Origin of the sequence: Luteolibacter arcticus, from assembly GCF_025950235.1 — a bacterium.
Taxonomy (GTDB): Bacteria; Verrucomicrobiota; Verrucomicrobiia; order Verrucomicrobiales; family Akkermansiaceae; genus Haloferula; species Haloferula arctica.
On the sequence record NZ_JAPDDT010000002.1, the window covers coordinates 516,111 to 573,781 of the forward strand.

General features: G+C 64.2%; 47 protein-coding genes (2 of these 47 cut by a window edge). 19 read left to right on the top strand and 28 right to left on the bottom strand.

Translation table 11 applies throughout. From position 1 onward, the window contains the following. The 3 genes from OKA05_RS06860 to OKA05_RS06870 all read left to right on the top strand — a co-directional run. Positions 1-773, top strand: partial view of a beta strand repeat-containing protein gene (locus tag OKA05_RS06860; RefSeq protein ID WP_264486376.1) — the 3' portion only. Its footprint begins 3,412 nt before the window's first position; only the last 773 of its 4,185 coding nucleotides appear in the window; its start codon lies off the left edge, out of view; its stop codon occupies positions 771-773. 91 nt (positions 774-864) lie between these two features. Then, positions 865-5,109 carry an alpha-N-acetylglucosaminidase TIM-barrel domain-containing protein gene (locus OKA05_RS06865; RefSeq protein WP_264486377.1) on the top strand — a complete coding sequence of 1,415 codons (4,245 nt, stop codon included), beginning with the start codon at positions 865-867 and terminating at the stop codon, positions 5,107-5,109. Then, positions 5,106-6,449, top strand: coding sequence for a DUF455 family protein (locus OKA05_RS06870; protein ID WP_264486378.1), 1,344 nt, complete (start codon positions 5,106-5,108; stop codon positions 6,447-6,449). Before OKA05_RS06865 ends, OKA05_RS06870 begins: the two co-directional genes overlap by 4 nt. A gap of 93 nt (positions 6,450-6,542) precedes the next feature. Here the strand turns inward: OKA05_RS06870 and OKA05_RS06875 are convergent, their stop codons facing one another. Further along, complete coding sequence (locus OKA05_RS06875) at positions 6,543-12,896, bottom strand: nSTAND1 domain-containing NTPase (RefSeq protein WP_264486379.1); 6,354 nt, start codon at positions 12,894-12,896, stop codon at positions 6,543-6,545. A gap of 263 nt (positions 12,897-13,159) precedes the next feature. On the opposite strand from OKA05_RS06875, the gene OKA05_RS06880 reads away from it, so the two are divergent. Together OKA05_RS06880 and OKA05_RS06885 are read left to right on the top strand one after the other, a co-directional pair. Further along, a complete protein-coding gene (locus OKA05_RS06880) occupies positions 13,160-13,600 on the top strand; it encodes a hypothetical protein (RefSeq protein WP_264486380.1) in 441 nt (146 codons plus the stop codon). Between the two features lie 153 nt (positions 13,601-13,753). Beyond that, positions 13,754-14,443 (top strand): hypothetical protein, encoded by a 690-nt coding sequence (locus tag OKA05_RS06885; RefSeq protein ID WP_264486381.1) that lies wholly within the window; start codon positions 13,754-13,756, stop codon positions 14,441-14,443. 238 nt (positions 14,444-14,681) lie between these two features. On the opposite strand, the gene tnpA is transcribed toward OKA05_RS06885, so the two are convergent. The 16 genes from tnpA to OKA05_RS06965 all read right to left on the bottom strand — a co-directional run bounded on the left by tnpA (position 14,682) and on the right by OKA05_RS06965 (position 32,016). Further along, positions 14,682-15,014: an IS200/IS605 family transposase gene (gene tnpA / locus OKA05_RS06890; protein ID WP_264486382.1), complete on the bottom strand. Its 333-nt coding sequence runs from the start codon at positions 15,012-15,014 to the stop codon at positions 14,682-14,684. Between the two features lie 175 nt (positions 15,015-15,189). Then, complete coding sequence (locus OKA05_RS06895) at positions 15,190-15,642, bottom strand: hypothetical protein (RefSeq protein WP_264486383.1); 453 nt, start codon at positions 15,640-15,642, stop codon at positions 15,190-15,192. Between the two features lie 54 nt (positions 15,643-15,696). Further along, positions 15,697-20,280: a LamG-like jellyroll fold domain-containing protein gene (locus OKA05_RS06900; protein WP_264486384.1), complete on the bottom strand. Its 4,584-nt coding sequence runs from the start codon at positions 20,278-20,280 to the stop codon at positions 15,697-15,699. 131 nt (positions 20,281-20,411) lie between these two features. Beyond that, the gene (gene xdhB / locus OKA05_RS06905) at positions 20,412-24,089 is read right to left on the bottom strand and encodes a xanthine dehydrogenase molybdopterin binding subunit (RefSeq protein ID WP_264486385.1); all 3,678 of its coding nucleotides are present in this window, start codon (positions 24,087-24,089) and stop codon (positions 20,412-20,414) included. A gap of 30 nt (positions 24,090-24,119) precedes the next feature. Continuing rightward, positions 24,120-24,551 (bottom strand): hypothetical protein, encoded by a 432-nt coding sequence (locus tag OKA05_RS06910; protein ID WP_264486386.1) that lies wholly within the window; start codon positions 24,549-24,551, stop codon positions 24,120-24,122. After that, positions 24,548-25,780, bottom strand: a complete 1,233-nt coding sequence (locus tag OKA05_RS06915) for a M20 family metallo-hydrolase (RefSeq protein WP_264486387.1) — start codon at positions 25,778-25,780, stop codon at positions 24,548-24,550. Before OKA05_RS06915 ends, OKA05_RS06910 begins: the two co-directional genes overlap by 4 nt. Positions 25,781-25,826: 46 nt before the next feature. Then, a complete protein-coding gene (locus OKA05_RS06920) occupies positions 25,827-26,315 on the bottom strand; it encodes a PIN domain-containing protein (protein WP_264486388.1) in 489 nt (162 codons plus the stop codon). Beyond that, a complete protein-coding gene (locus OKA05_RS06925; RefSeq protein WP_264486389.1) occupies positions 26,315-26,620 on the bottom strand; it encodes a UPF0175 family protein in 306 nt (101 codons plus the stop codon). The genes OKA05_RS06920 and OKA05_RS06925 overlap by 1 nt, the downstream gene beginning before the upstream one ends. A gap of 56 nt (positions 26,621-26,676) precedes the next feature. Further along, positions 26,677-27,417, bottom strand: coding sequence for a (S)-ureidoglycine aminohydrolase (gene allE, locus OKA05_RS06930; RefSeq protein WP_264486390.1), 741 nt, complete (start codon positions 27,415-27,417; stop codon positions 26,677-26,679). Positions 27,418-27,590: 173 nt separating this feature from the next. After that, positions 27,591-28,922 carry an allantoinase AllB gene (gene allB, locus OKA05_RS06935; RefSeq protein WP_264486391.1) on the bottom strand — a complete coding sequence of 444 codons (1,332 nt, stop codon included), beginning with the start codon at positions 28,920-28,922 and terminating at the stop codon, positions 27,591-27,593. Beyond that, positions 28,919-30,130, bottom strand: coding sequence for a M20 family metallo-hydrolase (locus OKA05_RS06940; protein WP_264486392.1), 1,212 nt, complete (start codon positions 30,128-30,130; stop codon positions 28,919-28,921). The genes allB and OKA05_RS06940 overlap by 4 nt, the downstream gene beginning before the upstream one ends. A gap of 6 nt (positions 30,131-30,136) precedes the next feature. After that, a complete protein-coding gene (gene uraH, locus OKA05_RS06945) occupies positions 30,137-30,466 on the bottom strand; it encodes a hydroxyisourate hydrolase (protein ID WP_264486393.1) in 330 nt (109 codons plus the stop codon). 77 nt (positions 30,467-30,543) lie between these two features. Further along, complete coding sequence (locus tag OKA05_RS06950; RefSeq protein WP_264486394.1) at positions 30,544-30,699, bottom strand: hypothetical protein; 156 nt, start codon at positions 30,697-30,699, stop codon at positions 30,544-30,546. Positions 30,700-30,814: 115 nt separating this feature from the next. Further along, positions 30,815-31,324: a hypothetical protein gene (locus tag OKA05_RS06955; protein ID WP_264486395.1), complete on the bottom strand. Its 510-nt coding sequence runs from the start codon at positions 31,322-31,324 to the stop codon at positions 30,815-30,817. Next, complete coding sequence (locus OKA05_RS06960) at positions 31,297-31,512, bottom strand: hypothetical protein (protein WP_264486396.1); 216 nt, start codon at positions 31,510-31,512, stop codon at positions 31,297-31,299. The genes OKA05_RS06955 and OKA05_RS06960 overlap by 28 nt, the downstream gene beginning before the upstream one ends. 51 nt (positions 31,513-31,563) lie before the next feature. Continuing rightward, positions 31,564-32,016 (bottom strand): universal stress protein, encoded by a 453-nt coding sequence (locus OKA05_RS06965; RefSeq protein WP_264486397.1) that lies wholly within the window; start codon positions 32,014-32,016, stop codon positions 31,564-31,566. Between the two features lie 129 nt (positions 32,017-32,145). Between OKA05_RS06965 and OKA05_RS06970 the strand changes: the two genes are divergently transcribed. The 6 genes from OKA05_RS06970 to OKA05_RS06995 all read left to right on the top strand — a co-directional run bounded on the left by OKA05_RS06970 (position 32,146) and on the right by OKA05_RS06995 (position 36,171). After that, the gene (locus OKA05_RS06970; RefSeq protein WP_264486398.1) at positions 32,146-32,520 is read left to right on the top strand and encodes a VOC family protein; all 375 of its coding nucleotides are present in this window, start codon (positions 32,146-32,148) and stop codon (positions 32,518-32,520) included. Between the two features lie 71 nt (positions 32,521-32,591). Next, a complete protein-coding gene (locus tag OKA05_RS06975) occupies positions 32,592-33,062 on the top strand; it encodes a hypothetical protein (protein ID WP_264486399.1) in 471 nt (156 codons plus the stop codon). A 188-nt stretch (positions 33,063-33,250) separates the two neighbouring features. After that, positions 33,251-34,672, top strand: a complete 1,422-nt coding sequence (locus OKA05_RS06980; protein ID WP_264486400.1) for a glycoside hydrolase family 10-like protein — start codon at positions 33,251-33,253, stop codon at positions 34,670-34,672. A gap of 213 nt (positions 34,673-34,885) precedes the next feature. Then, entirely contained in the window at positions 34,886-35,092 is a 207-nt protein-coding gene (locus OKA05_RS06985) for a hypothetical protein (RefSeq protein WP_264486401.1), read from the top strand. Positions 35,093-35,131: 39 nt separating this feature from the next. Continuing rightward, positions 35,132-35,377, top strand: a complete 246-nt coding sequence (locus OKA05_RS06990; protein ID WP_264486402.1) for a CDGSH iron-sulfur domain-containing protein — start codon at positions 35,132-35,134, stop codon at positions 35,375-35,377. Next, complete coding sequence (locus tag OKA05_RS06995; protein ID WP_264486403.1) at positions 35,374-36,171, top strand: hypothetical protein; 798 nt, start codon at positions 35,374-35,376, stop codon at positions 36,169-36,171. Before OKA05_RS06990 ends, OKA05_RS06995 begins: the two co-directional genes overlap by 4 nt. Positions 36,172-36,197: 26 nt before the next feature. On the opposite strand, the gene OKA05_RS07000 is transcribed toward OKA05_RS06995, so the two are convergent. Next, positions 36,198-39,218, bottom strand: coding sequence for a PVC-type heme-binding CxxCH protein (locus OKA05_RS07000; RefSeq protein WP_264486404.1), 3,021 nt, complete (start codon positions 39,216-39,218; stop codon positions 36,198-36,200). 83 nt (positions 39,219-39,301) lie between these two features. Between OKA05_RS07000 and OKA05_RS07005 the strand changes: the two genes are divergently transcribed. Then, positions 39,302-42,040, top strand: a complete 2,739-nt coding sequence (locus OKA05_RS07005; protein WP_264486405.1) for an FG-GAP-like repeat-containing protein — start codon at positions 39,302-39,304, stop codon at positions 42,038-42,040. On the opposite strand, the gene OKA05_RS07010 is transcribed toward OKA05_RS07005, so the two are convergent. The 5 genes from OKA05_RS07010 to OKA05_RS07030 are packed head-to-tail and all read right to left on the bottom strand — an operon-like array spanning position 42,000 to position 45,839. Beyond that, positions 42,000-42,554 (bottom strand): YybH family protein, encoded by a 555-nt coding sequence (locus OKA05_RS07010; protein ID WP_264486406.1) that lies wholly within the window; start codon positions 42,552-42,554, stop codon positions 42,000-42,002. The two genes, OKA05_RS07005 and OKA05_RS07010, sit on opposite strands and share 41 nt — an antisense overlap. Beyond that, entirely contained in the window at positions 42,551-43,210 is a 660-nt protein-coding gene (locus tag OKA05_RS07015; RefSeq protein WP_264486407.1) for a hypothetical protein, read from the bottom strand. The genes OKA05_RS07010 and OKA05_RS07015 overlap by 4 nt, the downstream gene beginning before the upstream one ends. Further along, positions 43,188-44,108: a fatty acid desaturase family protein gene (locus tag OKA05_RS07020; protein ID WP_264486408.1), complete on the bottom strand. Its 921-nt coding sequence runs from the start codon at positions 44,106-44,108 to the stop codon at positions 43,188-43,190. Before OKA05_RS07020 ends, OKA05_RS07015 begins: the two co-directional genes overlap by 23 nt. Beyond that, positions 44,105-44,998 carry a diiron oxygenase gene (locus tag OKA05_RS07025; RefSeq protein ID WP_264486409.1) on the bottom strand — a complete coding sequence of 298 codons (894 nt, stop codon included), beginning with the start codon at positions 44,996-44,998 and terminating at the stop codon, positions 44,105-44,107. The genes OKA05_RS07020 and OKA05_RS07025 overlap by 4 nt, the downstream gene beginning before the upstream one ends. Next, positions 44,988-45,839, bottom strand: a complete 852-nt coding sequence (locus OKA05_RS07030; protein WP_264486410.1) for a fatty acid desaturase family protein — start codon at positions 45,837-45,839, stop codon at positions 44,988-44,990. The genes OKA05_RS07025 and OKA05_RS07030 overlap by 11 nt, the downstream gene beginning before the upstream one ends. A gap of 133 nt (positions 45,840-45,972) precedes the next feature. Here OKA05_RS07030 and OKA05_RS07035 point away from each other — a divergent pair, with 133 nt between their 5' ends. Genes OKA05_RS07035 through OKA05_RS07055 form a run of 5 tightly spaced genes read left to right on the top strand, consistent with a single transcriptional unit; the run spans position 45,973 to position 50,726 of the window. Then, positions 45,973-46,974 (top strand): aromatic ring-hydroxylating dioxygenase subunit alpha, encoded by a 1,002-nt coding sequence (locus OKA05_RS07035; protein ID WP_264486411.1) that lies wholly within the window; start codon positions 45,973-45,975, stop codon positions 46,972-46,974. Beyond that, on the top strand, positions 46,971-47,555 hold the full coding sequence (locus OKA05_RS07040; protein ID WP_264486412.1) for a hypothetical protein: 585 nt from the start codon (positions 46,971-46,973) through the stop codon (positions 47,553-47,555). Before OKA05_RS07035 ends, OKA05_RS07040 begins: the two co-directional genes overlap by 4 nt. A gap of 8 nt (positions 47,556-47,563) precedes the next feature. Then, positions 47,564-48,271, top strand: a complete 708-nt coding sequence (locus OKA05_RS07045; RefSeq protein ID WP_264486413.1) for a hypothetical protein — start codon at positions 47,564-47,566, stop codon at positions 48,269-48,271. Beyond that, positions 48,268-49,671, top strand: a complete 1,404-nt coding sequence (locus OKA05_RS07050) for a GH3 family acyl-acid amido synthetase (RefSeq protein ID WP_264486414.1) — start codon at positions 48,268-48,270, stop codon at positions 49,669-49,671. Before OKA05_RS07045 ends, OKA05_RS07050 begins: the two co-directional genes overlap by 4 nt. Continuing rightward, positions 49,659-50,726 (top strand): GNAT family N-acetyltransferase, encoded by a 1,068-nt coding sequence (locus OKA05_RS07055; protein ID WP_264486415.1) that lies wholly within the window; start codon positions 49,659-49,661, stop codon positions 50,724-50,726. Before OKA05_RS07050 ends, OKA05_RS07055 begins: the two co-directional genes overlap by 13 nt. Before the next feature lie 22 nt (positions 50,727-50,748). Here OKA05_RS07055 and OKA05_RS07060 read toward each other — a convergent pair whose 3' ends face one another. The 3 genes from OKA05_RS07060 to OKA05_RS07070 all read right to left on the bottom strand — a co-directional run bounded on the left by OKA05_RS07060 (position 50,749) and on the right by OKA05_RS07070 (position 53,573). Then, positions 50,749-51,120 carry a type II toxin-antitoxin system VapC family toxin gene (locus tag OKA05_RS07060; protein WP_264486416.1) on the bottom strand — a complete coding sequence of 124 codons (372 nt, stop codon included), beginning with the start codon at positions 51,118-51,120 and terminating at the stop codon, positions 50,749-50,751. A 4-nt stretch (positions 51,121-51,124) separates the two neighbouring features. Next, the gene (locus OKA05_RS07065) at positions 51,125-51,418 is read right to left on the bottom strand and encodes a hypothetical protein (protein WP_264486417.1); all 294 of its coding nucleotides are present in this window, start codon (positions 51,416-51,418) and stop codon (positions 51,125-51,127) included. Positions 51,419-51,506: 88 nt separating this feature from the next. Further along, positions 51,507-53,573 (bottom strand): S9 family peptidase, encoded by a 2,067-nt coding sequence (locus OKA05_RS07070; protein ID WP_264486418.1) that lies wholly within the window; start codon positions 53,571-53,573, stop codon positions 51,507-51,509. 669 nt (positions 53,574-54,242) lie between these two features. Here OKA05_RS07070 and OKA05_RS07075 point away from each other — a divergent pair. Further along, positions 54,243-55,805, top strand: a complete 1,563-nt coding sequence (locus tag OKA05_RS07075) for a hypothetical protein (RefSeq protein ID WP_264486419.1) — start codon at positions 54,243-54,245, stop codon at positions 55,803-55,805. Between the two features lie 71 nt (positions 55,806-55,876). After that, the gene (locus OKA05_RS07080) at positions 55,877-56,473 is read left to right on the top strand and encodes a hypothetical protein (RefSeq protein ID WP_264486420.1); all 597 of its coding nucleotides are present in this window, start codon (positions 55,877-55,879) and stop codon (positions 56,471-56,473) included. On the opposite strand, the gene OKA05_RS07085 is transcribed toward OKA05_RS07080, so the two are convergent. Both OKA05_RS07085 and OKA05_RS07090 read right to left on the bottom strand, forming a co-directional pair. Beyond that, positions 56,467-56,646, bottom strand: a complete 180-nt coding sequence (locus tag OKA05_RS07085; protein ID WP_264486421.1) for a hypothetical protein — start codon at positions 56,644-56,646, stop codon at positions 56,467-56,469. The genes OKA05_RS07080 and OKA05_RS07085 overlap by 7 nt on opposite strands. A 40-nt stretch (positions 56,647-56,686) precedes the next feature. Continuing rightward, positions 56,687-57,671: the 3' portion of a hypothetical protein gene (locus OKA05_RS07090; RefSeq protein ID WP_264486422.1), read on the bottom strand. Its footprint extends 146 nt past the window's final position; the window shows 985 of its 1,131 coding nt (coding positions 147-1,131); its start codon lies beyond the right edge, outside the window; its stop codon occupies positions 56,687-56,689.

The following is a 57,671-nucleotide window of genomic DNA, read 5'->3' on the forward strand; positions in this document are numbered from 1 at the left end:
ATACCTACACCGGGGCAACCACCGTCGAAGGTGGCAGGCTTGCCGGCACAGGAGCCATCGGCTCGGATGTGACCGTGAAGTCGGGCGCGACGCTGGCACCTGGCGCGGGCGTGGGCACGATGGATGCGAAGGCGCTGACCTTTGAAACGGGATCGACGCTGCAGGTGGAGGTCAATAGCACCAGCGGCACCGCCGACAAGGTGGTGGCCCACGGTGCGGTCTCGCTCACCGGAGTCACTGCCGACTTCACCGAGGTCGGATCCGGCACTGTGGCCGCGGGCACCAAGCTGGTGATCCTCGACTACACCGGCCAGAGCCTCACCGGCATCTTCACGGGTCTTGCCGAAGGAGCTTCCGTAGTGATCGGCGCGAATTCCTTCACGCTTTCCTATGCGGACAGCTCGCGGGTCACGCTGACCATCCCGGGCGGTGGTTTCAGCTCGTGGGCGGCGGCGAATGCGCCGGGCCAGACGATGGCGATGGATCACGACCATGATGGCGTGGCCAATGGCATCGAATACTTCATGGGCGTGAATGGTTCCGCCTTCACCGCGAATCCCGCGATGAATGCCGCTCGTCTCATTTCCTGGCCGAAGGGTGCGGGCTACACCGGCGTGTATGGCACCGACTACGTGGTTCAAACCTCTATCAACCTCACCACCTGGGACGATGTGCTGGTTGGCGACGTGGTGATCGAGTCCGACAGCGTCGATTACACGCTGCCTACCGGTGGGTCGCCGAAGTTCATGCGCTTGAAGGTGACCGGTCCGTGATGCCTTGATGTCCATTTGCGAGTGGACCGGTCAGGCCCGACGCTGGGACTGGCCGGTCCGATCTCCCCCTTCTTTTTCTTTTCTCTGATCCATGATCCGTCTGCTCCATCCGCTGATTCCGCTCCTGATGCTGCCCGCCCTCGTGCAAGCCGTGCCGATCGCGTCCGATGACTTCGACTATCCGGCCGGAGGTGCGGCGCCAATGGATGGAGGCAGTGGCTGGGGCGAGCCGTGGAAGGCCTCGAATGGCACCACGGAAGCCGCGCTCAACCTCGCTGCCGGGAGCCTGGATCCGCTCGGCCAAGGGGGCTCCGGCAACAGCGTAGCGACCAATGGTAACGCCTACTTCCGCGCGCTCTCGGCCAGTGCCGCCACGGCGATCGCTGCGGAAAGCGCCGGCAATGGCGAGGTGTGGATTTCCTTCACCGCGCAGCAAGGAACTGCGGCCAGCGGCTTCGGCAGCATCAACCTGTGGAATGCGGGCTCGACCAACTTCACCGACGCGAATGCAAATTACTCGTTGATGCTCGGCCGAAACCAGTATGACCAGAATGACTGGAGCTGGACTGATGTGACCACCGTCGGCGCGGGCAGCCTCGGCAACGTGCCGGTGACTACCGCCGTGCGCTACGTGATGCGCCTTGATTACCAGGCGACGCAGACGGCGGCGACGATGTATGTATTCACGAATTCCTCGCAGGTCGGCGCGGACATCGCGTCGTCGACGCCGGCGACGAGTGTGCCGGGGAACATCGCGAATGGCTCGGGGAATCGCCCGGTCTTCGATCGCATCCGGCTGTCCGGGAACAATGGGATGATCTACGACTCGCTGCGCATTGGCACGACCTTCGGCGATGTGATGCCGGTCGCGGTGCCGGTCGCGCCGACGATCGCGAGCCACCCGGCTGCGGCCACGGCGTCCGAGTTTGGTAGCCACACCTTTTCCGTGCAGGCGAGCGGATCGCCGACCTTGACGTACCAATGGAAGAAGGGGACGCAGGTGTTGGAAGGTCAAACCAGCGCCACGCTCACGCTTTCGAATCTCTCCAGCACGGATGCCGGATCGTACTCGGTGACCGTGAGCAATGGCCAAGGCAGCGTGCCGAGCAATGGCGCGGCCTTGACGGTGGACGCCTATCCGCGCGATCTAACCGCGGCGTCGGGCTTGCTCTCGCGTTTGCTGCCAGGGCAGGCGGGCCGCTTCATCATCGAGTTCGTCGCTCCGGCGAATGGGATGGATGTGTTCGAGATCGAAGGCCGCGGCGAAAAGATCGTCCTGCGCGGCAATACCTCCGTCAGCGTGGCGTCCGCGCTGAACCGCTACCTGATGGATTTCTGCCATTGCCACGTCTCGCGCAATGGCGACCAGCTCGCCTTGCCCGCGCCGCTGCCGCTGGTGCCGGAAAAGCTGCGCGTGATCAGCCCGCACCGCGTGCGCTTCTTCTACAATCCGTGCACCTTCGGCTATACCAGCGCATGGTGGAACTGGAGCAAGTGGGAGCGGGAGATCGACATGCTGGCGCTGCAAGGCGTGAACGTCGCGCAGGTGACGCCGGGGATCGAGGAGGTCTTCCGCCGGACGTTGTGCGATCACTTCGGCTACACGGATGCCGAGGTGCGCGGCTGGCTGTGCCATCCCTCGCACTTGCCGTGGATGCTGCTTTCCAACATGCACAGCTTCGCCGGGCCGGTGTCTGACGGGCTGATCACGGGGCGTGTCACGCTGGGTCGCCAGATTTGCGACCGCATGCGCGCGCTGGGCATGGCACCGATGGTGCAGGGCTTCTACGGCATGGTGCCGCAGGATTTCAAAACCCGCTTCCCCGCCGCCGACGTGCGTGGGCAGGGAGGGTGGGCAGGCGGCTTCCAGCGGCCGAACATGCTCAATCCGACCGATCCGATTTTCGACACCTTCACGACGCACTACGCGCAGGCGCTGACCGAGGTCTATGGGCCGGTGAAGTTCGTGGCCGCGGATCCATTCCACGAGGGGGGTGATACTTCCGGCATCGACCTCGCCGCCGCGTCGCAGGCCGTGCTCGCCGGCATCAGCAAGGTGAACCCGCAGGCGACCTGGGTGCTCGAAGCATGGGGCGGGAATCCGATCCAGGCGATGCTGGATGCCGTGGACAAGCAGCGGCTGCTGGTACTCGATCTCAACTGCACGACCTCCGAGGGCTGGCGCAGTCGCAATGCCTTCAACCAAACACCGTGGGTGTGGTGCGCGATCATGAACTTCGGCGGCAACACCGGGATGGACGCCGCCTTGTCGAAGCTGGCCAGCATGCCCGCCGCCGCGCTGGCCGATCCCGCGCGCGGGCCGATGGCCGGCATAGGCATGGTGCCGGAAGGAAGCCACACCATTCCCGCGGCGTATGATCTCTTGTTCACGCACTCGTGGAGAGCGACCGCGCCGGACCTAACGAACTGGTCTCGCGATTATGCGCTGCGCCGCTATGGCGTCCGCCATGCCGCACTCGATGCTGCATGGGATCTGCGCCGCAAGACCACGGACAATCCCGGCGCGGGCGAGCAGGAGCCGCACAACTCGATCGTCTGTGCCCGTCCCGGCCTGAGCACCTCGCTGCGTGCCCGCACCTGGGCCAGCACCAACATTCCCTATCACGCGCCACAGCTTGCCACCGCATGGGGGAAAATGCTCGAAGCCGCGCCGCAGGCCGGGGCATCGGACGCCTATCGCTTCGACCTCGCTGATACCGCGCGCCAGGTGCTGTGCGATCTGGCCACGCGTCACCAGCGGATGCTGGCGAAGGCGAAAGCCGACAACAATGCCGCCGCGGTCCACATTCACGGCGACCGCATTCTTGAGATCATCGCGGATCTCGACACGCTGTGCGCCACGCGTCCCGACTGGCTGTTAGGCACATGGTTGTCCGACGCCCGTTCGTGGGGCGGCACCGCCGCGGAGAAGGATCTGTGTGAACGCAATGCCCGCCTCCTGCTCACCACCTGGGGGAACTCGGTCAGCGATCTCAACGACTACGCCAACCGCGAGTGGGCCGGCTTGCTCTCCGGCTTCTACCGTCCGCGCTGGCAGCAATTCCTCACCGCGCTCTACGCGTCGGTGGATCAGGGCACCGCCTTCAATGAAGGCACCGTGCGCTCGCAGATCGGCGCATGGGAACTTGCGTGGTCCAATGGCCACGAAGCTTATCCCACCACCACCACGGGTGACACCATCGAGGTCGCCGCGGCGCTGTGGGCGAAGTATGGTGCGGAAGCGGAAGGCAGCTTCGACCTTTCCTCAAACACGGTGAGCGGCACCTGGTCGCCAGCCGTGTGCTCGGCCTCGCCCGCGAAGTGGACCCGCCCCGCCGCCGAGATCAATCAGCCCGGCATCTGGTGTGTCACCTTTCAATACACCAGCGGCAGCCAAGCGCTGCAGATCCACGAGGTGGCCCTCCATGATGGCGCCACCCTGATCGAGCGAGACATCCACCCGGGCTGGACCGGCTGGGAAGCCTACGACAATCGCTATTACTTCCGCGTCGCCTCGATGCCTGCCGATCTATCTCTCGCCATCATTGCCAACGGCGCGGGTGGCACGAACTCCAATGGCACCATCACCGTGAGCCGCTGCGAGATGAGCGACATCGGCACTACTTGGACGCCGGCAGACTGCGCCACGACACGCCGCGTCTGGAGGATCGATGCCGGTACCTTGGTCAATGGCAATGGCCTCCATCAACTCGCCCTCACCCGAAGCGGAGGCGGCAGTGCGATCACGATCGACCGCGCGTGGACCGAACAAAATGGCACGATCCTCGCCGAGGTCGTGGCGGATGAAACGCTCGATGCCGCGAACTCAACGGCGAGCTGGACCTTGGATGTTGCGGGCTTGGTCGCCGGCCAGCCGGTCCACTTGTTTATCGCCACCGGCAGTGCGACCTCTGCTGGATCCAGTGGGACGCTCACTCTTTCCTCCCCTGCCAGCAGTGCGGCCGATCCGATGTCGTGGCAACGCTGGGCCAGTGAACTCGACCTGGATCCTGAGCAGCCCGATCTCGATAGTGACGGCGATGGGGTGGCGGATCTGATCGAGTTCCTGCAAGACTCCGATCCTGCCAAGCCCGATGCGACTCGCCCGCTGGCGCTTGAGGCTGGCCAGCTCTCACTGCAGCTTGCGAGTGATCGCACCGGCGCGGACGTCCGCATCGAAAGCAGCACCGACCTCGACGACTGGGCGGAGGACGAATCGCTGGTGTTCCTCGGCGAGTCCGAAGAGGCCGGCGAGATGCTGACCCGCATCTATCAGGTTCCGGGACCCGCTGTTCTTTCCCGCTACTTCCGGCTCCGCGCCACCCGGCTACCATGATCGCCGTTCATCCGAATCTTCACGAAGTCGAGCAGGCCAGCTCTCTGCAGCGGCGGCTTTACCGGACGCTGCGGGAGACGATGCGCGCCATGGCCGGTCGCATCAGCGGCGTGGCGAATTGGGAGGCGAAGAAGATGCTCGCCCGCCACATCTGGCTCGATGCTGAGCATGCAGAGGCCGTCCGCTCGCGCGTGCTCGAACTCCGCTTCCCGCGCGTGGACGTGGATTTGGAGGTGGACGCTGCCCTGATCCGGGTGCTCGAAAAGCTGCCTTCCACCTTATCCGACGAGGAGTTTCTCGGTGGGGTCTATCAGGTCATAAAGCCCGCCGTGCTCGCGGCGGTGGAGCGCTACTTGAAACAGAGCGATCCGCTCGATGACGCGCCGAGCCATCGCGTGCTCGCGATCGTAGCTACCGAGCTTCGGGATGAACTCGCCACCTTTGATGTGGGGTGGGCGAATCGTCCCGCCTCGGGCCGGAAGGCCGCGCAGCCGTGGTGCGAGTGGCTTGGTGAAGCGATCGGACACGCGGGCGGAATCTTCGGCCGCGACAGCGCAGCGCCATTGTTGGAGAGTGCGGGTTTTTCCGACCGGCCGCGCTACGAAATCGCTCCATCACCGGCGCGCGATCCCCGTTGGCTTCCAGCCGTGACCCAAGTGCCGCCGCGTCCGCCGCGGACGCCTCAAGAGCAGCAGGTGTGGGTGGCGATCGATCACGTCAACGAGCTGTGGGCGTGTGAGCTGCCGGCCGCGTTCATCTGGCACTATCCGGGCATGCCGTGGTCGCTTTATCGCGACACGGCGCGTTGGGCCTATGATGAAATGCGCCACGCGATGATGGGTGAACGGCGCTTGCTTGCCTATGGCTTCGAAGTCGGCATCGACGTGCCGATGGTGCCGGATCACTGGGTGGGCATCTGTGTGCGACGAGGCATGGAAGCGATGCTCCTCGCGGTCCACGGCCTCGAGCAGGGAGGACCGAAGTGGAAGGCGGCGCTCAAGGAGGAACTGTGGCGGATGGGCGATCCCTACAGCGCGCAGGATTGCGACTACGATTGGGCCGACGAAGCCGGCCACATCCGCTATGGCCAGGATTGGCTCAAGGCGATCTTTCCCGGCGCGCCGAAGTCCGAGCTGATCCGCCGGACGCAGGAGGAAGTGGCACTGTGGAAGGAATGGATCGCCGGTACTCATCGCAGCGGCGAGCACGGCTACGACGCTTTCCTGCCACGCATCGAAGCGAAGTGCGCGCAGATGCCGGGGCTGGCGAATCCGGAATATTTCCGCCCGCTCGGTTCGAGCGCGGCGACGGCGTCGTATGAAGCGGCGGACAGCGCGTAAATGACCGCTGATGGTTTCTAGAGGAAATGGGATTCCTCGAGGTCGGCCGGGACGGAGAAATCCGTCCCGGCTTTTTTGAAGCCGCAGCCGTTGTCACTCCTCTTCTACCTCTTTCGCTCGCGGAGCCTCACCGCGATTCCGCTTCGCCACGGCCAGCAGGGTTTGCTTGAGGGCCTCGGGCCATTCGAGCGTTTCGAGGCTTTTCTCGTCGCCCCACTCCGGGCTGAGCGCGAGCAGCTCTTGGTAGGCTTGGTCAGCGCGGTCGGTGCGCTCGGTCTGCTCCGCGGCGCAGAGCAGCATGGCGGTGGCCGTTTGCTTCTGATCTTCCGGGTAAGGGATCGTGAAGCCGTGCTCCAGCATCACGCCCGCTTCCTCCGGATGCTCGGTGGTCAGCAGCAGCCAGGCGGCATCCGCGGCGAAGCTGGCGTCCGTGGGAAAGCGTTCCTTGCCCAAGTTCAGGAGTTCCATGGCTGCGGCATCCTGCATGTCTTCCAGCACGCAGCGCGCGGCATACACGTAGTCGGCCGCGACGAGGCCGCTCTCGGCGTTGTCGATGAGCTGCAGCCAGCGGGCGTAGGCCGAGGTGAAGTCGCCCTGCGCCATGAAGGAGCGGGCCTCGATGCGCAGGCAGTCGGGATGCGAGGCTCCGGCGAGGCGGGCATGATCGACCATCTTGGTGACGAGTTCCGCCGAACCGGCATCGTCGGCCAAGCCGAGGGCGCAACTCACTAGCGCCTCGCGAACGCGCTTCGCGCCGAAGGTAGCAGTGGCTTCCTTGTCCAAAAGCCTCTCGCCGAGCGCGCGCAGATCTTCGATGGCGGCGTCCTCGGGGGCCTTGAGCGTGGCGGCCATCTGGTTCAATTGGTCGAGAAACTTGTCCGTCTCTTCCCAATACATGACGGCTTCCCAGCCCCCCCAATCGCTCGCCTCTTCGAGTTCGCGGAAGTCGGGCAAGTCGTCGGGCCAGAGCGCGAAAACCTCCGCTTTCTTCCCGAGAGCCCACAGCGTCCGGGCGGTGGCGTAGTCGCGGACCGGCCGCGGCAGGTCCTTGGCCAGGCGGAGCGCGGTCGCTATGGCGTCGGGGTCGTTCGCGCGCAGGGCCGCGTGCAGGGCGGAGATCGCGGCGCGACCTTGGCCGTCCACCGCAGTCATCGTGCGTTCCACCCGGGCTGGCAGATTTTCGCCGGGCGAGCTGACCCACGCGGCGCGCAGCCATGGCGAGCCAAGCGCATCAAGCGCGCGCTCCAGCGCCACCGGGCAGGTCGTGGCAAGGCGGGAGGAAATGAGGAAATGCGCCTGCTCCAGAGTCAGCGCGGTGTCGTCCGGGATCTTGCCGGCGAGGAATTCCGCGGCCTTCGCCACCTCGCCGCGGAAGGCGAGCGCCTCGGCATGATCGAGCGCGCGGGCAGGTGTCTGGTCGGCTTCCCATGCCGCCAGTGTGGCCGCAACTCGGCCATCGAGTCGCGCCAAGGCGGCGGGGCGCTTGCCGAGCTCGTCGATCAGCTTGATCCGCCAATCGCTCTGCTCGCCCTCGTCGAGCGCCTTGCGCAGCGCCTCCAGCGCGGCGGGCTCGAGCTTCGCCAGTGCCTCGAAGTCGAGGTCGGGGAACTCCTCGCGCGCCGCATCGTCAGTGAGGTCCTTGCCGGCGGAAGCGGTTCGGAGGACGAGCCACGCGGTTTGCTTGAAATCGCCTGTCGCCTCCGGATCGCCCGCCAGCCGGTGCAAGTGGCCGATATCGTAATCATGAGGCAGGGGTTCTTGGGCGTCTTCCTCGTGGCCCTCCGGTTTTTCTCGGAGCAGGTAGGTGAAAAAGCGCTCGTCGGAGCGCCCGATCAGATTGCGAATGTAGCCGCGAAACCACGGATGATCCTTTCCAAGGTCCGCAGCCCAGCGGGCGATGCGCTGGCTTTCTCCGCCGCCAAGCGCCAGTCGCTCCCAGACCGGCTCCCAGATCGCCGGAGCGCTGGTGCGCGGCACGAGGGTGACCATTCTTGCGAGCAGATCCTTGGCACCCGGCAACAGCGGCTCCGCGGCGCCGGCATCGAGCCCCTTTGCCAATTCGTGGCGGCGCTGGGGATCGATCGCCGCGAGGGCGCGCGAGCCCTCGGCGAAGCGCATGCCGGCGAGACATTCGGAGAGCCCGCGCAGGGCCGCGATCTGAGGGGCCTCCAGTCCGCCCGTGCGCGCGAGCGGCACGAAGGCCTCGACGGTTCCGGAGAGCGCAAGCCCCGTCATGCCGTCCTTTTCCGCAAAGCCGGGAACCACGTCCGCCGACGGCAGAGGAAGGCTGCTCACCAGCCGCCGGCCGGAGCGGAGCGACCAGACATCGAGTTGGCGGTCGCGGCGGTAGGCGAGCCACTCGTTCGTGGCATCATGGGCCCAGGCGTGCCGGGTTTGCTCCCAGTCAGTACCATGGGCGGCTTGGGCGAAGGGCAAGGTGAGCACCGGCGAGAAATCGCGCGCGTCGAAGACGCTCACCGAGCCAGTCGTCGCCACCGCCAGCAGCTCGCGACCGGCGATGTAGTAGATCGCGCGGGCGTCCACCACCGGCAGGGTAGTCACCTGGCGGAAGCCATTCTTCTCCACGTCCGCGACGATCACCTCCATCGCGCCCATCGCCGCCACCCGATGGCGATCGCCGAGAAAAGTCACCGAGCGGATTTCCGAAACCGGTTCCAAGTCCGTGAGGATCTCGCCGGTGGCGGCATCCGACACCACCATGCCGGCGGAGGAATAGCCGCCGGAGCCCGCGCTGTAGCCCGCTTGGACGATGAAAGCGCTATCGGCGGGGAGCGCGGCGTCGCAGACCCACATCCAGCCGGGATACCTCTCGATGGGCGTGATGCGGTCGCCTTCCTTCGCTTTCAGCCGCCAGTCCCGGCCGCGCACCTGGATCTGGCCGCGAGTGTCTCCGGCGACCGTCTTCCATCCGGCTTCGCCTTCGTTTTCCGGGAGATCTTCCGGGAGGTCTTTCGCCGGCGGCAGCCGGTGGCCCAGTGGCTCCAGAAACTCGTGGACCGTCAGCATGCCGGAGGCCGTCCCCACGGCAACCCGGTTGCCGGAAGCCGCCACCGACTCGATCTGCGACTCGGCGCGGATGGGCATGCGCGTTGCGTTGCCATCGGTGCTCTCCAACAGCGATCCCGTGACCCGTAGCGGCGGCGCGGTGCCGCCCGGCTGGCCGAACATTTTCTCCCAGAAGGGCGACGCCCAGTTCGACCACGGAAAACGTTCGGCGAGCGCGGTGGGGGAAGCCCAGCCATCGTCCGCTGTGACATCGCGCAGGCTGCTCTCGAACTGGCCGTTTTCGTCGCGAATCTCGATGATTTCGTGGCGCGGCTCCTCGCGATCCTCCTGTGGCAGGGCCGCGAGAAGATCGCCGCCATCGGGGCTGAAAACCGCGAAGTCGAAAGGGATCTCGACCTTGCCACGACGCTCCGCGGCATTCGGCTGAATGGGCATCTCAAGGAGCGAGCCATCCGCGGCGATGGCGCGCAGCCGGACGCCATCGAGCTGGGCGGAAAGTGGTGCGGCGGCGGTCGGCGGCAGCGGACCGGACTCGCGCAAGGTTTGGCCGCTGGCGGCAGCGACGATCCGCCAGACGAAACTCGAGGCCGCCGGGCTACCGGGTGCCGGATTCGCCGGATACGCGAGCAAGGCGCCATTGGTGGACCATGCGAAGCATGTCGCGGGAATGGTGCGAGCCCGGGTGACCGGCAGGCGGGCGATCACCTGCATCGTTTCCGCGTTGCAGAGAAAGGCGTCGCCGAGGTGCTTGTAGTCGCGCTGGACGATCAGGTGCTTGCCGCCTGGAGAGGCCGACAGGGTTAGCGTGATCTCGCCCCAATGAGGGGCCAGCATCGAGGAGATTGCCGGCTTGGCGAGATCCCAGCGCAGCGTGGTATTAAAGCCCTCGGCGCTGGAACTGGAGTCGGTCGCGGCGAAGAGCGTGTTGCGGTTCTTGCCAAACGACAGCATGCGCACGGGCAGCGGATGCTTCAGCTCGATCTCCGGGAAGTTCCACGCGGTCCGGCGCAGGGTGTCTAACAAGAGAGCCTGGGCATCGACGTTCTTCGGATCGCTGTCCAAGGAGGCGAGCAGGAAGGGCAGCGCCTCATCCGGCGAGCCGGCGGCGATCCGCGCGGCCCCGGAGTCGAAGTCCGCGGCGGCGAGCGAGCGACGTGTTTCTGCGGCAGCGGTATTGGCCTTGTCCTCGGCGACTTCGGCTTGGCGCTGTTTGTTCCGGGCGACCACGCCGAGCACGCCTGCGGCCACGGCGAGGACCGCGAAGACGGCGGTGGCTCCTTGAAAAAGCCGCAGCTTGCGGCGGGCGCGGAGGCGCGAGAGCCGGACGAGCTCGCCTTCATCCGCGCTCAGGCGGAAGACCCCGCTGGCGGCGACGCGCTCGGCTTCGGCGAGCCGGCCTTCGGTGAGGAAGAAGCGCGGCGAGCGATTGCCCTCGGCCCACAGCCGGGTGGAGTCCTCCAGCCGTCGGCGGGCCAGCAGCAGGTCGCGATGGTCCTCGATCCACTGCTTGAGCACCGGCCAATGGGTGATCAGCGCCTCATGGGCGAGCGTCACGGTGGCGGTGTCGTGTTCACTGCCGGTGACCAGCAGCTTGGCCTCGGTGAAGGCGGTCAGGAATGCGGGCGCTCCGGCATGGACTTCGCGCAGCTCCGCGAGCTTCGCGCGGCGGCGGGTGGCTGGGCCCTCGTTCGCGGCATCCAGCGTGACCAGTTCGCCGAAGATCTGCTTGGCGGCTTGGCGGCGGGTTTCGGATGGCAGTGCGTCGTAGGTTTCCTGCGCGCGGCGGGCAATCGCCCCGGCGAGGCCGCCGAGTTCCTCGTAGGCGGCCCACGCCAGCACATTGTCGCGGCGGCGCTGGTAGAGTTCTTCCAAGGTGAACTCCAGCAAGGGCAGCGCATCGTGCGCGTCTGCGGCGTCCTGATAGATCTGCTCGGAAAGATCGCGGCCGGTTTCCGGATGCCGCTCGAATTGCAGGCCGGCGGCGAGCGCCGGATAGCGGATGATCTGGTGAAGCTCCGGCAGATCCGGCGGGCTCAGGATATACCCCCCCCCATGGCGCACGAGCTGGAACAAATCCCGATGCTCCGGCACCCGCGGGAAGAACTCGCTGCGCATCGTGGCCACCACCCAGACGCGGCGGGACATCGCCAGCGCGGCGAGCACGTGGAAATAGGCGTCCCGCATCTCCGCCGTCACGTCGCTGGCGGTGAAGATTTCCTCAAGCTGGTCGATCAGCACCAGCAGGTGGGCCGGCTTGCCCGCGCGCACGCGGTCGAGCCCCGCGACGATGGCCGCGATGGCGAAGACGAGGTCCTCCGGCTTGGCGAGCATCCGGGCCAGTCGCGCCGCGTCCCATACCGGCTCGGCCGCCTTGATCACCTGTTGCGGCTTCCCCCTGCCTTTCTTTTTCCTCTTTGAGGAAGGGGCGGGGACGGGCGCTGGTGCGGGGGCTCCCTTACCGGAAGTGTCGCGCAGTTTTCCGAGATCCGGCACCGCCTCGACGATGGCGCGGGCGAGCGTCTCAAGTGGCGGCGCGCCGCCTTCCACTGGTAGCAGGCAGGTGCCGCACCACTCGCCGACTTCGGGCAGGTAGCCATCGGCGGTCAGGCGCGGGGCGAGGCCGGCGCGCATCAGTGAGGACTTGCCGTATCCCGAGCCGCCGTAGATCAGCAGGAAGGCGTGGCCCGCGGAGTGGTTCTCCTTCAGCTTCGCCAAGGCCTCGGCGATCGGCCGGTTGCGGCCGAAGAACAGCGGCGCGTCCTCGAAATCGAAGGTGCCGAGTCCCTTGAACGGCGAGCCTTCCAGCGGCAGCGGCCGCACCGCGTCCTCCGCCAGCCCGCTTTGCAGGCGGATGTGGCGCAGCAGCAGCTTTTCGAGGTGCTGCTCGAACAGCGCGAGGAACTCATCCACCGTCTCATACGGCGAGAAGGCGCGGCGGATCGTCTTATCCTTGTTGAAGAAGAAGCGCTCGCAAAAGGCATCCAGCTTCTTCTTCTGCTCGCGCTTCGCCCCCTCGTCGCCGCCGGATGGCGGCTCACTCATCCGGCGATACACCAGGATGTCCGGCTTCGCCTTCGCGTCCTTCTTTGCCGCGCGCTCCTCGAAGGCATCGGTGGCCTCCTCCAGCTCCCATTCGGTGCCGGAGTCGAAGCGGGTGCCGTCCTTGCGGTTGAATTGAGACGGCAGCGGCGAGCCCAGCCGCGACCACAGAATGCAGACGAAGAGGTCGCAATCGGACGGGCGGATCAGTTCCTCATTGAAATGCGCGGTCGCCCGCAGCGGCTCCTTTTCCCACAGCACCGGCTCCAGCCGGATGAAATTCCAGTAGCGCGCCTGAAGCCGCTCCACGATCCTCCCGACGGCTTGGCGTTCGTCGCGAACGTCGCCGGGTGAACTGACAAAGAGCGTTAGGGTCTGCATCCCTTGCTGAATATCTGATCTATGGGCCTTCCGTTTTCTTAGTGGAAAAACACCGGGGCTAAGCCTTGGAAACTCCTTGGGATGCGCGCGGGATTTGCGGGCAAGGCAGGAGGTGTCCGGTGGTGGTCATGGCAAGGGATGGGAAGTCGGATGTCACTGGGGAAAGTCTCTTGCTGCTGGGATCTGTCAGTGCTTTTTTCCGGGCTCGTTTCCGGAGACGGAGAAGCATTGCCCCGGAGGCATGGCCTGTGATAGGTCAAAGCATGGAATACCTCCTCTACATTCTCCCCATTTGGTGTGCCATGTCCGTGATTGGATACTTCATCGGCCACTCCAGAGGAGCAGGTGGCGATGGAGCCATTCTCGGCTTTCTTTTGGGCCCCATCGGTTGGCTCTTTGCCCTGGCGATTCCGGACAAACGTCCCAAGTGCCCGCTTTGCTTGGGCGCGTTACCGGCGGTGAATGTTGTCCGTTGCCTGCACTGCGGTGGCGAGATCGCTGGGAAGGTGAAGATTCCTGTGGCTCCGGAGAGGAGTCCGGCTGCGAATCCGACAATTGGCCCTAGACCTTCAGTGGACACTTCAGCGGCTTCGCCGATAGAGAGGAAGTGGGTCGATCCCCTTGATGAATGGGAGCAGCAGGAGCGGGTGCGGCAGGGGATTCTGCCGCCACTTGGGGTCCGCGATCAGAGTGACAAAACGTGATCAAGGGCTGCGGATCGGATTTGCATTCCGCGAGGAGTTAAAGCCGCCGGAGCCGTAATTTCTAACCGGGAAATTCACAAATGATGCCACCTCATGAAACCGGCGACCCGGATCGTTGACGCATTGCATCACGCCCGTCACGCTGGGCAAATCATGGAATCACCGCCCACCGGACCCGGCCGGACCCTGATCATGACCCGCGCGGGAGCGATCGGGATGGCCGCCGGCTTGATTTGCATGAGCTTCATGGCCGGGTGGATCGTTTCCCGCGTGGGCGCGATGAGGATGGTAAAGGCGCAGACAGCCGCCGTGGAGGCACAGCATGCGGACAAGGTGAAGGAGCTTCGGGAATACGCCTCCGTCCCCATGTTCACTGGACCTGATGGCGACTGGGTGAGTCCTGAAGCCGGCTTGAAGAAGTTCGAACCTTCTCCCGAGGACTCGGTCACCCTGTCTCACACCGGTGGATTGGGAGGCATCGACCGGCACATCAAGATCACGGGAGATGGAGCGGTCACGGTTTCCGACAGTTCGGGAACGAAGCAAGTCAACACCCTGAGCAAGGCGGCTTGTGCCGACTACTTCCGGAAGGTGATTTCGAGCGGCCTGGCCGGATACTCGGAGGAAGCGGTCCAGCTCAAGCGAGACCTCGCGTATCCCGAGACGACGCGTCACGTCACCTGTGCAGGTGACACCCGCTTCCGGGTTTTGGTCCCGCAGCTCAAGGTGAACCGGGATTTCTCGATCTGCTTGCCCGAGATCGAGTCTCAGAACTTTCCCGACATCATCGAATACCGCTCGGCGGTGGAGATTGAGAAAGAAATTCTGGGCCTTGTTCCTTAGCCAAGATCCTTGGGCGGGCCTTGCTGCGGCACCGGAGGTGCCCGTGGAAACTAGCCGGTGGCGTGAGCCACCGGATTCGGGACATCGGGCACATCCCCGCCCCGGAGGGCCGGTGGAGGGGGCGGTCACCAGAGGAAACGCTCGTCGTAGCTCACCCCGCATTTCTTCAGGTAGCTCAGATACTCCTCTTGGAATCCCTTGGTGCGGTGATGCGCCCCCTGGCCTGCGATGTAGTCCCTCACCCGTCCGCAGTGGGAAGGCTCACCGAAACCGCGCCGTATCCTTCTTGCCACGAGAACTTGGTCAGCCCGATCTCCTCGTGAACCCACCGGGATGAGACTGCCTTGATTCCGCGGACCACCGGTGCTAACGCCACCGTGGCAGGAATGCCCAAAAGGAGATGGACGTGATCCGCCACGCCGCCGATCGCTTCCGGTACAACTTCGAGCTGTTTTGCCACGCCTCCAAGGTAGGCGTGCAGGCGATCCCGCCAGTTTGCATGAATGAGCGGCTGCCGGTCTTTGGTGCTGAAAACCACGTGGATGTGCAGCGCGAGGTGAGTGGAGGGCATGACCAGTGGCTTCGTCCGGCGGCCCTGCCGGGACGCCACGGGAGTGGCTAACCGATTCCGGTGGCTGACGCCACCGGCTAATTTCGGTTCGCGCCTCCGGCGCTGTCGGCTTAGCGCTTGCGGGAGACGATCCGGTCGGGTGACATGCTCCAATAGTTGACGCTACGGCCTCGCTTCATTCCTTCGGGCGCTCGGCGAGCTGGCTGATCGGATAGACATCGCCGGCCTTCTTTGCGCGGCGGTAAATATCGGCGCCCATTTTCGTGGCGGCTTCTTCGACCCGCGCGTGCGGGGCGGTGGCGCGCATGACGACGATCGGGACGTAGGCGTCGATGGTCTTGCCGCTCTTGGTCTTGGCCTCGCCGATCAGGCCGGTGATGACGACCCCGGCGTCGCCCTTGCCTTCCAGCTCGGGGAAGTATTTCCAGATCAGGGTCTCAGGGGTGGTACCCTCCAGCAGCGTTTCGTTGATCGCCATGATCTGCGAACGCTTCGGCTCGCCGCCCTTCGGCACGTCGCGGATGCCGATGATCACCGGCTCGCCCGAGGGTGTGGAGACCGGAGAGATCGCCGTGTGCGCGCACGAAGCGATGAAAACGGTGAACAACAGGGTGATGACATGGCGCATGGCGCCGCAGACAACACATCCGGGGGTGATCCACAAGCCGGAACGTCCCGGCGGCTACTCCGGCAAGGCCTCGATGCGGAAGAACAGCTTCTCTTCGTCGGCCGGCGGAAGATAGGTGACGGTCACCGTTTCGTAACCGGTGCCGGGGATCGGCGTGCGGGTCACATCCGTGACGTCGGGATTGGCATCGGCCCAGCCGGTCAGGTTGTTGCCGACCTGCACCTGATAGGTCGCGCCGGCCGGTGCCTGGCGGGCCCTGTAGCTGAGCGTCACGCTACCGTCTCCGGCGCGATCGAGCGGGATCGGGAAGACATTCGCCACCAGCGGATCGCCGCCGAAGGCGAACTCGCCGAAGTTGCTGGTGCCATCGTTCTCCAGGTCCAGATCGGGACCGTGAAGATGCGATAATCCGGGCAAGCGATCGGCCAGCCATTGCTCGTAGGGGGGCAGGGCATCGCTTTCCCCGGACAGGTCGAGGATTTCCGCAGCGGTCAACGCGCGATCATGGATGCGGATTTGATCGAGATCGCCTTCGTAGCTGGTGCCGGCGTTGCCCGGGGTGGCACCGATGCAAAGGACGCCATTGGCATTGAGCGTGTCGACGCTGCCGCTGCGGGTCGCTTCAAGGACGCCGTTGATGTAGATCTTCATCTCGCCGCTCGACTTCACGCGGGTGCAGGCAACGTGGACCCAAGCGCCGGTATCCACCGGACTGGTGGCGTGGAGGATCTGGTTTGGCGTGCCGAGCGCATTGCCGGTCTGGAATGAGATGCGGCTGATGCCGTTTTCGCGGGTGCCGGCAATCAGGAAGTCATTGGTGGGTCCGCCGCTGTCGGCGTGGATGATGGCCAGACCGGCCGGTGGATTGGCCGTGACCGGGAAAGCGCGGGTGGTGCGCATCCAGAAGCTAACGGTGAAGTCATTGGGCGCGACGTTGCCCATCGTGATGCGCTCGTCAGTGCTATCGAAATGCAGCGCGCCACCGATTTTCCCGGCGATGCGGTCGGCCGGCTCCATCGCGACCAGGGTGCCGTGGTTTTCCTCCTGCGAGCTGTCGGTGGCGGAAGTCCCGGCGCTTTCATCCAGCTTCAGCCACGCGACCAAAGCGGGGTCGCGGAAGATCACGGTATGCGTGGCCGAGGGGTAGTTGCCGTGTTCTCCCGCCTGCGCTTTGCCGGCAGGCAGATGGACGGCAACGTCCTCCGAGGCGTGTGGCGTGATGGACAGGACGTAGTCCGCGTCACTGCCGGTCAGCCCGGTGGCGCTGCCGCCGGTGACCGCGAAATCATCGGCGGTGAGACCGGTGACAGCTTCGGAGAAATGCACCGCTACCGTGAATGCGCCTCCCGCGATGGCGGGAGCGGTGAGCTCCACGCCCGGCGCGGATGGCAGGGAGAGAATCCAATCGGCGATGACTTGAGCTGCCTTTTCATCGACCACGCGTTTCGCCAGCGGCGGCATCTTCAGCGGGCCGGTGGTGCCGTGGCGGATCCTGAGCATGGAGTGATCTAGATCGCCGGGCATGATGATCCGCTCGTCCGCGGGCTCGACCAGCGCGCCGCGGATCAGGTTTTGATCGACGAGCGGCGTGGTGAAGCGAGCATCGAAGAGTGCGCGCACGCCATCCGGCCGGTGGCACTGCGAGCAATTCGAGTCCAAGTACGAGCGGACTCGTACTTCGAGCGAGGCGGTGTCGTCGTCGATGTGGCGGCTTTTCAAGAACCACGACAGGTGCTCCGGCCGGTAGTTCGAATCGAACCAGCCGATGTCCGCCAGCGTCTCAAGCTGGTTGGCGGTGCGTCCGGTGCGATCGTAAGTGAGGTCGCCATTGAGCTGCCATGTCTTGAGGCCGAGCACGTGGCCGGCATTGGAATTGTGGCAGACGCGGCAGTCGGTGGGGCTGGGGTAGTCCCACGTCTGGACGTGGGTGCCGCCGCCGGCCTCGGTGATGGTGATGTCTTCACTAAGGCCGCCGGGCAGCAGGTCGGCCTCGCTGCCATCGGCCCGCCACTTGTAGGTCATGCCGTATGGCTCGCCCGTCGCAGGAATCACGATGAAGCGGGTCTCCAGCCGCTTGAGCACGGACGGGTTGGTTTCGTCGGTGGGCAGCTCGAAGTGCTTGATGAAAACGGTGCCCGGTGGGAACGACCACGGGCCTTCCGGATCGAAGCCGATCTTTTCCTGCGGCGTGTCGTGGGTGCCGTTGTTAGGCAGCGCGATCCAGCGCTTCTTCGCTGCGGCGTCCGACCAAAGCGGGGCATTCACCGAATACGGGAAAACGCCTGGAGAGGGCGTGAGAGTCGCGAGGTCGGAGAAGGCGCCGGTTTCCGAAAGCAGAGAGGGCGGATTGGCGACGACCACCACCGGCTGCCATGGCTGGGTGGCGTAGAGGAACTGGCTCGGCGGGAGCGCGGCGTTGGCGATGCGGATCTCGTCGAAGTTGGTATCGGTGACCCAGTCGGCGAAGGCGGAGTTGTACATGCCGCGGCCGACTGCCCAGATCCCGGGCTGGAGATTGCCGACGTAGCCGTTGGCTTGGCCGCGTTGGACGTAGCTGCCGTTTTCATACGAATGGACGGTCAGCGTGCCGGCGGAAACATTGCCGACGATGGCGAGGTGATACCAACGGTCGGCGGTGAATAGGGTCCGGTCGAGGATGTGGACCGCGAGCGATCGCCACTGCTGGGTGGCGGGATTGAGGGTGCGGACGTTGAGGAAAAGGTCGCCGTTCTCAAGGGGCACGCCGGGGTTGTCGAGCGGCGGGACATTGTCGTCGGTGCGGCCCCAGCGCATCAGGCGGAAGGGCTGGATGGGTGGCCCGGTTTCACCGCCTTCCGGGACGACGCCGGTAGTGCCGTCGAGCCCGAGGAGGCACTGGAAGCCAGTGGAGATCGATCCGGCAGCGGGATTGAAGCTCAGCTCGATGGTGAAGTCGTCGAGCCGCCCGAGCTTGTCCGCCGTGTAGAGATCGCCCTTGGCGTTCCCGGGGTAGCCGTTGGCGTCGGCCGTGCCGACGATCCGGACGCCGGCGGCATTCGAAGCCGTGCCGGCTGGTGTGAGTCCGTTCGAGGCGGTAAACCGGACGTTGGCGCTGGTGCTGCCGTTGTCATTGGCGAGCATGGCGATGCCGTTGTCGATGGCATCGACGGTGGCATTGAGGGGATTGTCGGAAAGATAGCCGGAGCTGTTGGACGCGTGCTGGTCTTCGAAGCGGTACCAGACGGGATTCGTCGCCTGCGGTGCGACCAGCGCGAGCTTCATGAAGCGGCCGCGGGCACCGGTGCCGTTGATCTTGATGAAGACCGGCTCGCCGGCGTGGTCCTGGCCGATGGTCGAGGTGCCGCTGTACACGCTGCCGCTGGGCATGTCGGTCAGGTGGGTCGCGGTGGCGACATTGCCGGCCTTCGTGAAACTGCGGATGCGGCCGCTCATGTTGTCCACCGTGAGGAATTTCCCGACCAGATCCGGATGCGCCGCGCCGCGGTAAACGAAGCCGCCGACCTGGCAGCCGTCCGGACCGGCCGCGTGCAGGACGTCCCACACCGGCGCGGTCAGCGTGCCGTGAATCGTCGCGGGCTGTGCCTTCGGCCCGGCGACGCTGCCCTCGCGGAAGGGCCAGCCGTAGTTGGCACCCGGGGCGAGGATGCTCAGCTCCTCGCTGGTGTCTTGTCCGCTTTCGCCGATCCACGTCGTATTACTAGATTCGTCGTAGGAGAACCGGTATGGCTGGCGCAGGCCGATCGCGTAGAACTCCTCAAGGTAATCCTTTCCCGGAGTAACAAAGGGATTGTCGGCAGGGATCGAGTAGCCCGTGGTGAAACTGTTCGGCCATCCGGAAGGCATCGCGATCTGCTGCACCTGGCGACGCGTGGTGACCGGCTGATTGCCCGGCTTGTTGTCCACGTCGAGGCGCAGGATGCCGGAGAAGAGCCGCTCGTTGATCTTCTGGCCCACATTGAACTGGTCGTTCGCGCCGCCTTCATCGCCGATGGCGACGTAGAGGTAGCCGTCCGGTCCGAACATCATGCAGCCGCTGTCGTGGAACTCCTGGCGGTCGTACTGCTGGATGAGGACCAGCTCGCTGGCTGGATTCGCCGCCTGGCTGCCATCCGGCACGGTGAAGCGGGACAGCCGCCAGTAGGAGACGTGGCCATCGCCGCCGGCCGGAGCCCACTTGTAGGTGATGTAAACGTAGCCGCGGTTCGGATTGCCTGGGACCCCGAACTGCGGGTGAAACACCAGCCAGGTCATCCCGCAGTCGCTGACCGGATTGGCCACAAAGGTCTGCGAACGCAGGTCGAGGAATGTCTCGGTCGTGGTCGCCGCCGGATTGTCCTCGAACAAGAAGATCCGCCCTTCCTTGGCGACGCACAGCAGCTTGCTCGTCCCCGGATACGGGGTCAGGTGCATCGGCAGGTTGATATTGATGCCGGTGTAGGTCTCCTGGACCGTCCACTCGCCGGTGGAACTCGGCTCCACGGCGGGGAAATTGCCATTCAAATACGCGCCAATGGCCTCCGGAGCGTCGAGCCCGGGCTGGGCGGACGCGCTTCCAAGCGCGAGCAGGCTCGCGGCGGCACGAACAAGGGACGTCGCGAACAGGGACCGACCTGCCCGGACGAGGGCTTTGAGGGACATGGGTTTTGGGTTCGCCTTGGGGGCGAGTCACTCATAGGAAAGTTTGTTTGAATTGGCAAACGGGTTTTATGGGTGTAGCCAGGGGTGAACTGCGTAGGCCAGGGGCCGGCTTCCGCCTCGCCGACGGGGAGTCAGTCGGCCCCGATTGCCAGCTTCACGGCCTCACCCGTGCATGGAGACGGCAGGTCGAAGTCGCCGCTCTTTCCGAACGCCGCCACCGCGTCGCGGATCGCCTCCCGCACCGAGATCGCCAGCATCAAGGGCGGCTCGCCGACCGCCTTGCTGCCGTGGATGGTCCGCTCCTGCGCGGCGTCCTTCAGCAGGGCGACGCGGAAATCTTCTGGAGCATCACCGATCGTGGGGATGGCGTAGGTGCTCGCGCTGTGGGTGAGTAACACGCCGTGATCGTTCCATTTGAGTTCCTCGCAGGTCAGCCAGCCCATGCCTTGCACGAAGCCTCCTTCGATTTGCCCGCGATCGACGGCGGGGTTGAGTGAGTTGCCGACGTCGTGGAGGATGTCGACGCGCTTCACGCGGTGCATGCCGGTGAAGCCATCGATCTCCACTTCGCTCACGGCCGCCCCGCAGGCGAAGTAGTGGAAGGGCCGGCCTTTGCCGACAGCCCAGTCCCACTTCAGGTCGGGCGTCGCGTAGAAGCCGGCGGCCGAGAGCGAAATCCGGCGGGTGTAGGCGATGCCCGCGAGCTGGTCGATCGGCACGCTGCCCACGGTGCCCTTCGCGTCGCCATCCTCGAAAACGATCTCCTCGGGTTGGCAGTTCAGTTTCTCCGCCGCCAGCGGTGCGAGGCGTTCGCGGAGTTGGCGGCAGGCATCCGCGACTGCCATGCCATTCAGATCGGATCCGGAACTCGCGGCGGTGGCGGAAGTGTTAGGCACCTTGTCGGTGCGCGTGTGCATCAGGCGGATCCTTTCGGCGGGCAGGCCGAGTTCCTTCATGGCGACGCAGAGGATCTTGGTGTGCAGGCCCTGGCCCATCTCGGTGCCGCCGTGGTTCACCTGCACCGATCCATCGGTGTACATCAGCACCAGCGCCCCGGCCTGGTTGTAGTGGGTGAGCGTGAAGCTGATGCCGAACTTCACCGGGGTGATTGCCAAGCCGCGCTTGCGGTGGGGATGGGTGGCGTTCCAGGCATCGATGGATTTTCGCCGGGCGGTGAACTCCGAGGTTTCTAGTAGTTCACTCCAGATCCGCGGGATGCGGTTGTCGCCGATCTCCTCGCCGTAGTGGGTCGTGTTGGTCTCGCCGCTGCCGTGGTAGAAATTCCGCGCACGAACTTCTTCCGGCGCGAGTCCGAGCTTCAGCGCGATGCGGCCGAGGATTTCCTCGATGACGAGCATGCCCTGCGGTCCGCCGAAGCCGCGGAAGGCGGTGTTCGAGACGGTGTTGGTCTTCGCGACGCGGCCCTCGAAGCGCTCGTGCGGGATGTAGTAGGCATTGTCGAGATGGAAGAGCGCGCGATCGGTGACCGGCTGCGAGAGATCGAGCGACCACCCGCCATCGGAGAAGAGCTTTACGTCCAGCGCTTGCAGCTTTCCCTCGTCATCGTAGCCAGCGCGGTAGCGGGCGAGGAATGGATGGCGCTTGCCGGTGGCGATCATGTCCTCGTCGCGGTCGAGTTGCCAGCGCACCGGTTTGCCGGTCTTCACCGCTGCCAGTGCGCACAGCGCGGCGATGGCATTGCCCTGCGTTTCCTTTCCGCCGAAGCCGCCGCCCATGCGCGGCGACTCGACCACCACGCGGTGACGCGAGAGGCCGAGCGTTTCTGCGACGATCGTCTGGATCTCCGAGGGATGCTGGGTCGAGCTTGCGACATGGAGGCCGCCCTCGCCATCGCCTTCCGCCCAAGCGGCGTGGGTCTCCAGATAGAAATGCTCCTGTCCGCCGAAGCCGAACTCGCCTTCTAACAGGTGGGGCGATTCCTTCAAGCCGGTCTCCACGTCGCCGCGTGCCAACACGTGGGGATCGGTGTGAAACGAATCCGCTTCGATCGCGGAAGGAATGCCTAACAGCGGAGGAAGCTCGTCGATCTCGATCACTGCTTTCTCCGCCGCGAGTCGGCAGGCCTCGAGTGAATCGCCGACGACCAGCGCGATGGCTTGGCTGTGAAACAAGATCTCTTGCTCCGCGAGCAAGGGTTCGTCGTGGCGCACCGGTCCGCTGTTGTTGACTCCGGGAATGCTGTCCGCGGTCAAGACCACAGCCACGCCGGGCGAGGATTTCACGGCGGCAAGATCGATGATGCGGATCGTGCCGCGTGCCACCTTCGAGCGAATCGCCCAGACCTCCAGCATTGGTCTCCTCAACGCCGTGTCGTGGACGTAGCGAGCGCTGCCGGTGACGTGGCCTGCTGCGCTTTCATGCGGGATCCCATGGCCGCCGGAAAAGGTGGCTACCGGTTTGCGTGGTTCTTCGGTTTCGCCTGCGACGAATTTCTCGAACACGCCCTTCACGACCGCACGCCGGTAGTCGGTGCCGCCGCGCAAGTCGGTCAACGGTGTGAAGCTGTTTTCTAACAGATAAAGAACGTCCGTGTGTGCGGCGAGCGGTTGTCCGAGGAGTGCTGTCTCAGCGGCGATTGCTCGCACGGGCTTCTCCGCCACGCCGCCGAAGGCGAGCCGGGCTTCGGTGATGAGGCCCGCGGCATCGGTCGCGATGCGGATGCCGGCGACGACGATCGAGATGTCCATCTCGCGGCGCTTCGAAACCTTGAAGAACGCCACGCGACCTTGCTGCTTCCGTGGGATGCGGATGGCGCGGATCAATTCGTCTGGGCGCAGGATGGTCTTGCGATAGCCGGTGAAGAAGTCGGCGATGGCGACCTCGCGTTCGCCATCGGGCGAGATGAGCAAGAGCACGGCATCGAGTGCCATCAATACCGGCGCGCTGTCGCCGATGGGCGAGGCGGTCGCGAGGTTGCCGCCGAGGGTTGCGCGGTGGCGGATCTGCCGTGAGGCGAACAGGCGGAACATTTCCTCGAGCGCAGGGATCTCGCCGCCGAGTGCTTCCTGAATGTCGGTCATGCGCGCCGCGCCGCCGATCTCCCAGACATCCTCGTGGCGGCGGATCACGGCGAGTTCCCGCACGTCATCGAGCGAAATGAGGACGCGCGGTCGGAGGTGACGCTTGTTGACAAGTACCGCGACCTCGGTGGCGCCAGCGACGAAGAGCGCATCGGGGTGCTGCTTCTTGAACGCGAGCGCGTCAACGATCCGCTCCGGCCGGAGGAAGAGCCCGCCTTCGGGATGGCTCGATGAGGGTGGCGCGGGCACGTCGGCCGGTTTCATCCACGTCTCCCAAGCCTCACGACTCTCTTTCTCTAACAGCGATTGCTGCATCGCCTCGTGGATGGGCCGGTAGCCGGTGCAGCGGCAGAGGTTGCCGCAGAGCTGATCGGAGATTCCCTCGTCGGTGGTCGTCCCGCGGTGCCAGGCCTCGGTCATGGAGGCGATGAAGCCGGGCGTGCAGTAGCCGCACTGGGAGCCGTTGCAGGAAATCATCGCGGCCTGCACCGGATGCAGCGTGCCGTCCTTGCCGATGCCCTCCACCGTGCGGATCTCGCGGCCGGCGAGGGCGTGGACGAAGGCGAGGCAGGCATTCACCGAGCGCGGCTGGCCGCCCGGCTCTAACAAGAGCACCGAGCACGCGCCGCAGTCGCCCTCATTGCAGCCGCACTTGGGGCCGGTGAGGCCATTCCGGCGGAGGAAATCGAGGGCCGTCTCATGAAGCGGCACCTGCGAGACATCGTGGGCCTCGCCGTTGACACGCAGGATGGACGGGTTTCCGGACACGGCCACAGTCTAGCAATCCATTGGCCAGAATCACGCGCCACTTTCGCCAGAATCGCGAGTCCAGACCCAAAGTTGATTCCGGAAAACCGCCAAGGTGGCGATGTGGCCGTAGTAGTCCATGACATCGGACTCGTAGACGCCCAAATAAACCGGCTCCTCGGGCAGGGTCGCGGTGAGTAGATCACGCAGCAGTAGTACGAAGTCTTCGTTCAAGTGCTTCGCGGAGACTGTAATGAGAAATGCATCGATCCCGCGGGAGATGGTCAGGACGCACCACTCGGTCTCGCGGCCGGGTTCGCCGAAGCGGTGGGCAAGGGCTTGGTCGAAAAGCTCCTCGTGCTTCCAGAAGATATCGACGTCACGACGCACGCTTCGCTTGAGCAGGGCGTTCCAGATCTCTTCCGATGTTTCGCAGAGGCGGTCAACCGGCAGGGGGGTTATCGCCGAAAGGATGGGGTTCATCGCATGCTCAGCTCCTTGAGGCACTCCTTCAAAACCTCCACACCTTTCGCGATCGCTGCCGGCGAGCTGTATTCATCCGGCCGGTGGCTGTAGCCCTTGTGGCACGGGATGAAGATCATCGCGGTGGGGCAAATGCGGGCCATGAACAACGAGTCGTGGTAAGCGCGGCTGACCATGCGCCGGGAAGCGAGCCCTGCCGCTTTCGCCTTGTTCTCAACCAAGGCGACCAAGGTGGGTTCGCAGATCGCCGGAGGGTCCTGATTGATGACTTGCCAGTCGATTTCGATGCCGCGTCGCCGGCAGATCTCGCGGGTGCCCTCGGCGATCTTTGCCAGAGCCTTGTCGCGGGTCTCGCGGTTGGTGTCGCGGAGATCGACTTCCATCTTCACGTCGCAAGGGATGCTGTTGATCGCGCCCGGTTTCACTTCCACCAGCCCACAGGTGCCGACGGTGTCGGGGCTGCCACTTTCCAGCGCGGCACGCTCCACCAGCAGCGCGATCTCCGCGGCGGCGAGGAAGGCATCGTGGCGGTCCTTCATCAGCACCGCGCCGGCATGGCCGCCGGCACCCTTCAAGAGCAGCCGGAAGGCGGATGGTGCGGCGATCTTTTCGACGATGCCGATGTCGAGCTGCCCCGCCTCTAACAATGGTCCCTGCTCGATATGAAGTTCGAGGAAGGCAGTGTAGGCGAGCGAGGGAACCTTCACCGCGCCGAGATCGCCACGACATCCGGCGGCCTCGCGCAACTCGTCGAGCGAGCGACCGTCCGGGTCCCGCAGGGCACGTGCTTCATCAGGTGAGGTGGAGCCGGACATCAGACGGCTGCCGAGGCAACCGATGCCGAAGCGCGTCGGTTCCTCGGCCGTGAACATGATCAGCTCGATGCTGCGCTTCGGCGCGTGGCCGCCTTCCTTGAGCTGGCGCATCGCTTCCAATCCTCCGAGCACGCCAACGACGCCGTCGTATTTCCCCGCATTTGGGATCGCATCGGTGTGGGATCCTGTGGCCACAGCGGGGAGGCAGGGTTCCTCGCCTTCCCAGCGGATGAACAGGTTTCCCGCGGGATCCGAGCGGGCGTGGAAGCCGGCTTCCTTTGCCTTAGCCGTCAACCACTGCCGCGCCGCGAGATCCTCTGCCGAGAACAGCACCCGAGTGACCGCCGGCGCCGGATGCGCGGAGATCGCGGCAAGCTCGTCGATTTCGCGGTCGAGGCGGGGGAAAGTATTCATCCGTTAGAGGAATGGCAGGAAATTGGCCGGTTGGGAATATGGGTTTTCAGATTCCCAGTGCCGCGATCACTTCGCGGTAAAGCTCCGCTGAAATTCGAAACCCATGAGAGGCAACGGCGCGATCAAGATCGGCCCGTGCCTCGACTGCAGAAAGCGCCCCTTTCTCCACGGCGAGCATGAGCAAGCCCAGCGTGCCGATGGTCGGGATTCCTTCTTCCTTCGCAATCCGGCGGAGAAGTCGCTCGTCCGCCAGCAACAGGTCGGCGCGGTGCTTCACCGCATAAGTCAGCGTGGTCCGATCGCTTGCGCTCAGGGTTTTGGATCCTAAGCCGCATTCGCTGAAGCTCGCCGTTTCGACAGACGCCAGGAAACTGGTGAGAGCCACACGCTCACGAAAGGAGGCCCGTTCACCGAGGACCTCGTCCTTTACACACTGCAGGACCACGACTCTGTCCGTCGGAAGCAACCGGATCAATTCAAGCCGCCCCAGCTTCGCCAGGAATATCAGCGGACTCGCATCGCAGACGACGATCATCAGAGGCCTTTTGCCATACGAAGGTCTTCCTCGAACTCAGGCGATCCGTAGTGGAGCTCCAACGCTTCGCGGTCCATCAGCGCGAGGAAATCCCACTGGCTGATCGCGGCCAACTCCGCAGCCCGGGAAAGAGAAGCCTCACCCCGGCGATAGCTCTCAACTGCCCGCCGCAAGCGCAGGTCCTTGATGCCTTGGCGCAGGATGACCCGCACGAGCTCGTCCCGGTCGCTGCCTTCGAGTCCGGCCAACTCGTCAAGCTGCAGGGCTTCCTCCGTCGAGAGGTGTGCGGAAACCGTGGTGCTCATGGTGGCAATCTACCTGCGACATTCCAGACAGGCAAGCCGCTGTCGCTTTGAACACATTACGGCAGCCGGTGCACGTCCTTGTAGTAAAGGTAGCTCGCCGGTTCATCACCCATCGCGACGAACCACTGCGGGCAATACGGGGCCATCCAGATCGCGTCGCCGGCGGTGACGGGGTAGTGGTTGTCATCCAGCCGATAGACGCCTTGGCCGGAGAGCATCAGCAGGCCGTGCTCCATGACGTGGGTCTCCACGAAGGGCAGCGTGGCGCCGGGCTGGTAGGTGAAGATGTTCATCGCCAGGTCGTAGCGCGCGTCGAGCGGGAGCAGCGTTTGCAGGAGGGCCTTTTCGTTGCCGAGGAAGGGCTCGCCGGGAATATCGGCGGCGTTGCCGTGGACGGAGGGCGGCGCTTCGAGGTTGTCCACGGGTTCGAAGAGCTTGCGAAAGACCGTCATCCGCGTGCCTTCGCTGCCGTGCAGGGCGAGCACGTTCTCCGATGGGACGAAGAGAAAGCCACCGTCGGTCAGGGTGAGGTCGCCATCATCCCACACCGCGCGGCAGTCGCCCTTCTCCACGTAGACGACGTGCTCGTGTTCGTCCGCCGGGAACCATGCCGTGCCGCCGCCGGCTTCGTAGACGACCAGGAATTGCGAAAGCTCCGCGCCCATCGCCGGAGAGATGAGAACGTAGGCCGTTGCGCCGTCCCAGCCGGGAAAGATGCTCGGGACATGACCATCGGGAGTGATCAGGGCATGGCGGAGGGCGACGTGAGTGCGTGTATGGCCGAAGAGAGGAGTCATGGGTCAGCGGTGAATGGCGCGGAATTAAGCCCGTTTTCTAGCATGGGAATCAACCGCGGAGACGCAGAGGTCGCGGAGGAACACAGAGATTGGTTTGGAATGCGCCGCGGAATCCGGCGATCAATGGATGGCAGGATTGCCTTTCAACTTTGCGATCCTCTGCGACTCCGCGGTCAAAGATCGTCAGGGTGAAGAAAGCGTCCGTGGGTCGCCGGGGAAACCGGATGGCCGCGCAGCCAGGTGGCGGTGACCTGCCACGCGCAACGCATGCCGACGTAGGGCGAGATGGGATGGCGGGTGAGCAGGTCCTTGCGCTCGATGGTGAATTCGTCCGGTGCCAGCAGGCAGAAGTCGGCATCGAGGCCGGAGGCGATGCCGCCCTTCCGGCTGTCCAGGCGGAAGCGCCGGGCGGGATTGGTGGACATCAGTGCGGCGAGCTGTTGCCACGTCGTCTCGCGCAGGGCGCGCTCGATGAGCAGCGGGAAGCCGTGCTGGCAGCCGGCAATGCCGCCCCACATCGAGAAGTAGTCATTGCACTCCTTCAACTCCGGCGGCGAGGGCGAGTGGTCCGAGCCGATGGTGTCGATATCGCCGGCGGCCAGCACACGCCACAACCGGTCCACCGTGCCGGTGCAGCGCAGCGGCGGCGCGCATTTCGCGGCGGGGCCGATCCGTTCGGCGGCCCCGCGATCGAGCAGCAGGTAATGCGGACAGGTCTCGGCGGTGACGTCGATGCCCTCGCGCTTGGCGGCGTGGATGAGATCGATGCCCTCGGGCGCGCTGACGTGGACGATGTGCAGCGCGCAGCCGGTGTCGCGGGCGCAGGAGACTGCCATCTCGATGGCCGCGATTTCCGCCGCGACCGGGCGCGAGGCCAGCCAATCGGCCATGGTGCCGGGATGCGGCAGCGGGAATTCCCGCTGGTGAGCGGCGATGACCGCGGGGCTCTCCGCATGGACGGCGACCGGTAGATTGAACTCCGCCGCGACGTGCATGCCCTTGCGCAAGGTGGCTTCGGTGGCGGCGGCGAATTCATCGAGGCCGCTGGGGCAGAGGAAGGCCTTGAAGCCGGCGACACCCGCCCGGGCGAGGTCGGCAAGATGCGGCAGCGAGTCCGGGGTGAGCCCGCCCCACAGGGCGAAGTCGAGGCGGCTGTTCGCTTCGCCAGCGCGGCGCTTGGCGGTGAAGCTGGCGAGGTCGAGCACCGGCGGCGACGAGTTCAGCGGCATGTCGATGAAACAGGTGCCGCCGCCTGCGGCGAGCGCGGTGGAGCCGGTCGCAAAGCCCTCCCAGTCCGTGCGCCCGGGTTCGTTGAAGTGGACGTGCGCATCGACCAAACCGGGGAAGAGGATCTTGCCGGTGGCATCGATTTCGACCTGGCAGGAGCCGGCGAGATTCTCAGCGAGATCGGCGAAGGTTTGGCCGGAGATCCCGACATCAAGCGTCCGCAGGCCGTCGGCGGTGACGACGGAGGCGCGGCGCAGGATGGTGTCGAATTGGCTCATCGGAGGGAGCTAAGAAAGTCCACGAGCACCCTCAGTGCCACGGCAATATCGCGCGGTCCCGCATATTCTTCCGGATGATGGCTGAGGCCGCCGCGGCAGCGGACGAAGAGCATCGCGACCGGCATGACGGTCGCCATCATCACCGCATCGTGGCCGGCACCGCTGGGCAAGGTGAAGCGGGCCCGGACCTGCTTTTCAACGGCGTCCAGCAGCGACCGGGTGAGGGCGGTGTCGCAAGGCACCGCGGCATTGGATTGAACGGGATCCCACGAAAGCTGCAGCTTCCGGCGGGTGGCGATCACTCTGAAGCGCTCGAGCAAGCCGTCCAGCAAGCGCTCCCGCGCCGCATCGTCGGGATGGCGGAAATCGAGCGTGAAGGTCGCTTCACCGGGGATGGTATTCGAGGCACCCGGCCGCACATCGATCTTCCCGACGGTGGCAAGCAGGCCTTCCCTGTAGATGGCGTGGCTTTCGACCTCGAGAATACATTCGGCAGCTCCTGCCAGCGCATCGTGCCGCAGGGGCATCGGCGTCGTCCCGGCGTGGTCGGCCTTGCCGCGCAGCGTGATGGTCAGCCGCCTTTGGCCACAGATCGCGGAGACGGCGCACACCGCTTCCTTCAGTTCGTCGAGGACGCGACCTTGCTCGATGTGGATCTCGACGTAGCCCTTGCTACGATGGTTCTCGTAGAAGAAAGACGTGGCACCTTCGTGCCAGCCTTCATTTGCGAGGGCTTCGCCGAGGGTGATGCCGGCTCTGTCGCGGATCTCCAGCATTTCCGGGCCGAGTTGCCCGACGCAGGCTCGGCTGCCTAGGTAGGTGGCGTGGAAGCGGACGCCTTCTTCATCCGAGAATCCGAGCACGTGCACAGGAAAGTCGAGCGGTCCTGTAACCTCCAGTGCTGCGAGCGCAATCAGCACGCCGAGTGCGCCGTCGTACTTGCCCGCGTCGATCACTGTGTCGAGATGGGATCCAAGCAACAGCGGCGGCAGCGGGGGATCCTTGCCGGGAAGTACGCCGCGGATCGTACCTCCGGCATCGTGCCCGGTTTTCATCCCGGCTTCCTCCATCCACGCCATCACCTGACGGGCCGCCCGGAGATTGGCAGGGGAGAGGAAGGTGCGGGTGAGCGAGCCGGGCGTGTCGGTGATGGCACCGAGTTCCTCGATGCGGGAGAGCAGGCGCTCCAGTGCCAGGTCGAAGTCCATCGTCAGTCAGCTTCCCCGGTAAGTGGAATAGGCCCATGGCGAGCAGACCAGCGGGACGTGATACGAGCCGCCGGCCTCCATGCGGAAGCACACCGGCACCACATCAAGGAAGGGGCTGTCGATCGCTTGGGAGCGGAAATAGTCCGCCACGTGAAAGCGCAACTCGTAGGAGCCCGTGACGAGGTCGCCGCCTTCGAGCAGGGGACCATCTCCGCGGCCGTCGGCATTGGTCGTGATCGACCGCAACAGCGCGCCGTCTTTCAGCAGCTCGATCTTCATCCCCGCGGCAGGCTGGCCGCGGGTGGTGTCTAGCACGTGAGTGGTCAATTTCCCCATCGGTCTAACATCAGCAGATCGGGTGCCGCGGGGCAAGTGTTCCCGCCCGGCTTGCACCATCAGGATAGCCAGTGAAGTCAGATCAATCCGCCCGGATTGCTGCGGAGGCGATCATCGCGCTGTTCTTGCTCCAGCCGCCGGATGTTCTGCTCCGCCTGCTTGGACTGAGCTTGGATCTTCCCTGCCTGCTCCCCGACAAGGCGCAGCGCCTGAGGCAGAGGCGCGGAACACACTCCGCAGAGCTTACCCCTGCGGCTGTAGATGACGGACCCACAGGTCGGGCAATGCTTTGCCATGGGAGTTTGATAGCTGCTGGCGGCGTGGCGGTCAACGGGGCGGTAGCTGCCGTCACTCCACCGGCCACTCGCCGCGGTCTTCGAGGAGCTTGCGGAGGAAGATTCGGTCGACGGCGTCCTTTTCCCGATAAGTCTGTTTGGTCTTCCAGAGGAGCTTCGGGGAAGCGAAGGGAATACTCACGCCCAGGTGTTCCCTGATTTCGATAAGGTGGGCGACATCCTGATAGGAGAGCCCGCATGCCTTGGCCATGAGATCAACGGTGAAGTCATCGCAAACCCGGACCACGACGTAATCTGCCACTTCACCGGGCCGTAGTTCCGCGGCGGCGCCTTCGGGTAGCTGCGACAGCGCTTCGATGACCAACCGCTCATTCTCCTCGCCCGTCTCAATCAGAAGGTCGATGTCCATCGTGGCGCGAACGTACCCGGCGGAGATGATCGCGAATCCACCAACTACCACGTATTTCACGCCGAGGGCATTCAACCGGGCGGCCAGGTCCGCGAGATCATCGTCTGTCGGTGGACGGGTTTCGTCTAGCGGACTTGGATCTCCAGCATCCATGCGTCGGCCTCCTCGTGGGAATGGAAGCGATATACGCCGTGTTTCACCCGGAGTGGCCGTTGCCGCAACCGCGCGGCGAGGCGATTGAGCTGGCCACCGGCGGCCAAGCATTCCGAGCCGGGCTGACGCTTCTTCGGCTTCCCGACGACCTTCGCCCGCGGATCTCCGGATTCGATCAGCTCATTCACATGGCAAAGCTATCCCACCCCTCACCGTGGGGCGAGGAGGAATTAAGCCGCTCATTTCGCTGCGGGCGCGGGAATGACCAGAGTGGGGACCACGGCCTTGCGGACCATGCCTTCCGCCACGCTGCCGAGCAGCAGGGCGGCAACGGCGCCGTGGCCGTGCGAGCCGACGATCACCAGATTGGCGCTGGTCTTTTGCACGTAGTCGAGGATGGCGTGCAGCGGGCTGCCCTCGGCGAGGTGGACGGAGGCTCCGGGCACGTCGCCTGCCACCTTGTCCAGTGCTTCCTGCAGCCGCGCGGTGGCGCGTTTGCGGGCTTCCTCCTGGAACAAGTGGATCGCGGGAAACTCGTCCGGGGTGAAGCCGTAGGCGGTGTAGCTCGGCTCCGGTTCCACCACGTGGAGCAGGTGGAGCGACGAGTCAAAGGCCCGCGCGATCTTCACGGCAGCCTCCAGCACGCCCGGGGTGGAGTTCGAGAAGTCGACGGCGGCAACAATGGTTTTCATAGCTACTTTACCTGTTAGCACGGGAATCGCGAAAATGCCAAGAAAGGGATGATTCAAGCGGCGACTTCGGCAATCCACGCGCGATCTGCGGATGACAGGCGGCGAGTCCGCGTCCATGCTCGCGCCGCCATGATCAAGTTCCTCCACACCCGCATCCGCGTGGCCGATATCGACCGCTCCATCGCCTTCTACAAGAAGCTCGGCTACAATGAGGCCCGCCGCCAGGACTCGCCACAGGGGAACCAGCTCGCCTTCCTGGAACTGCCCGGCAATGACGTCTTCCTCGAGCTCTGCCACTCGCCCGAATACACCGCGACCTGCCCGGAAGACCTGATGCACACCTGCCTGGGCGTGTCGGACATCATCGAATACTGCGACGGCGTGGAAAAAGCCGGCATCGAGATCTGGCCGGGCGGCTGGCGGGAGAAGTTCTCCTCCGGCGACCGCAAGATGGCCTTCGTCACCGATCCCGACGGCTACGAGGTGGAGATCCTGGAGCGCTGAGCGGAAAACTGTGCCACCATGGTTCTAGCAACACCGTGGTCAGGTTCGTTGGATAGTTCGGCCGAAAGATCATGAGACGTCTCCTCCTCGCACTGGCGGCAATTATTGCTCCATGCACCACCTCCTGTGTGCCACGGACCTACGAGGCTCTGACCGTAGTGGAACACAGCGGACCTGCTGAACTGGACCCGATCGGAGCATCTTTCGAGGCCCACATATTCACTTTGTCCCCTCTGAAGGCCGCGGTGCCGACGTCCGAGGAATATCGCCAGCGAATCTCGGAAGGGAAGCGTCACCCCAAGACCCTGGCGCGGAAAGGGGAGGAATACCTCTACATCCCGTCGAAGTCTTCATCCCAATACAATTCCGCTCCCCACGATTACCTGCTGGATCGATCTTGCGGACGATTCATGACCACCAGCTACGATCCCGAATTCACGAGTCGACTGGAGTATGCACGGGACGGCGAGGGCTGGCGACTCCAGCTTCCGTTGCCTAATCACTTCAACAACAATTCAACAGGTCCGCGATCGAACAAGTGAATCATCCGAACCCGTGTCGAACTCGACACGGCGCGAAACGACTTCGCCTCCGTCGGTGAGAATTTGGCAAGCCGCAGGAAATCGCCGGTCACTCGGAGGGAGGGAAAGAAGAGAAGGTCGTCCTAACAGTCTCGGAGAATTGACTGTCCCACCTTGCAACGGGCGGCGATCGGGCGCATGAAAGCGCCATGCTCGCCCGGATCGCTGCCCTGACTTGCCTGCTTTCTTCTCTAGCCTCCGCCCAAGCGTATCGCCCATCGGGCGAAAAGCCGCCGATGCCTTCCCGTGAATTCCGCGGGGCGTGGGCGGCGGTGGTTCACAATATCGACTGGCCGAGCAAGAAGGGTCTCTCGGCCGGGGCGCAGCAGGCGGAGATGCGCGGCATCCTCGACAAGATGGCGTCGCTTAACATGAACGCGCTGATCCTGCAGGTGCGGCCGCATTGCGATGCGGTTTATCAGTCATCGAAGGAGCCGTGGAGCCCGTACCTGACCGGGACCATGGGCCAGTCGCCGGGCTACGATCCGCTCGACTACGCCATCCGCCAGGCCCATGCCCGCGGCATCGAGATCCACGCGTGGTTCAATCCCTTCCGAGCGCTTTCCAATGCCAGCCAAGCGTGCTGCTCCAGCCACGTCGCCAAGGCCTCGGCTCACATCACCAAGCGCTACGGGAATCTCCTCTGGTGCGACCCCGCCGAAACCGAGACCCGCGCCCGTGCCTTCGGAGCCATCCTCGATGTGGTCCAGCGCTACGATGTCGATGGCGTCCACCTCGACGACTACTTCTATCCCTATCCCGAGGGCGGCCGGGCGTTCCCGGATGGCCGTTCGCCGGCGACTCGGCGCAAGATCGTGGATGACTTCGTGCAGAAGCTCTACTCGGACGTGAAGCGCACCAAGCCGTGGGTGCGGGTTGGGATTTCGCCCTTCGGGATCTGGCGGCCGGGCGTGCCGGACGGCATCGAAGCCGGCATCGACTCGTACGAGCAACTTGGCTGCGACGCCCGGAAGTGGCTGGCGAATGGCTGGGTGGATTACCTCGCGCCGCAGCTCTATTGGAGAGACCAGCCCCGGAAGCAGAGCTTCTCCGCCCTGCTTGCCTGGTGGCGGGCGCAAGGCAGCCGGCCGGTGTGGCCGGGCATTGCGACGACACGGATCGGTGGCTCGGAAGACGGTCGCCCGGCGTCCGAGATTACCAAGCAGGTCGAGCTTTCCCGTCGCATCGGGAAGAACTGGTCCGGGCACCTGCACTGGAGCGTGAAGGGCCTGACCAAGAACCAGGGCGGCATTTCCACCATGCTGGCGAAGGGGGCCTACGCCCAGCCGGCGCTCGTCCCGCCGATGCCATGGCTCAGCCAGAAACCGCCGGGCCGCCCCGCGGCCAGTGCGAACGGGGGCGGATCGGGCGTGACGGTCAGCATGCAGAGCGGGGATCGGGCGACGGCCCGCTACGCCGTGCAGGTGAAATCCGGCGGCCAATGGCGGTTGGCCAAGGTCGTCTCCGCGGGCTCAAAGAGCGTGGAACTTGCCGGTCAGCCGGAGGCCGTGGCGGTCAGCGCCGTGGACCGTTTCGGCAATGTCAGCACCGCGACCGTGTTGGCAAGGTAATCGCTAGGAGAGGCGCCATGGATGCCGGGTTCTCACGACGCCTTCGGTCGTACCTTGCCTGTTTCCCCTTGCCCCTCGGCACCGGACCTGCTGGAACGCCGCGTGGCCGCGCGCAAGACACTGAAATTCCTTTACTTTCCTAAAGTATTTAACGCATAAGTCGCGCGTCCCACACACCCGGCGGCCCCCCAGCGCTGCACCTTGCCCTCCTTGATGAAAGTCCGAGTTTTCGTAATGGGTTCCGCCTCACTTCTGGCGGTCTGGCTGGCTGCTACCTTTTTGAGTGACGTGCCGGTCGAGCGTTACCCGCAGTATGGAAAAGGCTCGGTGCCGGTGTCGGCAAAGGCCGCGAAGGCCCAATCCGACAAGCCGATCGCGACCGCCAAGACCGACGAGACGCCGGTCGCCATTTTCGAGTGACCGCTCGCTTTCCCGCGGGCCCTTCTCCAAGGTGACCACATGGCGGAAGCACCCCGCGTCTGCGATACCAAGCCGCTGCATCTCGAAGTCGAGGCCGGCGTGCATTTCTGGTGTTCCTGCGGGCTGTCTTCCCACCAGCCCTTCTGCGATGGCAGCCACAAGGGCACCGGCCTGCAGCCGGTGAGATTTGAGTGCGCGGAGCGGACCACCATCCGGTGGTGTCAGTGCAAGCACACGGCCAACCCGCCGCACTGCGACGGCAGCCACAAGGGCCTCCTGCCATGAACGCTCCCATCCATGCCGACGGTGAAGCCGACTATCGGGCGCTGGAGGACACCCGGCAGGACGTGCGGCGCTGGCGTTTTTACTGTCTGGTGAAGCACCTGTGCCGGAAGAAGGGGCCGCTGGCGTGGTGGCGCGTCCATCTGGCATGGCGGCGGATTTGCCGACGGTATGACAAGTCGCGGGCGCTGTGGGTGAGCTTCAACGGCTTGGTCGCACTGGTCGGCTTTGCCCTTGCGTGCAGCCTCTTGGGAGCGTGCCGGGAACGACCGCCGGAATCCGGCCGGCCGGTGCCGAAGCAGCACGATTCCACGCTGCCGGAAGATTCAAGGGTGGCGGTGTCGGGAGCTTGGCCTCCAACCGGCTATCAGCGGGTGGTGGCGCACCGGTTCAAGGTTCCAGAACGAAACTCTGACTCCTTCAGCCTGCTTGAGGGTGGCAAGGTGGACTTGGCGTCATTGAAGACGCTGTCCGTGGCGTCGGCGGAACTCACGCCAGCCCAAACGTCCACGCTGCTTGCCGGAGTTTTCAGCGATCACAAGACGCCGATGGCTGCGTGTTACGATCCTCACCATCTCTTTCTGTTTCTCGATGGTGATGGAAAGGTGCTGAATGCGATCGAAATTTGCTTCAGCTGCACCAATCTGGCTGCTCTACCGGAACTCAGCGAGAAGCAGTGGGCTCATCACGATTTCCGGATGCTTGCCCGGCTCTGTGAGGAAATCGGCATCGGGCTTCACAAAAGTCAGAGTGCGGCGGACTTCATCAAGATCCTCGACGACGGCGAGCGCGAGTGAGGCTGGTGGCAAGCCTCAACCCACCCTCAGTGTAGCTCCTTCATCGTCCACGGTGCCTGCCGGTCCTTGGTTGCGGCGCGGACTTTGGCTGCTTCGTCGGGAGTAACTGGGGCAGCGTCATTCGACCACGAATGCCGGACGTAGCTCAGGACGTCGGCGACGTCCTCGTCGGTCAGCCCGGCGACAGGAGGCATCAGCGAATTCACGGCGGGCTTGCCGGGGATCTCCACGGGGCCGGTTAAGCCATGTAGAATGATGCGGATGGCATTGGCGGGGTCGTCGGTAGCGATCTTCGAGCCATCGAGCGGCGGGAAGGCGGTATCGACGCCGGTGCCGTTGCTCTGGTGGCAGGCGGCGCAGGTGCGGGCGTAGACTCCTTCGCCGCGGGCAAGTTGGTCGGCGGGCGGGGCGTGCTTCTTGGTGATGGCCTTCGCGGCGATGGCTTCCTTGAGGGCCTTGGCCAAGGGCGACTCGTCATTGGCCAGGAGCGCGAGCACCTGCGGCGAGCGGCTTTCGGCAAAGGCGCGGATGGCAGCAGGATAGATGCGCTCCTTCAGCACGGACGGGTCGGGCGGGTTCTCCAGCGAGGCGAGCAGGAAGCCGGTCGAGTGGCGCGCTGCGGCGGCAGCGAAACAGCGGTCAAGCACCACGCCGCGGCGCAAGTGCTGCTGGCTGCGGTGCCAGTCGCGGAGCTTGCGGCCGAGGGCTTCGTCGGAAGGCATGCGGGAGGCGAGCAGCAGCCATTCGCGAATGACGAATGGGCCGGTTTCTTCCAAAGGATCGAATGCGCAGGCCTGCTCCGATGGCCATAGTAGCAAGGCCGTTCGGCGGTGAACGGGAGAGGGAAGTGCAAGGATCTCTGCCAGAAGGAGAATGCCGTCGATGTGATTCGGAGCGAAATAATCGAGGCCAGCCAAGGCATGGAGCGCGTGGATGCCGTATTCGCCTTTGGCCGCGGCCTTGAGGCCGGAGATCAGGTCCTTGCGGCTCTCTTCCACGATGCGGCGCTGCGCATGGAGCCGGCGGACGAGGCTGGGATCGGAAAGACCGGCCACGAGATCGCTGGCGACCGCTCCCGGCTCCGCGCTGCCTGTCGGGAAGACCCGATAGATCCGCCCCATCCGCTTGTCGCGCAGCGGAGTGACGTAGGCCGCGCCCTTGCCGCGCTCGACCTTGGTCTGTTCGAAGGGCGCGCCGGGACGGTTGTGCTGGACGATGATCTTGTACCAATCCGCGATCCACACCGCGCCATCGGGGCCGGTCTCGGCGGCGACCGGGGCGGACCATGCATCGGAGCTGGCGTAGAGGTTGTTGCCGTCGAAATCCGCGAAGTAGTCCGCATTTTCCGTACGCAGCTGACCGATGGATACGAGGTGGCCGGTTGGTTCGCAGACGAAGGCCACCTTGTTCCACCCCTCCGATGGAAAGCGGCGCGCGGTGTAAATGCCGTGGCCCGCGGCGGCGGTGTAGTGGCGGGCCTTCGCGCGGATGCGGCCGTTACCCTGCAGCTCGACGGGCGGGTCCCAACCGTCCGAGCCCTGCACATCGAGCGTGGTGGGGAAGATGCGCGTCCCCTTGTCGGCCTTGAGCACCGGGCCGTTGTCGCCGATGACCTGCCAACTTGGCTGGCGGTTTGCCGTGGAACCGAGCACGTCGAAGCTCTCCGTGAAGCCGAGTCCCCACGTGTTGTTGGTGGTCTTCCCGAGAAACTCGAGCTGCGAGCCATTGGGAAGGAAGCGGAACACGCCGGTGTCGAATTTCACCTGCTTCCCGCCGACGGTTCCATCGAAGCCGGCATAGCCAACCGTTCCATAGATCCAGCCGTCGAAGCCTTGGCGCAGGTTCGAGACTCCGGCGTGGGTGTCGTAGGTCTTGAAGCCATCGAGCAAGACCGTGCGCTGGTCGGCCCGGTCATCACCGTTGGTGTCCTTCAGCAGCAGCACTTGCGACCCGCTGGTGACGATGGCCCCGTTTGTCACGCAGACCGCCGAGGTGGAAATCGAGAGCTGGTCGGCGAAGACGGTGAACTTGTCGGCCTTTCCGTCGCCATTTGTGTCCTCGCAGATCTTCAGGCGGTCGTTGCCGGGCGTTTGGAGGTCGTTCGGATAGTCGAGCGCTTCCACTACCCACAGGCGGTCGCGGTGGTCCCACGCGATGGCGATGGGATTCTCGATGTCCGGCTCGGCGGCGAAGAGCGAGAGCTCGAAGCCCGCAGGCACCTGCGCCCGCTTCATCGACTCCACCGGAGAAAGCGGCGACTGGATCTTCGGCACCGGCAGCTTCGTCTCGTAGCGCGCCGGGAGCATCGGGACCTCGTATTTCAGCTCCGGCAGATCGAGCAGCGTCACGTTCTCGCCGACTGCCCAGCGGATGCCGCGCTCCAGCAGATCATGGAAGCCCTCCTGCTTCCAGCAGCGCTCGTCGTGGCCGTGGGCGGTGTAGAAGACCCGCCCCTTGCCCTGCTGGCGGACCCAAGTCCATGGCTCATCGCCGCGCTTTTGCAGCACCGTGATGTCGTCGGAAAGCCGGTGGTGCCGGTAGGTTTCGTCCCACGTTTCGAAGGGCTTGTAGCCCTTCATGGCGGGGTGCTCCGGCTTCACGACCTGGGCGGTGAAGACCCCCGTTTCATGCCCCTCGATCTGGCCGCCGACCAGATCGATGTAGCCGTCGGTTTTCTTGAAGCAGGCGGACCCGCAATGCACCGGGATGAAGCCACCGCCCCCGTCGACGAAGCCTTTCACCGCCGCGAGCTGTTGGGGCGTGATGTCCTGGTGGTTGGCAAAGACCAGCAGGGCATCGTACTTCGCCAGATTCTCCGGCGTCAGGGCGTCCATCCGCTTCTCGTAGGTCAGGTGGATGCTCCGGTTTCCGGCCACCTCCTTGAAGATGGCGTACTGATCGAGCGGGCGGTGATGGCCGTCATCGCCGAAGAAGAGCACCTCGATGGCCCGTGGACCGCCGCTACCCTTCCGCTCGGCGGCGAGCAGCAGGGTTCCCAGAAAAAGCAGTGGCAGAAGGATGCGGGCGAGCGCCATGGTGCATTTCATACGCGTTTCATTAGTCAAATCCACCGGTTTTCTGTGGCAGCCGTGGTCCCGGCCCGGCGAGTGGGCCATCATCAGCCGACCCGATGTTGTTTCCCAACTTGTCGATTGGCCGTCTGTCGTCCTGCAAGTCATGCTCGCTCGTGATGGATGGCCAAAAGACCGACCCGCGCCCGTGGTTCGCGCTGCTGCTGGGCAGCTACGTGATCTGTGGGCTCGCCTTCCTCGGCTTCGGCCGCACGCCCGGGCAAGCGGCTTCGGTGGTGATCACGGCGGTCGTCGCGGATTGGTTGCTTAACCGCCTGTTCCGAAAACGCGGCGGCTTCCCGTGGAGCGGCCTGATCACCGGATTCGGGCTGTGCCTGCTGCTCGACTACGGCTCGAATCCCTGGCTGCCGCTGTTGCCGCCGCTGCTGGCCATCGGCTCGAAGCACCTCTTCACCGTCAATGGCCGCCATGTCTATAATCCGGCGCTGTTCGGGCTGATCTCGAGCATGGTGGTCGCCGGTGGCCTCGTTTCCCCGGCCCCTGCTTATCAATGGGGCGGCACTTGGGCGGTGGCGATGTTCCTCGGTGGCTTGGCCTTGATCGTCTTCATGAAGCAGATCGGCCGCGGCTGGCTGGTGGGATCGTTTCTGGTTTTCTACATGATCCAGACGGCTTTCCGCGCCTGGGTCATGCGGCATCACGTGCCGCCGGAAGCGGTCTGGCTCGGCACCCTGACCGCGCCGGCATTCTTCCTCTTCACCTTCTACATGCTGACCGATCCGGCGACTTCGCCGCCGGGGAAGAAGGCGCAGATCGCCGTGGCCGCGGCGATCACGGTCATCGACCTGCTGTTCCACTTCCGGCAGAGCTATTACACGCTTTTTTACGCCGCCTTCACGGTGCAGACCGCGCGCTTCGCCATGGCGTGGTGGAAGAGCCGGAGCTTTCCTGATCGGAAGAACCTCGCGGCCCGGCTGGCGCTTGCGAGCTGCCTGGGAGTCGCGGCGTTTTTCCTCGGTCGCACGCCGCGCGGTATCACTGAGGACCCGGGATTCGCGTGGGTGGAAAGGGATCTCTTTCCCTCAGAGCAGGGAACAGTGCTCACCGACATCGATCCGCGGCTGCAGCACGTCGGCAAGTGGATCCTCTCGGTCGGTGATGCCGCGGCGGTGGCGGATGTGGATGGCGATGGCTTGCAGGATCTCTTCCTCACCCGCCCGATGAAGCGGGCGCAGGATCGCTGCACGCTCTACCGCAACACCGGTGGCCTGACCTTCGAGCGAGTCGTGATTCCCGCGCTCGACCCGATTCGCAACGACCCCGCGGAGTACGGACTGCCCTCCTCGGCGGTCTTCGCGGATGTCGATAACGATGGCGACCAGGATCTCTTCATCGGCATGGGCTATGGCCGCAGCCGGATCTTCCGCAATGAGCTCAAGGAAAGCGGCGTGCTTTCGTTCACCGATGCCACGGACTCCGCCGGCATCCGTGGCCATCACACTTGTCTTGCGGCGCTGTTCTTCGATCCGGATCGCGATGGCGACCTCGACCTCCTGTTAGGGAACTCGATGACGCCTTACTTGCCGGATTACGACACGGCAACGCCGCTCAATCCCTTCCGTCTGCCGCAGCCGGCCTATGAAGGCGATCGGCGGATGTTTCACTTCATGCATTCGAGCTGGCACAAGGCGAGCAATGGCGGGCGCAACCAGTTCTTCCGCAACCGCGGTGACGGCTGCTTCGATGAGGAAGATATCGTGAAGCTCGGCATGACGGAGACGCACTGGACGCTGTCGCTGAACTCGGCGGACTTCGATGGCGACGGCTGGGTGGATGTCTACGCGGCCTCCGATTTCGGACCGGACGACCTCTATCTGAACGAAGGCGGGAAGCGCTTCCGACGCATTGAGGGAAGCCACTTCGGTAGCATCGGTCGCGACACCTATAAGGGCATGAACGCGACCATTGCCGACTTCGATCGCAACGGCACGCCGGACATCCATGTGTCGAATGTCCACGCGCCGCTCCAGGCCGAGGGCAGCCTGCTGTGGATGACGGAGCGCACGAAGGACGGCGTGGTCTTTCACAATGAAGCCGCATCGCGCGGCGCGCTCAATGAGCACCGCTTCGGCTGGGGGGCGGGTGCTGCCGACCTCGATCTGGATGGCTGGCCGGACATGGTGCAGGCGAATGGCATGGTGGACGATCACATGGACCGCCGCTTTCCCAAGCCGCGCGACTACTGGTATGTGAATGGCCAGATCGCCCGCAGCGATCCGGAGGTCCACGCCTACGCCGACCGCTGGGGCGACATGCGCGGCTACTCGATCTGGGGCGACCAGGCGAATCGAGTGCTGCTCAATCGCGGTGGCACTTTCCACGAAGCGGCGGAGATTACCGGGCTTACGCGGCTCGGCAATACCCGGGGCGTGGCGCTCGCCGACTTCGACAATGACGGCGATGCTGACCTTGTGCTGACACGCCAGTTCGATCCGGTGCTTTTCTACGAGAACCATCGTAGCAAACCGGCCGCATGGGTCGGCTTCGCAGTGAGCGGCGATGGGAAGATCGTCAACCACGATGCAGCTGGCGCCGTGTTAGAAGTCTCGCAAGGCGACCGGCACTGGCGGGCCGATGTGCTCAACGTGACCGGCTTCACTGCCCAAGGCGACCGGCGGATCGTGATTGGCCTCGCCAATGATCCATCACCGGTGAAGGCCAGCGTGCTCTGGCCGGATGGAAGCCGGCAGGACCTCGGCACCTTCGAAAGCGGCGCGTATCACGCAATCCGCAAGGTCACGCCTGCGCCTTTCGTCGAGGCAGCAGACGCCCGATGACCAATCCGGCGAGCGCCGCCGCGATGCCGATGGTCCACAGCTTCATCTTCTGAAGCGATGTGACGATGGGATTGTTCACGGGATCAATGCTCGCCTGGATTCGCACGAGCTTCCATGCGTCGCCTTCCTTGCGGGCGATGGCGGTCCATTGGGTGGTGAAGTCGAAGGCGTTGCCGCCGCGGGTCACTTGTTCGAGCGCGCGGCCTTTCGCGATGGCGAGGTTCCCTTCGAAGATCGTGTCGTCGGGTTCGATGGTCACCTTGTAGGTGCCGTTCTTGCCGAGGAACTCCTCCACTTTCTTCCAGTAGGTGAGGATGCCATCGTAGCCCTTCACTTCATCGGCCGTGATCATGACGCCGGTGAAGTCGGCGGCGAGATGCGGCTGTAGCGGCGAGAAATCGCGTGCGGCAATCGCCTGCTCGTAGATACCGCGCAGCTTGCGGAGCGCCTCCTTGTCTTCCTCGGAAGCGGCCAGCGGCAGGCACAGGGCGAACAGAACAAGAAGAGCTTTCATGGGGAGTCGCGGAGTCGTTTGCCATCCTTCCACCGGCTGAAGGGCGGGGAAATCAAAAACGCACGCGTCGCCTCGTCGTCGGCGATCTCGGTGCCGGCTGCCAGCATGGAATAACCGCCGATCAGCGCGCGGTGGCCGATCTTCACCGGAGCGAGTTTCAGCACCGGAGCACCATCGCGCTCCATCACGTGGGGATTCAAGCGCACGCCGGCACCGAGGATCACGTGATCGCCGATGTCGAGGAATCCGCGATCAAGGATGAAGGTCCGGGGTGCCCAGTAGGTGAGCTTGCCAATTCTCGATCCCCACAAGCGCAGCCACAGCGAGTAGATGCCCGGGATGCTCCGCAGCACTTCCTCCAGCGAGGGGAAGCGCAGGAACAGGACCTGGCATTGGAAGCATGCCCACCAGCGGAGAAAGTCCGGCGAGCCCACGATGATCTCGGCTGGCGCTTTCCGCAGCGACTCCCGCAATAGCCGGCCGGGCACTAGTGGCAGAATATAGAGCGTCACGGCTGCCAGTCCGATTCTCGCGGGCCACGACACTGGCGCGAAGAAGCATGCGATGGTGCCCGCGGCATGCAGCAGCGGCACGGTGTTCAACAGCAGCATCGCGAGCTGCACGCCCTTCCGGTCAGCGAATGATCTTTCCGGCATGGCGGTTTTGCACGCGTTCGCGGGTGTGGCGGGGGCCACGCCACATTTTGAAATAGGCGGCGAGCAGGCGGCCGCGTTCACCGTCGTGCTCGGGAGTGATTTCCGGTAGATGGATCCATGGCACGGTGGGCCGTGCGTGGTGATTGCGGTGCCAGTTGTGGTTCAACCACAGGGCATCGAGCCACTTCCACGTTTTCAAGTTGCGGGCACCTTTCAGCACGTCGCGTTCGGTGCCGAAATGATGGACGTACTGCAAGGCCGACCACAGGGCGCCGAAGCTCGCTAACAGAAGTGCGTAGCGCCAGACCGGCACCTGCCACAGCCAGATCCACAAGCCGTGCACGAGGAACACGGCCAGTGCTTCCAGCCGGATGAGCCGGAAGTAGCGTGGGTTAAGCGATTCTAACAGAGCCTTGGTGGGCCGGTCGAAGTCGCCCCATTTTGCCTTGAGCGCCGCGGGATAGACGAGCGCGATGAGGTTGCCGAGCACCACCGCGACGTAGAAGAAGCCGGTGAGGATGCCGTAGAGTTGCAGCGTCTTCCACACGCGGCTTTCGCCATCGAAGTAAAAGTCGAAGGCCTCGTCGTCGGAGCGGTTGCGCAAGTGGTGACCGATGTGCCCCTGGCGCAGCAGGTGGAAGGGCGCGGGAAAGAACAACGCGAGCACTGCGCCGATGGTGTCGTTGGCCACGCGGTTTCCATGCAGCGAGCCGTGCTCGGCCTCGTGCAGCATCGCGTAGGCGGAGTTCATCATCAGCGCGTAGCCGACTGCCAAGGCGGCAAGCGCCCATGTCGAATCGACTTTTCCCGCGGCGGCCAGCAGTGCGAGAAGCACGACCAATTGCCCCGCGGCGATTGCGAGATTCAGGCAGCTGGGGATGGGCAGCTCGTTCTTCATCGGCGTTCGTAGGCGAGCAGATGGCGGCCGACGTTGCGGAACTCCGGCAATTCATCGAACAGCGCGAAGCAGCGGGGCGTGGTCTCGCGACTGTAGAGGCTGGCGTGGTAGTCGCGTGAATGCGATAGTGCGCGAAGCTCGAGGTGCAACTGCGGGCCGAGCGACTGGAGCTCGGGGTGCTCGTTGATCAGCGCTTGCAGCACCGCCTTCGCCGCGCGCTTCGGTGAGGTGAAGAACTCCGCCATCATGAAGCCGAAGAGCTTCGCCTGGAGCCTTCGCTTCCACAGTGGCAGTGGCCGCCAGATGCGCTCGACGAGCTTGAGATCCCAGCGGACGTGATCGATTTCATCGGCCAGGTGCTTGCGATGGAGTTCGCGGAATGCCGGCTCGATGTCCTGTCGCAAGCACTCCCTACCGACGGCGATCGAGCGCTCCTCTTGCAGCAGCATCAGCCAGATCCAGCACGGGAAGGTGAAGGGGTGTCGGGCGAACCATGCGGTGACGGCTTTCGTTCGCGCGGTCATGGGCACGAAGACGTAGCTGCCCTCCTCCAAGCGGAACCGCTGCGGATCGACCCGGTGGTTGAGTTCGCGGAACCAGCGCGAATGCCGCCGTTCCTCGGTCTCGAACTGCCGCAGGTCGTTCGCGAGGTCGGCGCCGATCCGGTCCGGTCGCTGATAGAGCGCGGGCAAGACGTTGGTCGCGAGCAGCTCTTCGAAGAATACCGTCTGTTCGTTCAAGTAGAGTGCGTAGAGCTGGGAGTAGCGAAGCCGGTGCCGATCTTCTAACAGCCGCCATGATGGCACGAACGACAGCGCCGCGAGATGCGCCGGGAAGAATGGCCGGGAGAAATCGATCTCCGCGCGGGGCATGACGGCTTCAGCGGGCATGGGGAGCGGGCGGGCGTCGCAGGCGTTCGATGAGCAGTCCGAGGAAGCTCCGGTGATCCAAGGCTGGATTCATTCGTGGGACGATGTGATCGCGATGAAACGCCGGCAGCAGGCTCCAGTGCATCGCGGGCCGCAGGTGATGGGCGGTGTGGTAGCCGTTGTTCAGCAGGAGCCAATTCACGATGCGCCCGGTGACATTGCGCGAGTGGTCATACTCCGATTCCGTGTCGCAGTCCTGATGTTGGAGGAGGTTCACGCCGACGAGGCAGAGCTGCGCGATGACCCACGGCAGGAGGAGAAAGAGCAGGGTCGCCCGCCAGTCGAGGAACAGAAGCACGATCAGCACGGGGTAGAAGACGAGGCGCTCTAACAAGGCCTGCCGGTAGAGGTGCGGCCGGGTGCTTTTCCACCGCACGAGATCGTTCGGCTTCTCCCGGTACATCGCGGCGATAGAGAGGAAGGGGAACGCCAGCAGGTTGAGTGCATTTGAGCGGAAGTTTGCGAGGCTGGTGCGGACGAAGTCGTGCTCGCTTTCGGGATGCCCGTGGTGGCGTTCGTTGTGCGCGGTGATGATGCCGGTCGGCGGCTGGCCGGAGCCGAACATCAGGAAGAGCTGGAAGGCCCGGTTCCAACCGCGGTCGCGGAACAGCGGCAGGTGCATGTGATTGTGCGCGATGATGCAGCACACGAAGGCGAAAAAGAATGAGGCGGCGACCCAGAGCGGGTGACGGATCCCGCCCGACCAAGTGCCCGCCAGCAAGCCAAGTTCAAGCGCCACGAAGCCAAGCGTCCGCAAGTCCGCCCGGTGGCGGAGTCGTGGGAAATGCGGGACAATCCTCATGGCGCGATGTCATCCCATACGACCCGGCCGCCGCTGGCCAATCGTTATTGTGGTACCAAGCATCAACTTTCCAGATGATGGCGGGTGGGAAAACGATTCGCCAGACTGCCTCCGCACCCGCTAGATCCTTGGCGTGCTCCGAGGTCATTGGTACATCGCCTGCCGTTCGCCGCAGATCGGCAGGGGTCCGGTGGCCCGCACCGTGCTCGGCGAGCCGCTGGTGATTTTCCGCGGGCAGGACGGCAAGGCCGCCGCGCTGATCGACCGCTGTGCCCACCGGAATCTCGCGCTGTCCCGCGGCAAGGTCACGGCAGACGGGCTGCGCTGCGCCTATCATGGCTGGTCGTGGGGGAGTGACGGGCATTGCACGAAGATCCCTTCGGCATGCGAGCCCGACGCTTGCCAAGCGATCCGGGTGAAGAGCTATCCGGTGAAGGAGCATCAGGGATTCATTTGGGTCTGGATGGGGGAGGAGAAAGAGGTGCCGACTCATGAGCCTCTACATTTCCCGTGGCTCGGCGAGGCGGGCTGGAGGCATTTCGTGATGGAGCGCGTGTTCGAGGCGAATGCCTTCCACTGCGTGGAGAATTTCCTGGATGTGCCGCACACCGCGCACGTCCACCGCGGCCTCTTCCGCGGCGAGGAAAGCAAGGAGATCGAGATCGAGGTCACGTCGGGTGAGGATTGGATCGAAGGGGAGTTCCTTGGCGAAGAGCGCATGGACTCTTGGATCGGGAAGCTGCTGGTGCCGGAAGGCAGCCGCATCCGCCACGTGGACCGCTTCCAACTGCCCTACGTGACGCGCGTCGACTACCGGATGAGCGAGACGCGGCAGTATGTGGTGATGAGCCAGTGCACGCCGGAAACCGAGGATCGCACGCGGGTCTTCACCTATCTCGGCTTCCGCTTCGAGCCCTTCGGCGGATTGATCCGGCTAGTCTTCCAACCCTTTGCCGGGGCGATTCTGAATCAGGACGTGGAAGTGCTACGGCAGCAGACCGAGGATCTGCGACGCACCGGTGCGCCACGCTTTCTCTATCACGAGACGGACGCGATCGCGCGTGGCATTCGTGAGTTGCTCGATGGGAAATCACTCGCCGGTCGTCCACCCGAACGCAAGCGGCTGCGCGTATGAGTATGAAGGAGGCCTGGCACATGGCGGTGGAGCGGATGCCTCTCTGGGCGGCGGCGGTCTTGCTAGTCTGCCAGTTTCTCGCGCCGGCCTTCCATGCGTGGCAAAATCAGCCCGGCCGTCTTGGCGGCCCGATATCCCGGGCGAAGGCGGGTTGGCTGGCCCTTGCGACGATCTTGTGGGTAATCTTGCCACTGCTGCTGTGCACCCAGCACGCCGCCTACGCGTGGATGGCGGCATCAATGATGGTGCGCACGATTGTCGAACTGCCGCTGTGCGCATGGAAGAAATGGAGCACCAACTACGGTCTCGGCCATGATGCGCTCCACGCCCTCATCGTCCTGTGGTGGCTGCCCGGCGCGCCACCGGATGTGAAGCTCTGGATCGTCCTGACGCTTCTCACGCTGGTGATCGAAGTGATCTTCGTGCTGCGTTTTCGCAAGTGCACCGAGGGCCCGGCGAATGGGATCTACTTTGTGCCGGATGGCGCTGCTCACATCCGGCTCAATCTTTTGACGGACTTGGTCCGCATGCCGTGCCAGTATCTCATGGTGTCCATCCTCATTGCCGCATGCCTGCGTTGAACCAACTTGTGAGTTCCATCCGCTCCGTCGACTCGATCACGACGCGGGAGGCAGAGGCGATGCATGCGCTCATGACACGCCATTACGAGGCGGTGCCGCGCGCGCGCTTCGATGCCGATCTGGCGGAGAAAGATGAGGTCGTGATGTTGCACGATGATGTCGGCGCGCTGCGCGGTTTTACGACTCTGGCTTGGAATCCAGCGGGCGAGCTGCCCGAGGGCGACATCCTTTTTTCCGGCGACACGATCATCGATGAAAGCTGCTGGGGCACCCAGGAGCTTGTGCGCGCCTTCTGCCAGCGTGCCGGTGCTTGGCGCGCGACGAGTGGGCGGCGCTTGTTCTGGCTGCTGATTTCAAAGGGTCATCGCACGTACCTTTACCTTCCGCTGTTTGCGCGAAGGTTCCATCCGCATCCGGAGCACGTTGAACAGGAGTGGCAAGACATCGCAGCACGGGTGGCGGAGACGATGTTCGGAGATTCCTGGCAAGAGCGGGAGGGTGTCGTGCGTTTCGCCGAGAGCCATGGCCACTTGCGCGGCGATCTCGCGGACGATACCCGCGGCAAGCAGGACAATCCGTGGGTCCGATTTTTCCTTGAGCGCAATCCGCGCTACGATCAAGGCGAGGAACTCGTCTGTCTAACAGAAATGACCGACGAGAACCTGCGACGCGGTGCCTTGGCCGCGTTCCGTGAAGGATTCGAGAGCGCGTCATGAATCCGTCTGCCGGTGCCTTGCTTGCCTCGCTGGAGTGCTGGTCGGTTGCGGCCGCGGATCCCTGGGTGCGTCTGCGTGAGCTTCTGGAGAAACACAGCAGAAGCGACTTCGGACGTGCCCATCATTTCGGCAGCATCCGCAGCGAGGAAGAGTTCCGAGAAGCGATTCCGCCGATGGACTACGAGGATCATCGGAGTTGGATCGAGCGCTGCGCCGCGGGGGAGCAGAACGTGTTGGCCTGCGATGAGCCATTCGGCTTCGAAAGGACCTCCGGCACCTCGTCGGAGCCGAAATGGATTCCTCTAACAAACGGTCTGCGTGAGGAATTCGCCCGCGGTCTCGCGGCCTGGTTTCGCGGCTGGCAGGGGCGGTGTCCCGAGGTTTTTGCAGGAAGCGCTTATTGGGCGATTTCACCTGCGGGAATGATTCCGGATACAAGCGTCGGCGGATTGCCTGTTGGAGCGATGAGCGACGTGGCCTACTTTCCCGATGACGTGGGCGCGCGGCTCGCCGATTGGTTGGTGGTGCCCGATCTGAGCGGAGATGTGTTTGAAGGGACGGCGGAAGCGTTGCTGGCGACACCCGATCTCAGCGTCGTGTCGGTGTGGAGCCCGACCTTTCTCCTCGGGATCGATGCCGTGGTCCGCAAGCTCCGCCCCGGAAAGACGTGGCGCGACCTGTGGCCGAAGCTCGCGCTGGTGAGCTGCTGGGCAGATGCTTCCAGTGCGCCGTGGATTCCCGTGCTCCGGGAGCGTCTCGGGGGCATTTCCATCGAGCCGAAGGGACTGCTCGCCACCGAGGGTATCACGTCGCTCCCTGACGAAATCGACGGTAGCCCGCGCCTCGCCAGCGAGTGTCACTGGCATGAGTTTCTCGATGAGAATGGCGACCATGTACCGGTGAATGAACTTCGCATTGGACAGCGCTATGAAGTGCTGCTGACCACCGCCGGCGGCTTATTCCGCTATCGCAGTGGCGATCAGGTGGAGGTGACCGCGGCGGGAGTTTTTCCACGTTTGCGCTTTGTCGGACGTATGGGAAATTCGTCCGATCTGGTCGGTGAAAAGCTTCACGAACAACAGGTGCTCGATGCATTCGCGGAACTCGGTGTGCGCGGCTTTCTCGTCGCCGCGCCGAAAGTTCCGGGCTATGAACTCTGGCTGGAAGACCTGAAAGAAGAGGGCCGTGTGATGAACTTGCTACGACGGAACCCGTACTTCGATCAAGCGCTCCGGCTCGGCCAGCTTGCGCCCGTGAAAACGTGTCGGCTTCCACCGGACTGGTCGCTCACGCTTGCAAGCGCGCTTGTCCATTCCCGCGGGGGTCGCCTCGGCGACGTGAAGCTGCCAGCGCTTCTCACGAACATCGATCCGGAGGTGGTCGCGTCATGGCTGGGCTGATCGTGCGACCTGCCGGAGCGGAGGATCACGCGGCGCTGGAAGCACTCTTCCGGGCCACGACGATGGGCTCGCAAATCCACCTCGCGGTGGAGCGCGACCCGGACTATTTCGCCGGAGCCGCGGTGCAAGCCGCTGAGCCCTGCGTGTGGGCGGCCTTCGAAACCTCGGGTCGCGCCGTTGGCTTGCTCTCTGCCGGCAAGCGCCGTGTGTGGCTCGATGGCGAACGCGACGTGCGCTACCTCTGCGACCTGAGAATCCACGGCGATTGGCAACGCTCGACCTTGCTCTCCCGAGGCTATCGTCTTCTGAATCGCGAGGTATTCGCGCCGGGTGAGTGGGCGCAGACGCTGGTGCTTGAGGACAATCTGAAGGCCATCGAGCTGCTGACCAGTCGCCGCGCCGGCCTCCCTGAGTATCGGCCCGCGGGCATCTATCGAACCTGGCTATTGCCGCCACAAGACGTCTCCTTCGACCCCGGCATCAGCGTCCGTCGTGCGGTCGCCGCGGACCTTACCGAAATGCAACGGGTCTACAATGAAGCCATGCAACGACGGAGCTTCGGGGAGATGGTCCGCTTTGCCGACTTTGGCGAAGGGCGATGGAATGGACTGCACGCCGGAGATTTCCTCATCGCCGAGCGCCAGGGACGCGTGATCGGGATGCTGGGGCTCTGGGATCAGACCGCTTTCCAGCGCCTGCGCATTGCCGGCTATTCGCGGGGCGTGGCGATGCTTCGTCCGCTTTGGAATGTCAGGGCGGCGCTTCGTGGCGACGTTCCCTTGCCGCCGCCCGGTGCCGTCGTGCCGGTGCGCAAGGTCACCGCGCTTGCTTGTGAGAACGATAACCCGGCGATCCTCCGCGCGCTGCTGGCGGAGGCATTGCGGACCCGCGACGAAAAGCTGACGCTCGTTGGAATGTCCGCCGCCGATCCACTCGTCGAAGCGATGCAAGACCTCCGTGGCCGGCGGGATCGTGGCCATCATTTCCTCGTCGGCTGGGAAGGCGGACCGCCCGCGTGGCGCGAGCCGTTCGTCTTCGACGTGGCGAGGATCTGAGCAATCCTTCAGATGTTGCCATTCATGGCGTGATCGCAAACGGGTTCCTCACGTCAAGCCCGGCGATATGTTTGAAGTCGGCCTCGTTCCGGGTCACGAGCGGCATGTCGTATTCCAGCGCGGTGGCGGCGATGATCGCATCGCCCAGTTTCATTTTCTTCTGCTGGCGCAGTTTGATGGCCCGCTCGATCACTCCGTCATCCAGCGAGTACACAGGACTGGCAGCGACAAAGTTGAGGATTGCAGTTTCTTCCTCCGGCGAGATTCCCGCGAAACCGAGTGCCTCGATTTTCGTCACGCTGGCAATCGCCGCGTTCGGATGGGTCGTCCACGGATCGAGCCGGTTTCCGCCGGGCTGGCACGCATGGATGACGATATTCGTGTCCAGAAGCATGCCTTCAATCGCGTCCTGGCAGCGCACGTTCTTCCCGCATCTCAGATTGCCATGCCACCGGGTCGGTGATGTCGCGGTAGGGGTCAAGCTTGCGGATCTCCTCCAGTGCCGCCATACGCTGCGCGATCACTTCCGGAGTGGCAGCGAGCTTCTGGCGTTTGGGTTTATCCTGCCCTTGCATCGACTCCACGGTCATCAGCACATGAGCCCGGCCTGGCTTCAGCCATGATGGCAGGGGTGACAACAGTTTTACGCTGCCATCGGCCCCGATCTCGATGTCCGTCTCCAGCCGGTTCATTGCCCGAGAATAAACCCGGCTGAGAAAACGTAAAGCATGCAAGCTCAGCGGGCCGTTACAAGACGCTGCAGTTGGCCTCAGGAGGATACTATCGTGGCCCGCCCAGGTGAGCGCGGAAGAAATCCACCCGCCGCCGTTGCCCATAGCGCTCCTCACCCGAGCCGTGATTGCGGCCGGTCATGGGCAGGAACTCGAAGTCCTTGTCCGCCGCAATGAGCGCGTTGATGACTTGATAGGTCGAGGAGGGATCGACGTTGGTGTCGACCTCGCCGACGGTGAGCAGCAGCCCGCCCTTGAGGTTCTTCGCGTGGGTGACGTTCGAATTGTCGGCGTATTCCGGGCCGATCGGCCAGTCCATCCACTGCTCGTTCCACCAGATCTTGTCCATGCGGTTGTCGTGGCAGCCGCAGTCGGCGGCGGCGGCCTTGTAGAAGTCGCCATGAAAAAGCATCGCGCCGAGTGCGTTCTGGCCGCCGGCCGAGCCGCCGAAGATGCCGACCCGCTCGAGGTCCATCTGGGGCCACTTTTTCGCGGCCTCCTTCAGCCACGCGATGCGGTCGGGGAAGCCGGCGTCCTTGAGGTTCTTGTAGCAGAAGTGGTGGAATTCCTTGCTGCGATTGGCGGTGCCCTTGCCATCGATCTGCACCACGATGAAGCCGTGGACGGCGATCTCGTGCTTGGGCATCATCCAAGGGTTCCAGGCTTTCGGGACGAACGAGTCCTGCGGGCCGGCGTAGATGTTCTCGATCACCGGATACTTCTTCGCGGGGTCGAAGTCGGGCGGAAGGCAGACGACGCCGTGGATGTGGAATTTCCCGTCGCGGTCCTTCGAAACGAAGGGCTCCGCCAGCGGCCAGTTGGTGGCGCGGAGCTTCGAGTCGTCCGCTTCGGCGAGGGTGGCGACCAGCTCGCCATCCTCCCAACGCCGCAGCTCGGTGACCGGCGCCTTGTTCACCCGCGACCAACGGCAGGTGTAGTATTTCCCGCCGGGTGAGCGCTCGAAGCGATCATGGGTGCCATTGCTCTTCGTGAGCGGGATCAGCTTGCCAGTGTCGATCGAAACGCGGGCGTAGTGGATGTAGTAGGGATCCTGGTCCTTGTAGCAGCCGGAGATTTTCAAGAGCACCTCGCGGTTCTCTTCATCCACGTTCACGACCTCGCGGACGATCCACTCGCCCTTGGTGAGCTGGCGCTTGGTGGAGCCGTCGCGGCCATCGAGCAGGTAGAGGTGCTTCCAGCCGTCACGCTCGGACATCCACAGGATCTCGTTGCCGTCGTTGAGGTCGCGGCGGAAGGAGTTGCCGTAGACGAAGACGAAGGTGCTGCTTTCCTCGCGGACCAGCACCCGCTGCTGGCGGGTGGCGCTGTCGATCTCGATGACGTTGTGCTTGCCGAAACCGCGCTCGACGAATTCGAAGGTGAGCCGCTTCGAATCGCCGCGCCACGCGAGCTCCCGGCACTCGAAGGGGTTCTCCAGCAGCTTGGGATCGGCAGCGATCGGCTCCTCCCTGCCGGTAAAGAAGACCCACGGCGCGCGGGTGTCGATCTCATCGCCCGGCTTCGGATAGCTGTTGGTGAAGTGCTTCGGCTGGAGCTGGTCCTTCGGGGACGACTCGATGTAGTGGACGATCCTTTCCTTCACGTCCTTCTCCTTCCAGATCGCGAAGCGCGAGGAATCCGGTGCCCACAGCGGTTGGCCCTGGAATGCGCCCGCGGCATCGGACTTCGCGAGCTCACGCTCGGCACCCTCCTTGGTGTCGCGCAGGATGACCCCGCCCTCGCGCAGCGCCACTTCCCAGCGGCCATCCGGGGATTTCCACGAGCCACGCGGCCCTCTGCTGTCCCGGTCGCGGCGGCGGTTCCCGCGGCGTTCGTCCGGTCGGGTCTCCGGCATCGGATCCGCTTCGCCTGCCGCCTCGGCCTTGCCGGTCGCCGGGTCGAGCTTCGTCCGCCGTTTTTCGTCCGAGGTCTCAAGCTCATAAAAGAGGGCCGAGTCGTCGGGGGCCCAGCGGACATTGACGAATTCGTTGAGCACCTTGGTCTTGGCCACGCCGAACCAGCGGCCGGTGAGCTCATTGAAGTCGGCGAGGTGGCCGTGATCGGCGTGCGCCGCAGTGGCGAGGACACAGGAAAGGAGGGCTGGACGGAGTTTCATGGCCGGAATATCGCTACCAAACGATGAAATCGTCGATCCCCCTTCACCGACTCCAGCGATTCGCGGGTCACGTGCTGAACCTGCAGCGTAGGGTGGCGAAATGGCCCATGCTTTTGCTCTGCGCGCTGCTGATCCCGTCGTGCGCCCCGCCGTCTACCCCGGTCATCAGTGAAGCTGGCACCCTGCCGTGGCGGGGAAATGAGTCCGAAGCCTATCGCCGGGGCCACAAGGACGGCAGCGGGGACCAGCGGGAGGGCCGTCCTTCTGCTCCGCGCCCGGGGGAGGGAGCCGGCCGCGCCGACTATCTTATAGGATATGAAGACGGCTTTCGCCATCCACGTGACAATCCATGGAGCCGTCCCCGCGCCTATCAGATCGGCCATGAATATGGGCGGCGCGATAAGCTCTCGGGCCGTCCGGCAGATCCGGGTCGCGATGCGGGTCGAGTGCCTCGGATCGTAGGGGACGAGTTCATCCGGGGCTATCGCACAGGGCGGGAGTGATGGCAATTCGCCCTGTTAGGATCGCTCTCTAGACCATTTTCTTACGGTCGTAAGGGGGTTCACGAATGCCTGATTTACATTGTCCTCACCGCTTCCGGACATTTCGGATCGATACGCAAATTCCCAGTTGCCGGGTGATTTCCGTACGGATAAGGACCGGTTGAAGATGAAACCGATTCTGCTCAAAACCCTAGCCGCGGCTTCGCTTGCGGCCACCTCCCATGCGGAAGTCCACGTCTTGGGTGCCGTCTGGAAAGAACGCGGGGTCAATGCCCCCCTTGGCACGATCATCATGAATCCGGGAACGGTAGCCTCGACCCGCGGCTATCTGATCATGGATGATAGCGTGCTGACCACGACGCCTTCCCCGGCGACCTTAATTGAATACTGGGAGGTTCGTGAAGATGGCGAGACCACCCGCCTCTATTCCGTCAATAGCGATTTCACCGCCTTCCGTGCGGACGGGATCTTCGGAACGTCCAATGGACGGCGCCTCTACGGGCACATGTACGCCCCCGTCCGGGTGGCCGACGTGACCAACCCGCTGATTCCTTTCTCCGGCACGACCTTCTCCACCAACTTCCCGCGGAAGCTGTCCTTCGACCAGACGGTATTCCAGACCGGCGCGAGCGATACCGTGACCGGCCCGCAGATCGTCCTGGCCGGTGCCGGGACGCAGCGCTCGGTGGTCAGTGGCAGCGCGAATTCCGTGAAGACCGAGGCGACCACCATTGCCGAGGCGACAGCCGAGTTCGTGGCGCGCTTGGTGAAGCAGAAGTACGCGCGGACCCTGGTGGAAGCCCCGACGATCATCGTCGACCTTGCTCCTACCCTTCAGCTTCAGGATGGCGAGACCTCGATCCTCACCGTCACGCTGAACCCCGATGTGATTCCCGGACCGATTCCTGGTACGGATCCCGTTGAATTTGATGATTTCGCCGCCCCCACCTACCAGTGGTCCAAGGATAACGTGGCGATTCCAGGTGCCGTCGGAGCTACCTTCACCGTGACCGGTGGCGCTTCCACGGCCACGAATGGCTCCGGCACCTACAAGGTGGTGGTCACCAATGAGGTGGGCTCGGTAACCAGCGGCAATACCGTGGTGACTCCAGAGACCACCACGTTTGCCACGAACCTTCAGACGCCGGTCCCTCTTCTCGGTGCGAACTCCACCACTCTCAGCGTGGTCCTCAGCCCGGCTCCGATCACCGCGCCGACTTACCAGTGGGTGAAGGGTGCGGCCTTGGCTGGCCCGTTCACAAATGTTCCGGCCGCTATTGGTGGGAACAGTCCAAGTTTGCTGGTCATCGGGGGTGAGGCCGCTACGGGGGCCGGTTTTTACCGCCTCGACGTGACCACTTCGGCGGGCCCGATCTCGAGTGCGGTCAGCAATGTCACCGTCGGCGCAGCGCTCACTAACTTCGTGTTCACCACCAACTCGCCGCGGACATTGTCGGTCGCCCTTTCCGGGACCGCGAAAATCTCTCCCGTGATCAATTCGGCTGCGACTCCCTCGCCAACCTTGGCAACGCGCCAGTGGTTCAAGGCTTCGCTCGCCAATCCGACGGTGTTCACTGCGATTCCCGATTCCAACGTGATCGAGCTTGAAGTCAGCGGCAACGCCGCCAACGCCAAGGGCCCGGGTGTCTATCGCATGGTCGCGACCAACACGGCGACCCCGGCGGTGACGATCACTACCATCGACACGGTCGTTACGACGGCACCCTGATCGCTTCGGACCATTTAGTTCAGACGTGACCTTTCCCGCCAAGCCAGCCGGCTTGGCGGGATTTTTGTCCCATGAAACTTTCCCGAACCACCGTTATCGCACTGGCCCTGATGCTGGCTGCCGTCTTGCTCGCTGCCGTCGTTTTCAATCGACCGGCCCCGGAGGCCGATGGCGTTTCCAATGATGGCCAGACCGGAGGTTCCAAGACCGGTCCCTCGACATCCGCTGCTCCGGCTCTGCCGCCCACCAAGTCAGCGAGGACGACCATCGTCGATCTCAAGCCTCTGGCGGCGAGGGAGTTAGAGTTGTTGTGGGCACGTGGCCGCGGCCCGGAGCTGTTGATCGAGCTCGACCGCCTGTCGGCGAGCAAGGACCCGGAACACTGGCGGGAAGTCGGCCCCTTGCTGGTCAAGCAGGCTGCCAAGGAGGGCCGGCCGGAAATCGCGACTTACCTGCTCGCCACCGGTGACGCCGCCCCGGATCAGATCCGCATCCAGATCTACGCCGCGGCCATGGATAATCGCGACGAAAGCCTCCAAGACGCCGCCCGGCTGGAACTGGAGAACATCACCGGCGAAGAGTTCGCGAATGGCGATGCTGCCCGGGCATGGCTCGAGGCCAATCCGCAACCCGCTGAGGATGATGAGGAAATGACTGAGGATCAGTAGGTCGGCAGGTTTTCCTGCTGCTGCTGGTCCTGACCACTCCAAGTGCGACCGTGGGCCTTGTTCTCCATTCCCGACCCGAGCAGGCGCAGATCCCGCCCAAAGCCGATGGCGGTATTGCAGGAATTGAGGGTCAAAAGGGCGGCGAACGCGGCGAATGCGTACAGCTTCTTCATGGGGCGACGTGGTAACGTGGATTCTTAGCGATGCAATCGCTTAATTTTCCTTAAGTTCTTTTCGCAAGTTCACAATGTCCTCGCGGAGTTCGAAAATCGAATCGCGCAGGGCCTCCATGGCCCGCTGATGGTCGGGATCGTCCGCCGCATCAATCAGTTCCATGCAGGCGGCCAGCGCCTCGTTCTGCCAATTCAGGCAGCGTTTCAGGAGTGCCAGCACGAAGCCGGTCTCGCGCTCATAGTCGCCGCCATTCAGGGCACCGGCCATCTTTCCGGAGACTTGCATCAGCGAGCGGTTTAAAACATGGGCTGCCGGATGCTCGTTGCCGGCCCGGGTCAGGTCGATGCCCCGGAGTACGATCTCCTGGGCCTTTTCCTGCAGCGGGTGCTGGATGAGGAGCGAGGCCGGGTCCCAGGTTTCTTCCTCCTCCTCGAACTCCGGTTCCTCCGGCCACGAGTCATCGTTTTCCCCGGCCTCCTGTGGCTCACCCTCGCGGGCCAGCGCATCGAGCAGCCCGTCCCAGCCCATGGCAAAGGCTTCCTTGCGCTGCGCGTCCGGGTCGTCGCCGTACTTTTCCCGGACCTGCACGAAGGCCTCGGTCAGCCGCTCGGACTCCTTGAGCCGCTCTTCCCAGACAAATTCGTCGTCCCCGGCCATGGGATCCACCCGCCGGATGAGCTGGACCATGGCGTCGCGCATGGCGTGGAGATTGGCGAGCTTCTGTGCCTCCTCGGCGTCCTCGTCCATCTTCCAGGCGCGCTCCGAGATGAACAGCTCGAAGCCACTGCTCTCGATCAGGACCCGGCCGTTCGCCTCGCTGAACCACTCGAGGTAGAGCGAGTTCTTCCAACTGAAAGGCACGTCCTGCCCGGCCGCGCGCAATGCGTGGGCCTCCTCATCGGAAACGAGCGCCACCTTGGTTTTCCGGGATGCCGTCATGTCGCCGATCATCCCGCGCTGCACGGGATCCAGTGAAAGGCCCACCTGCACCTCTGGCGCGGGATTGCGAAAGGTCAGCCGCGCC

Coding starts and splice junctions, on each gene's coding strand:
- OKA05_RS06865 (WP_264486377.1), top strand. CDS start 865: ATGATCCGTCTGCTCCATCCGCTGATTCCGCTCCTGATGCTGCCCGCC.
- OKA05_RS06870 (WP_264486378.1), top strand. CDS start 5,106: ATGATCGCCGTTCATCCGAATCTTCACGAAGTCGAGCAGGCCAGCTCT.
- OKA05_RS06875 (WP_264486379.1), bottom strand. CDS start 12,896: ATGCAGACCCTAACGCTCTTTGTCAGTTCACCCGGCGACGTTCGCGAC.
- OKA05_RS06880 (WP_264486380.1), top strand. CDS start 13,160: ATGGAATACCTCCTCTACATTCTCCCCATTTGGTGTGCCATGTCCGTG.
- OKA05_RS06885 (WP_264486381.1), top strand. CDS start 13,754: ATGGAATCACCGCCCACCGGACCCGGCCGGACCCTGATCATGACCCGC.
- tnpA (WP_264486382.1), bottom strand. CDS start 15,014: ATGCCCTCCACTCACCTCGCGCTGCACATCCACGTGGTTTTCAGCACC.
- OKA05_RS06895 (WP_264486383.1), bottom strand. CDS start 15,642: ATGCGCCATGTCATCACCCTGTTGTTCACCGTTTTCATCGCTTCGTGC.
- OKA05_RS06900 (WP_264486384.1), bottom strand. CDS start 20,280: ATGTCCCTCAAAGCCCTCGTCCGGGCAGGTCGGTCCCTGTTCGCGACG.
- OKA05_RS06910 (WP_264486386.1), bottom strand. CDS start 24,551: ATGAACCCCATCCTTTCGGCGATAACCCCCCTGCCGGTTGACCGCCTC.
- OKA05_RS06915 (WP_264486387.1), bottom strand. CDS start 25,780: ATGAATACTTTCCCCCGCCTCGACCGCGAAATCGACGAGCTTGCCGCG.
- OKA05_RS06920 (WP_264486388.1), bottom strand. CDS start 26,315: ATGATCGTCGTCTGCGATGCGAGTCCGCTGATATTCCTGGCGAAGCTG.
- OKA05_RS06925 (WP_264486389.1), bottom strand. CDS start 26,620: ATGAGCACCACGGTTTCCGCACACCTCTCGACGGAGGAAGCCCTGCAG.
- allE (WP_264486390.1), bottom strand. CDS start 27,417: ATGACTCCTCTCTTCGGCCATACACGCACTCACGTCGCCCTCCGCCAT.
- allB (WP_264486391.1), bottom strand. CDS start 28,922: ATGAGCCAATTCGACACCATCCTGCGCCGCGCCTCCGTCGTCACCGCC.
- OKA05_RS06940 (WP_264486392.1), bottom strand. CDS start 30,130: ATGGACTTCGACCTGGCACTGGAGCGCCTGCTCTCCCGCATCGAGGAA.
- uraH (WP_264486393.1), bottom strand. CDS start 30,466: ATGGGGAAATTGACCACTCACGTGCTAGACACCACCCGCGGCCAGCCT.
- OKA05_RS06955 (WP_264486395.1), bottom strand. CDS start 31,324: ATGGATGCTGGAGATCCAAGTCCGCTAGACGAAACCCGTCCACCGACA.
- OKA05_RS06965 (WP_264486397.1), bottom strand. CDS start 32,016: ATGAAAACCATTGTTGCCGCCGTCGACTTCTCGAACTCCACCCCGGGC.
- OKA05_RS06970 (WP_264486398.1), top strand. CDS start 32,146: ATGATCAAGTTCCTCCACACCCGCATCCGCGTGGCCGATATCGACCGC.
- OKA05_RS06975 (WP_264486399.1), top strand. CDS start 32,592: ATGAGACGTCTCCTCCTCGCACTGGCGGCAATTATTGCTCCATGCACC.
- OKA05_RS06980 (WP_264486400.1), top strand. CDS start 33,251: ATGCTCGCCCGGATCGCTGCCCTGACTTGCCTGCTTTCTTCTCTAGCC.
- OKA05_RS06985 (WP_264486401.1), top strand. CDS start 34,886: ATGAAAGTCCGAGTTTTCGTAATGGGTTCCGCCTCACTTCTGGCGGTC.
- OKA05_RS06990 (WP_264486402.1), top strand. CDS start 35,132: ATGGCGGAAGCACCCCGCGTCTGCGATACCAAGCCGCTGCATCTCGAA.
- OKA05_RS06995 (WP_264486403.1), top strand. CDS start 35,374: ATGAACGCTCCCATCCATGCCGACGGTGAAGCCGACTATCGGGCGCTG.
- OKA05_RS07000 (WP_264486404.1), bottom strand. CDS start 39,218: ATGAAATGCACCATGGCGCTCGCCCGCATCCTTCTGCCACTGCTTTTT.
- OKA05_RS07005 (WP_264486405.1), top strand. CDS start 39,302: ATGTTGTTTCCCAACTTGTCGATTGGCCGTCTGTCGTCCTGCAAGTCA.
- OKA05_RS07010 (WP_264486406.1), bottom strand. CDS start 42,554: ATGAAAGCTCTTCTTGTTCTGTTCGCCCTGTGCCTGCCGCTGGCCGCT.
- OKA05_RS07015 (WP_264486407.1), bottom strand. CDS start 43,210: ATGCCGGAAAGATCATTCGCTGACCGGAAGGGCGTGCAGCTCGCGATG.
- OKA05_RS07020 (WP_264486408.1), bottom strand. CDS start 44,108: ATGAAGAACGAGCTGCCCATCCCCAGCTGCCTGAATCTCGCAATCGCC.
- OKA05_RS07025 (WP_264486409.1), bottom strand. CDS start 44,998: ATGCCCGCTGAAGCCGTCATGCCCCGCGCGGAGATCGATTTCTCCCGG.
- OKA05_RS07030 (WP_264486410.1), bottom strand. CDS start 45,839: ATGAGGATTGTCCCGCATTTCCCACGACTCCGCCACCGGGCGGACTTG.
- OKA05_RS07040 (WP_264486412.1), top strand. CDS start 46,971: ATGAGTATGAAGGAGGCCTGGCACATGGCGGTGGAGCGGATGCCTCTC.
- OKA05_RS07050 (WP_264486414.1), top strand. CDS start 48,268: ATGAATCCGTCTGCCGGTGCCTTGCTTGCCTCGCTGGAGTGCTGGTCG.
- OKA05_RS07055 (WP_264486415.1), top strand. CDS start 49,659: ATGGCTGGGCTGATCGTGCGACCTGCCGGAGCGGAGGATCACGCGGCG.
- OKA05_RS07060 (WP_264486416.1), bottom strand. CDS start 51,120: ATGCTTCTGGACACGAATATCGTCATCCATGCGTGCCAGCCCGGCGGA.
- OKA05_RS07065 (WP_264486417.1), bottom strand. CDS start 51,418: ATGAACCGGCTGGAGACGGACATCGAGATCGGGGCCGATGGCAGCGTA.
- OKA05_RS07070 (WP_264486418.1), bottom strand. CDS start 53,573: ATGAAACTCCGTCCAGCCCTCCTTTCCTGTGTCCTCGCCACTGCGGCG.
- OKA05_RS07075 (WP_264486419.1), top strand. CDS start 54,243: ATGAAACCGATTCTGCTCAAAACCCTAGCCGCGGCTTCGCTTGCGGCC.
- OKA05_RS07080 (WP_264486420.1), top strand. CDS start 55,877: ATGAAACTTTCCCGAACCACCGTTATCGCACTGGCCCTGATGCTGGCT.
- OKA05_RS07085 (WP_264486421.1), bottom strand. CDS start 56,646: ATGAAGAAGCTGTACGCATTCGCCGCGTTCGCCGCCCTTTTGACCCTC.